Raw genomic sequence first — 57671 nt, 5'->3', positions numbered from 1 at the left:
CGAAGCGACCTGGTCGCGAAGTTGCGCGGCTTCGAGTAGCGGGTGGAATCTGATACGCTGGCGCCTCGACGAGCGGCGCCGCATGAGATAGGAGAATGAATGCCAGCCTGCAACCTGATTATCGATTCCTGTTGCGATCTGCCCTTCGAACTGGTCGATCGCGAAGGTATCGAGCTGATCGAGTTTCCCTACATCGCCGGCGACGGCGAGCATTCCGATGACATGTACCGCTCGCGCTCTGCGCACGACTTCTTCGATTCGATGCGCAACGGCGACGAGCCTTCGACGGCCCAGGTCCCGATCACGGTGTACCAAGATGTGTTCACCCGCGCGATCGAATCCGGCGTCCCGACAGTGTGCCTGAGCTTCTCAAGCGGCCTGTCTGGCAGCTACAACACCGCTATGATTATCCGCGACCAGCTTGTGGCCGAGCATCCCGACGCCGAGCTGTACGTGGTCGACACGCTGTTGGCCTCGATTGCCGAAGGGTTCTTGGTCTATGAGGCCATTCGCCAGCGTGACCGGGGGCTTACCGCCAAGGAGATGGTGGATTGGGCTGAGGAGGCGCGCTACTACATCGACGCCGAGTTCATGGTCGATGACCTCGAAGCGCTTCGCCGTGGTGGCCGCATCCCCGCCTCGGTTGCGCTCGCCGGATCGAAGCTCGACGTGAAGCCGCTGCTCAACCTCACGCTCGACGGCAAGCTTTCGCTCACCGGCGTCGCGCGCGGACGGAAAAAGGGCACCAAGCAGCTTGCGGAGTACTACGCAAAGCATGTCGCGGACGAAGGGGCTGCGCGCTTCGCCGTTATCGGCAACGCCGACTGCCCGAAGGATGCCGATCGCCTGAAAGAGGCGCTTTCGAAGATCGACGAGAACATCTTGTTTTTGGAGAGCAGCATCGGCCCGGTCATCGGGTCGCATGTGGGGCCGGGCATGCTGGCCGTGGTGTTTTGGGGCAAGGACCGCCGCGAGGAGCTTTCCGTGGCAGACCGCATCGCCCGTAAAGTGAAAGGCAATTAGGGGGTCCCATGCGTTATATCTTTTTCGGTGACGAGAACTTCCATGACGATATCGCCGTGCGCTTGGCGAACGCTGGCTTCGAGCGCTGCGCCGATATCGAGGAGGCAAGCGCCGTCATCACGTTCTGCACCTCGCAGTCGGCGCTCGAGGACGCGTACTTCGACGAAGGCGGGTTCGTCCAGTCGGCGCATCCCGGCGCGGTGCTCATCGACTTCTCTGCATCGACGCCCGGCTTTGCGCGCGAACTCGGCGCGGTCGCCACGGTGAGCGACCTGGGGTTCGTCGAGGCGCCGATCGCCCTTGAGGACATGCTCGATCCGCGCCCCTTTGACGAGGAGAATCTCGTTTGCTATGTTGCGGGCGAAGAGGACGCCGTCGCCGCGGCGCAAGGGCTTCTCCATGCAGTCTGCGGCCGTGTGGTGGAATGCGGCGCTGCAGGAACGGCTCAGCTCATGCGTGCTGTTCGTACCCTGCAGGAGGCGGCTGCCGTCGTCTCCGCGATTGAGGCGAACGCGCTGGTCCGCGCCGCGCACCGTGCCGCTTTGGGTAATGGCCTCTCCGATGTAGCGATTTCCGGCCTCTCCGAGCCCGCCGAGCGCATGCTCGAGGCTGTTCGCGAAAAGCGCTTCGAGGGCGCGTTCACGGCGGAGATGTTCCTCTCGGAGCTGCAGGCCGCGCTCGCAAGTGCCGACGATGCCGATTTGATCCTTCCGCAGGCGGAATCGACGATGCACCTCGTGGAGCTGCTCGAGGTGATCGGAGGCTCGTTCAAGTCGCCGGCAGCCTTGGCGTTGGTCTACGGCGAGGAAGCCGAATGCGCCGAGAATGGTCTCGACTGGTCGCGTGCTGAGGAAGCATATGGTCAGGGTTCTGACGATGACGACGACTACGGCTACGATGACGAGGAAGACGATTGCGGCTGCGGCCATCATCACGACCACGGCGGATTCGGGTACTCGGCGAACTAAGCTTGGCTGCTCTGGTTTATGATTCGCGCGAATCTTGCGAACTAGTTTGACCTGTCCGCTCGGGAGCATGCGGCGGCACCTGCTCTCGAGCTGCTGATATTGGCTTGATACCGATGCATTTCACGGCTAATTCGGCGGGTCGGGAGCTCGGTGGGATAAACGTTAGGCTCGTCCGCCTGCGAGCACCCGGCGCCACCTCCGTGCTCAGACAGTCCTCGCTGCGCTGCGGAACTGCGCGCGGAGGCGGCCCCGAATACTCGCAGGCTACATATTGCGGCTTGACTCGATGGACGGAATAGCAGTTTCGACGAGTCGAGAATTGCCTCCGCGCGCAGTTCCGCACGACGCGAACAGTCCAGTGGACTGTTCGCCAAAGCAGGACTGTTTGAGCACGGAGGTAATCTCGGCTTGTCGAAACGACGGGAATGAATGATGCTTCAAAGCGAAATCGACATATCTTCTTGCGACCTTTGCCCTCGAGCATGCGGAATTGACCGCAGCGCGGGGGCTCGTGGTGTTTGCGGGGCCGATGGACGCCTACGTATCGCCCGTGCTGCGCTGCATTTCTGGGAAGAGCCGCCGATCAGCGGCACGCACGGGTCGGGCACGGTGTTCTTCTCGTGGTGCCCGCTTCGCTGCATCTACTGCCAGAACGCCGTTATTGCCGACGGCGAGGCAGGGGCTGAGATATCGATTGAGCGTTTAGCGCAGATTTACTCCGAGCTTCAGGCGAAGGGCGCGCTCAACATCAATCTTGTGACGCCGACCCATTTCGCGCCGCATGCGCGCGCCGCGCTCGATTTGGCGCGGAGGCAGGGGATGAACCTTCCCGTCGTTTGGAACACCTCGGGATACGAGACGGTTCGTGCCATCCGCGAAAACCGAGGTTATGCGGATGTTTATCTCGCCGATTTCAAATACGCCTCCTCCGAGCTTGCCGCGCGATACTCAAAGGCTCCCGATTATCCCCAGGTCGCCTTCGATGCGCTTTCTGCCATGGTCGATGAGGTGGGCGACCCTTGCTTTGACGAGTACGAGGGCGACGAGCGCATGACGCGCGGGGTGGTGGTGCGCCATCTGATGCTGCCCGGTGCGCTCGAGGACTCGAAACGTGTGGTTCAAACGGTGTGGAAGCATTTCGGCAGTTCGGTTCTGCTCTCGCTTATGAACCAGTACACTCCCGTTTTGTCTGATAGCGCCAAGGCGGGCGACACCTGGGCTCGCCGCGAGCTTGAGCGCTGTCCCGAGCTCGCCCGACGCGTTCCCGATGAGGACTATGAGCGACTGCTTGATTTTGCTGACTCGCTCGGAATCGAGGATTACTTCTGGCAGGAGGGCGGTGCTGCCGAGGAGAGCTTTATCCCCGCCTTCGACCTCGAGGGCGTGTTGAGCGAGTAGGCTCCTGTTGATGTGTCGCCGCGCTCGTCCATTTCGGGCATATGCTTCCAGAATCGTTTCGGCATGAATTGCCGGCGGAGCTCGGGGTGGTAGCGCGCATCGACGGAGACGGCGTCGTAGAACCGCTTCCATGCTTGCTGCATCATCTGTTCGTCAGCTGCTTTTTCGGGGAGATTGACTTCGTCGGCTTGAACGAGCTGCCACCCCGATCCGTCGTAGATTCCCGCTATGCGGTGCGCTTCGTCGTAAATCATGAAGGGGACGTCATTGAAGCGCGCCGAGAACCAGCCCATAAGCAGCGGCACAACCGATGCCTTCGGGGAGCAGCGGGCGAACCATACGTTGCCCTCAAGGCGTTCGAAGCGAAGGAATTGCTGCAGGTAATGCCGCTCATTCATTATCGATCGGTCGAGTGCGACAAGCGGGGCGACGGCCGGGTGTGCGATTTCTCCGATCGCCGCTCGGCGCGCGTCAGCCCTCATAGCGTAGCGGATGAACCGATAGACGATGGTGCCCGCTTGTGCGTCGTCGGAGAGTGCGGCGTGCAGCACGGCGTTGAACCCCGCTTTCCCCGTTGTGCGCACCAGCCCGCGTTTGACACGCTCGGCGAGCTTGGCGTCGGACTCTATCGTGCGCACGCTTTGCCCAAGACGCGGTTGAAACGAAGATTCCCGTGCGATATCCTCAGGGTCCTCATGGTTCGCGTAGGCTTGGAACACCGCGGTGAGCAGCCCCTCAGGCGTTCCGTCGTAGACATAGGCGACGTGGGAGAGCGGCTCTTCTGCGGCGATCATGCGCAAACCTTTTGCTTGTCGATGGCATGCTGCCACCCGAACAGGCCGTCGGCTTGGCTGGCGAGGGTGCTTTTCTCAGGGAGGCTGCGAGGGCTTGAGCTTGATACACTTGTCTTCTGCGCGGTCGTACGGGTACCGCTTGCGCCTGCCTCATGCGAGGTTTCGAGGGCATCGCTTACACCCGTCTTTGCTGAGTACGCGGACGTGCCATGTGCGTTCGCCCCTCGTGATGCGTCGAGCGCGTTGTATTTGCGTGCAATCGCCCCTTGCGCGTCATGGAGCGCGCCGCGTTCGTGCGCTCCCTCGATTCGATTCCTATGTAGATCCTGTCCCTCAAGTGGGTCGAAGAGGCTCAGCTGCCCCTGGCATTGCTTCGCCGCGCGCCGTCCGTGCTTTCCTCCGTCGATAGGGGCGGCAAGCTGCGCGCGCAGGGCCCCTGGGGTGAAGGGCGTGTCTGCGCCTGCGTACCTTCCGTTGCAGGTGATGAAGAACCGCGCGCGTTTGTAGGCGATGCCGAGTTTTCGCAGCTCGGGCTCGTGCAGGCAACAGGTTCGCCGGGCTTTCACGATAAGGCGCGCCCCGCGTGGACCGATGCCAGGGACGCGCAGGAGCATTTCGAGCGGGGCCATGTTCACCTCTACGGGGAAGTGCTCCAGGTGGTTGACGGCCCAGTTCGCCTTCGGGTCGAGCTGCGGGTCGAGGTAAGGGTTGTCCTCGTCGATTATCTCGCTCACGTCGAACTTGTAGAAGCGCATAAGCCAATCGGCCTGGTAGAGGCGATGCTCGCGATCGAGCTCCACCGCCCCCGATGCGGGCAGGCGCTCATCGGAGGTTACCGGCAGGTAGGCGCTGAAGAACACGCGCTTGAGCGAGAGCGTGCGATAGAGCGCCGCCGATAAATTCAGGATTTGAAAGTCGTTCTCGGGTGTGGCGCCGATGATCATTTGCGTGCTTTGGCCTGCGGGGACGAAAGCCCGTTCGCGTTTCGCTGGTCGATTTTGCGAATAGTATGTCGTGTTCTTGCGCGCGAGGGCGCGTGTGTCGGCATCTTCTGCCATGGAGTCGCGAATCTGGCGCATCGGAGCTAGAAGCTGCTGCTTACGCTTTTGCGGACACAGTAGCGCAAGGCTTCTCTGGGAGGGGAGCTCCAGGTTCACGCTCATGCGGTCGGCCAGGCGTCCCAGCCGATTTATCAGCTCGGGCGAGGTGCCGGGCACGGCCTTCGCGTGGATGTACCCGCGAAACCCATATTCATCGCGCAGGATGCGCAGCGTTTCGATCAGAAGCTCGGTCGTGTAATCGGGGCTTTTCAGAACGCCCGAGCTTACGAACAGCCCCTCGATGTAGTTGCGCCGATAGAAGGAAATCGTCAGGTCGGCAAGCTCGCGCGGGGTGAACGCGACGCGAGTGGTGTCGTTGCTTGCGCGGTTCACGCAGTAGGCGCAGTCATAGACGCAGACGTTGGTCATGAGCACCTTCAGAAGCGAAATGCAGCGCCCATCGGGGGTGAAGCTGTGGCAGCATCCCGCGGCAAGGGCGTTTCCCAACTGCCCGCGCCGCGCCCCTCGGTCGACGCCGGAAGATGTACAGGCAACGTCGTACTTTGCGGCGTCAGCGAGGATTTCCAGCTTGTCGGCGATGTTCATGAGTACACCTGTTCGTTCGAATATTTGTTCGTATTTTAACAAGCTTCGAACCGATGCGCAATGCCTGCGCCTTTCTTTCCCGACGAGGGAGAAAATTCGTCATAATCCCTGTTCGCAGATAGTGAAGCGCGCTATTATTAACTCACAAGGCGATCGCTGCATCGCCGTCTTCTGGATTGCGTTTTACACGCACGATGGGGAAGGGGCAGCCATGCTCTATGACAATATCTTAGTTCCCTACGATGGTTCGGCGTCTGCCGATGCGGCGCTCGAGGAAGCGGCCCGCTACGCGAAAGAGGATCCGGGCTGCGCGCTTCACGTGCTGCAGATTTCGGACATCGAGCATCAGGTGATCGAGCGGCTCGACTCTTCATATGGCGCGGCGGTTCCCGTTGGCATGAGAGAGGCTTTCGAGGATGCCCAAAACGAGGCCCAAAGGAAGCTCGAGCGCGACGTCCGCCTCGCGACGCGCGGGCTTATGAACGAGATCCACGTCGAGGTGCAGATTGAGACGACGATCGGCGTGCAAATCGTCGCGTATGCGGCGGCGCACAACATCGACCTCATCATCATGGGATCGCGCGGCCTCGGCGGTTTGCGCGGCATCCTGGGCAGCGTGTCGAGCTTCGTGCTGAAAGAGGCGAAGGTTCCCGTTCTCGTGGTGAAAGACTAGCGAGCGAAAAAATCCCCCATCTGGAAAGGACGAACCACCAGATGGGGGATTGCTTTTACGTGGTGCCGGCGGCAGGAATCGAACCCGCAACCTACTGATTACAAATCAGTTGCTCTACCGTTGAGCCACGCCGGCATGTGATTTGCGCAAGCAAACATGATAAGTCAAAACGCGCCAACTGAAAAGAGGGAAATCCTGGAAGGAATCGGCGCGCAGCAAGGGGCGTGTCGGGGTGGCGTCGAGGCTGCCCTATATTCCGCCCAGGTCCCGATGACGAGAGCCATTACTCCAATGAGCTCTTTTCTGGCAGTGATGGTTTTGCGTGGGGATATGGCAAGATAAGAGATCCTGCGTGCAACATGCATGAGATAGGAACCGAAGAAAATGCTATCGAAATCTAGTGATAATCGAAATCGGGGGTTGCGGGGGCGTAGGAACCATGCGTCGCGTTTCCTCCTCGTCGTTCTGGTTGCATGTCTTTCCACGGTGGCTGTTTTTGCGCTGGCTGCTTGCTCCTTAAGCGACGGCGGCAACGCGTCTCCCCATGTGGATAACGGAAAGCTGCGCATTTATTACGAGGAACCTTACGCGGTTGTTCCCGAGGGCAGCTTCTACCACGAAAAAGGATTCGGCATGTTTCTCGAGGCGTATTGCTCGCTTTTCTCTTCAAGCGAAGTGAGCGGTCTTGACTCGACGTTTTTGGTGTCGGACGAGGAGGAAGATCATAACTTTCGGTCGCTCTCGATGTTTTCCGAGGTCGATGATGGCGATGTCTCCAGCCAAGATGTGAAAAGCGCCATTGATAACTTCACGCTTCCGCGTCCTGAGATGACCGATCCGGGATTTCGCCTCGTTGACGATATCGACAAAGGAAACGGTGGGTCTATTCTCATTTACGCCGCATATGAGAAGAAGTACAAGGACAAGGCCGGAGAGATACGCGCCGCAAGCTATTTTTGGAACGATCGGCTCATTGGCGTGGGCGTGACGTATCTCGGACCGGTTGAGGGAGAGGATCGCGCGCAGGAAGTCGCTCTCGCCGAGAACATGCTGAGAAACGCGGAAATCATCCATTAACGTGGTGCCGGGCGGGGGGGTGTCGCTTGGCTGGGTCGGGCGAGGAGGTGCGGCTTGGTGTGCCCCGGTGCCTTCTCGCCCGCTTAATCAAGTGGTTGCGCTATTCCTTCGCGCCCCATTCTTCGTAATATGCGTCGATAGCAGCTTTGATGTCGTCGTTGATGAGGACCTCACCCTGCACTTCGCGGTTGTAGAGGTACTCGGTCACTTCGGCCATGTTTACGATGCTCGCCGTGGGGAAGCCGTACTTCTCCGACACCTCGTCGCAGGCGCATTTCACGCCGCCCTTGCCGACCTCCATGCGATTGAGCGAGACCATAAGGCCTTTGACCTCGATATTCGCGGCGCCAGTGATGAGGGGGTAGGTCTCGTCGATCGACTTGCCCGACGTGGTGACGTCTTCCACCATGACAACGCGGTCGCCGTCTTCGAGCACGTGCCCGAGCAGGTTGCCGCCTTCGCCGTGGTCTTTCGCTTCCTTACGATTCGAGCAGTACTTCACCTCTTTGCCGTAGAGCTCGTGAAGCCCCATCGCCGTCACGACCGACAGGGGGATGCCCTTGTACGCGGGGCCGAACACGACGTCGAAGTCGAGCCCGAAGTTGTCGTGGATCGCGCGCGCGTAGGAGAGACCCAGGCGATGCAGCTGGTCGCCCGTCACATAGGCGCCTGCGTTCATGAAAAACGGGGACTTGCGGCCGCTTTTCAATGTGAACTCGCCGAACTTGAGCACATGGCTTTCGACCATGAACTCGATGAACTCCTGCTTGTACTGCTCCATGGGACGTCCTTTCCCTGTCGTGCGCGTGGCCGCGCGATTCGTTTTCGCGGTATGATTCCACTATACAAGAACTCGACGCCCGCGGTGGACACTGATCGCCTGCGGGCGGATTTCCCGAAAGGCGCTCACGTGATTTACCTCGACAATGCGGCGACGACGCTTAAGAAACCCGACGGTGTGGCTCGCACGGTGGCCGACGCGATCGGCTCGTTCGGCGGTCCGGGGCGCGGGTCGCACGCGGCGGCGTTCGCGGCGAGCATGGCCGTGTTCGAGGCGCGCTCTGCTGTGGCGGCGCTGCTCGGTGCGCCGGACGCTTCCCGTGTATCGTTTAGCATGAACGCTACGATGGCGCTCAATATCGCCCTTGCGGGTCTTTTGCCTGATGGGGGACGCGCTATTACCACGGCTGCGTCGCACAACTCGGTGCTGCGGCCGCTCTTCCGCGCTCGCGACATGCGCGGGGCCCAGGTGGAGGTTGCCCGCATTCTTCCTGATGGGTCGCTTGACTGGGAATCCTACGAGCGCGCGCTCGAGGGGGGCGCGAACCTGGTCGCCGCCACGCACGCGTCGAACGTGACGGGCGATGTGTACGACGTCGCGCGCATGGCTGCGATGGCGCACGACGCGGGCGCGCTGTTCGTTCTGGATGCGGCGCAGACAGCGGGCGCGATGCCGGTTGATATGGCCGCGCTTGGGGCGGACGTGCTTTGCTTCACCGGGCACAAAAGCCTCTACGGCCCGCAGGGGACAGGCGGCCTCATCGTTCGCGAGGGGCTTGAGGTGGAGCCGCTTCTCGAGGGCGGGTCGGGCGTGCACAGCTTCGACGAGCGCCAGCCGCTATTCATGCCAGAGGCGCTTGAGGCGGGGACGGAGAACGCGCACGGTCTGGCGGGGCTTGCCGTTGGCGTGGAATACGTGGCGCAGAAAACGCCGGCTGCGATCGCTGCCCAGGTGGCGGGGCTTGTCGAGCGCTTTGAGCGCGGGTTGGCGAGCATTCCTGGGATCGTGGTGTACGGCGGGCACGCGAGCTTTGGGCGCTCGGGAATCGTCGCCTTCAACATCGGCGACGCCGACTCGGGCGAGGTCTCCGCGCGACTCGATGCTGATTTCGGCATTTGCACGCGCCCCGGCGCCCACTGCGCGCCGCTTATGCACAAGGCGCTCGGCACGGCTGAGCAGGGCGTTGTGCGCGTGAGCTTCTCCAGCTTCAACACGCAGGCTGAGGTTGACGCCACGCTTGAGGCTGTGGAGAGAATTGCGTGTCGAGCGAGCTAGAGAACGCCGTGCGGCGCGGCGGGACTGCGGCCGGGCGATGGGGTTGCGTAATCATGCGGCGGCGGGGTCTTGCGGTCGCGCGGTGTGGTTGTGGGGTAGAGCCGTGCGGTGGGGGGCGTGCTGCCGTGCGGCGTGACGGTGCGGCGGTGGGCGCACAGCGGGGTTGTGTACAAAAACGACGATAGTTTTCAAATATAGTATGGCTACTAATTAAAATATTCCCCAAAATCTAGCAAAGTGGGGAATATCTCTGCGCATTCCGTTAATTGAGGCGACGAAGTGAGGGAATACGCCGCGAGACTATCTCTTGTTTTGCAAATTATCGTCATTCTTGTACAGCTAGAGTCCTAATTAATTGAACGGCAGAGCGCTGACCTGCAGTTTTGAATTACAAAGGTTCCTTATAAATGCGATTTCTTGCGTTTCCCACCTAAGAAGGCGAGCTTTAGTTGTGCATATTGCGTGCGCGGTGTTCTCGTGAGTCCGATTTCGTACTACAGTACAATAATAGTACGAAATCGGACTAAAGGGCAAGGATGAGCAAAGGGAATTCGACGCTCGACATAAACGCGATGGGCAACTCAAACGCGGCAAGCTCGGCGGACACGACCGCGCCAGGCGAAGCGAGGTTGGCAAGTGCAAGCCCGCTGAGCGACTCGAGCCCGATGGGCGCTTCGGGCCCGTTGGGCACTTCTGTCCCAGGCAATATCGCGCGCGCCTACGAGGCGCTCGATAGTTTTTGGCGTGAGCAGAACCAGCTCTATCGCGACGTTGCGACGTCGTTTGGAATCTCCGAGAGCGCATTTAGCATTCTGTACGCCATCTTCCTTGCGGGCGAAAAGGGCATCTCTCAGCGTGACATTTGCGTGCAGATGTGCATCGGCAAGCAAACGGTGAACAGCTCCATCCACAAGCTCGAACGCGAGGGTGTGGTCGTGCTCAAGAGCGGTCCGGGCCGTCGCGGTCTGCTCGCGCATCTGACTCCGGTGGGCCTTGAGCTCGCCGAGCGTACCATCGTCCCTATGATCGAGGCAGAGCTTGCGGCGCTGAGGGAATTCGACGACAGGGAGCTCGTGCTGTCGCTTCTCCTCGGGCGGCGCTACACCGATGCTCTGCGCTCGCATTTCGCGGATATCCCCGGGGTGCTCCTGACCTCGCAAAGCAGCAAGGCCGCGCTTCTGGATGGCGAAGCTGCGCTCCGAGGAGTCAAGGCTGCAGCGCAAGGCGACGCTTCCGCACCTCGGAACGACGGGGCTGCCAAGCGCGGCGGGGAGGGCGAGGGTGCGCCCTCGGGCGAGTGTCTTTCCTCTCCGAATAAGAAAGTACGATAAGCCATGGCGATCCAGATTTCCGACCATTTCACGCTCGGGCGGCTCGCGCGATTCACCGCCCCCACCTGCGCCATGATGCTTTTCACCTCGATCTACGGCGTGATCGACGGCCTGTTCGTGTCGAATTTCGTCGGCAAGGAATCCTTCGCTGCCTTAAACCTTGTCTATCCGCTGTTCATGATGCTCGGTGCGCTCGGGTACATGTTCGGAACGGGCGGTACGGCGCTCGTCGCCAAAACGATGGGGGAGGGCGACGACAAGCGTGCCCGCGGGCTGTTCTCGCTTATCGTGTACGCGACGCTCATCGTGGGTATTGCATGCGGGGTCGTGGTGTTCGTGGCCGTAGGGTCTGTCGCCGGTGCGTTAGGGGCCGAAGGATCGCTGCTTGAGGAATGCGTCGTGTACGGCAGCATCCTGGCGTTCTCGCTTCCATTCTTCATGCTGCAGGAAACCTTCCAGAGCCTGTTGACCGCTGCAGGCAAGCCCAAAGTGGGGCTTTGCGTCATGGTGGTTGCCGGCGTCGCCAACATCGCGCTCGACGCCCTGTTCATCATCGTGCTCCAGTGGGGCTTGGCGGGCGCTGCCCTGGCGACAGCGATAAGCGAGGTCCTTGGCGGCGCGATCCCGTTCCTCTATTTTGCGCGGCCGAACTCGAGCACGCTGCGCCTGGGTCGCCCGCTTATCGACGTGCGGGCTTTGGGGCGCGTCTGCGTGAACGGCTCGTCGGAGCTTGTCTCGAACCTTTCCATGTCGCTCGTGTCGATGGTCTACAACTTCCAGCTGATGGCTTATATCGGTCCTGATGGCGTCGCGATTTACGGCGTTATCCAGTACGTTGCGTGGATCGCCGTGTCGCTCCTCATGGGCTTCACAGTCGGATCCTCGCCCATCATCAGCTACCACTACGGTGCGAAGAATTCCGCCGAGCTCAAGGGCTTGTTCCGCACCTGTCTAGGCGTGATGGTGGCGGGGGGCGTGCTGATCACCGTGCTGACGCATCTCTTTGCGCACCCGCTTGCGGCGGTGTTCGTGGGATACGACCCCGCCCTGTGCGAGATGACCATCGCCGCCCTCGGCGAGTATTCGCTCGCGTTCATCTTCGTGGGCGTGAGCATTTTCGGCTCGGCGTTCTTCACTGCGCTCAACAACGGCCTCGTCTCGGCGCTCATATCGTTTTTGCGCACGCTCGTGTTCGAGTGCGCGGCGGTGATGTTTTTGCCTGCGATCATCGGCGTCGACGGCATCTGGCTTTCCATCGTGGTCGCCGAAATCGCATCGATGTTTCTTACCGGCGGTTTTCTCGTCGGCCTGCGCAAACACTACGGTTATGTCTAGCGCCCTCCGCGTCGCGGAAGGTGCGCCCCGCTTTCGCTCGCCGCGGCGTGCCCGTGCGCTTTGTGAGGATAATGCGGTGATGGGAGTGCTGTTGTATCATGGGGGCGAACAATGAGCGCCCCTTCTCGGGCGCCGCAAAAGGAGAACCTGTGGAACAAAAACCCTCATTTGACAAGCGCTTTGCGCTGCTTATCGACGCGGACAACGTCTCATCGAAGTACATCAAGCCCATTCTCGACGAGCTTTCGAAGTACGGCACCATCACCTACAAGCGCATTTACGGCGACTGGACGAGCACCCTGCATGCCAAGTGGAAAGACGCGCTGCTCGACAATTCCATCACGCCGATTCAGCAGTTCAGCTACACCGTCGGCAAGAACGCCACCGACTCGGCCATGATCATCGACGCGATGGACATCCTCTATACGAACTCGGTCGAGGGCTTCTGCCTCGTGTCGAGCGACAGCGATTTCACGCGCCTGGCGAGCCGTATCCGCGAGAGCGGCCTTACGGTGATCGGGATGGGCGAGAAGAAAACGCCCACGCCGTTTCGCAAGGCATGCGACATTTTCACCACGCTTGAGCTGCTCATCGGCGAGGCGCGCCGCGACAAGGCGAACGGCTCCTCATCGAGCCTGACCATCGAGGAAGTCGAGCGCGCAGTCGTCGACATCATCACCGACAACCAGAACAACGGGAAGTCGACGGGTTTGGGCGAGGTGGGAAGCCGCCTGCTCAAGCGTTACCCCGACTTCGACGTGCGCTCGTTCGGGACAAACCTGCTCTCGAAGCTTCTCGGCGAGTTCAAGAGCGTCACCATTCGCAAGGACGGCTCGAACGTGCGGGTCGAGCTTGCGGAAGGCGCCGAGCATGAGCGTGCGGCGGCTGAGAGGCCTTCTGATTCCGAGGGCGTTGGCGAGCAAGCGGGCGAGCAAGCTGAAACTGCGTGCGCTTCCGAGGATTCGGAGAGCGAGGGTGGCGAGGATGCGTCCTCGCACAGCTCTAAGTCGCGCCGCCGCAGCCGCCGTCGCCGTAAATCCTCCAAGGTTTCTGGCGTTGAACAGGGTGAATCTGCCGATACGAAGGCTGATGAGACAATCGACGGGCAGCGGGAGGCAACCTCTGAGACTGCTGAGTCGCAGACGGTATCGGCCGATCAGCGGGGTAAGTCCAGCGATTCGCCCGCAGGGGAGCAGGAGGTTGCTTCCGATGAGACTGGCGTCTCGCAGGCCGAAGAGGTCGAGGCTCAAGTTGCGGCAGCCGGTGAGGCTAAGCCGGCCGAGGGCGATGGGGCGAGCAAGAAAAAGGCGCCCACCGCGCGAAAGAACAAGGCGGCTGCTGGGACTGACCAGGCTGGCAAGGCGCAGGTTGCCGACGAGGCGAACCGTGCCGGCAAGGACCAGGAGCAGGTGGCAAGCGATTCCAGCGAAGACAGCAAGTCCCAGGCGCCCGCGAAACGCCGCCGCAGCCGTTCGCGTAAGGCTCCTGCGGCTCCTACGGCCCCTGATGACTTCATCCGCGCGGAAGTGGCGGCGTCGGGCAAGGACGGCATGGCCGTTGCTGAGCTCTCGAAGCGCGTGCGCACGCGCTTCAAGTCCTTCAAAGTTCGCGAACTCGGGTATCCGCATCTTGCAGGTTACCTCGCCGACGTCGAGGGCGTGCGCGTGTACAAGCAAGGCCGTGAGAACTGGGTCGCGAAGGAATAACGGAGCCCCCGACGTCAAAGATCTACGGCGCGGAGCCGGCGAACTACCTACTTCTCGTCACCTGCCGTCAAATCGTGGCATGCGACGAAGGCTGCTAGGTCGTCTTCCCAGGTGGGCATCTCGAACACGCCTGTCAGGCGCGCCATCATGTTATCGAGTTCGATGCGGTAGCCGTGCTCGGGCTTGCTCGCTCCGCGCAGGTTGCCGATCGGCTCTCCCACAAGCTCGAAGGCGCGTTCGAAGAACTCGAAGCGGCTCGTCACGCCCGTGCAGGCGGCATGGAAGGTGCCGAACTCGTTGGACTCCATAACTGCCACGACGGCCTTCGCGAACGTGTCGGCAGAGGTGGGGCACGCGAACTGGTTCGCGGGCACGTACACGGTGCGACCTTCGCGGCTCGCCTTCAATGCGCGAGGGAGGATGTCGTCGGGTTCGGCGGTGTAGACCCACGACGAGCGCACGATGATGTGGCGGCGGTTGAGCTCGCACACGAACCGTTCGCCAGCAAGCTTTGACTTGCCGTAAACATGCGGCGGGTCGGTCGGATCGAACTCGTTGAAGGGGTGCTCGGACGCGACGGGGAACAGGTCGTCGGTCGAAAGATGCACAAGCGTTGCCCCCACGGAGGCGCTCGCTATGGCGAGGTTACGCGCGCCGAGCGCGTTCACCTGGTAGGCGCGGTCCGGGTTGGCCTCGGCCTCGGTGCGGCTTGCGAGCGCGGCGCAGTTGATTACGAAAGAAGGTCTCTCCGACTCGGCGAAGGCGAGGCTTCGTTGCAAATCGACGATATCGAGTTCCCTGTCGGTCGTCACGACGCGATATCGGTTGTGGTCGAGTCGCGCGCTGATCGTGCGGCCCATGCGCCCGGCGGCGCCGGTGATCCATACGGTTGCCTGAGACTCAACGCTCATGGACGGATGCTCCTTCGTTGTACGGTTCGTTTTCGTTTCGTCTTCCGAAACCGCACTATCTTAACGCAAGTTTCGTGCTTGCGGTTGCGCAAGCGTTTTCATCGCTTATCATGTTTGTTTGGCTTGTGCATCGAATTGCGCAAGCGAGGAAATCAACGGTTCAGGCGGGATGGCCGCCTGACATGGGGAAGGACTCTCATGAATATTGCACTACCCGATGGCTCGGTAAAAGAGCTCGCTGCCGGCGCGACCGTCGCCGACGTTGCGGCTTCCATCGGCGCGGGCCTTGCGAAGGCTGCGCTGGCTGGCAAGGTTGACGGCACACTGGTCGACCTCACAGCAACCGTGACGGATGGGGCAACCGTTGAGATCATCACCGCGAAAAGCCCTGAGGCGCTCCACATCATGCGCCACTCCTGTGCCCACATCATGGCGGAAGCCGTGCAGGAGCTCTATCCCGGCACGCAGATCGCCTTCGGCCCTGCGACCGACGACGGCTACTTCTACGATTTCGAGCTTCCTAACAATATCTCCTCCGACGACTTCGGGTCCATCGAGAAGAAGATGGCCGAAATCGTCAAGGCAGACGAGCCTTTCGTGCGCGAGGTCGTGAGCATCGACGAAGCAAAGAAAATCTTCGCTGACCAGCGCTTCAAGCTCGAGCACATCGACGATTTGACCGACCAGGAAATCTCGATCTACCGCCATGGGTCCTTCGTTGACCTGTGCGCCGGTCCGCACGTTCCCTCCGCCGGTAAGATCGGCGCCTTCAAGATGATGAAGCTCGCCGGTGCCTATTGGCGCGGCGACGCGACGCGCGAGCAGTTGCAGCGTCTCTACGGCACGGCCTTCTTCAAGAAGTCGGAGCTCGAAGAGTACCTGCACAACCTTGAAGAGGCCGAGAAGCGCGACCATCGCCGCATTGGCCGCGAGATGGACATCTTCATGATGCGCGACGAGGCACCGGGCTTCCCGTTCTTCCTGCCCAACGGCATGATCTTGAAGAACACGCTGCTCGACTATTGGCGCGAGATCCACAAAAAGGCCGGCTATGTGGAAATCTCCACGCCGATGATCATGAACAAGCAGCTGTGGCAGACGTCGGGCCACTGGGACCACTACAAGGACAACATGTACTCGACGGTCATCGACGAAGAAGAGTATTGCGTGAAGCCGATGAACTGCCCGGGCGGCGTGCTCGTGTACGCGTCCAAGCCGCATAGCTATCGCGACCTGCCTATTCGTGCGGGCGAGATCGGACTGGTACACCGCCACGAGATGAAGGGCGCGCTGCACGGCCTGTTCCGCGTGCGCTGCTTCAACCAGGACGATGCGCACCTTTTCGTGCGCCCCGACCAGCTGACCGAGGAAATCGTGGGCGTCGTCAAGCTCATCGACTCGGTGTACCAGCAGTTCGGGTTCACCTACCACGTCGAGCTTTCCACGCGTCCTGAGGATTCGATGGGCTCTGACGAGGATTGGGCCGCAGCCGAGGCCGGCCTTAAGACCGCGCTTGAAGAGCTCGGCATGGAATACGAGGTCAACGAGGGCGATGGCGCCTTCTATGGCCCCAAGATCGACTTCCACCTGACCGACTCGCTCGGACGCACCTGGCAGTGCGGCACCGTGCAGCTCGACTTCCAGATGCCGCAGAACTTCGATCTGGAATACACCGACGCGGACGGCTCGAAGAAGCGCCCGGTCATGCTCCATCGCGTGTGCTACGGCTCGGTCGAGCGCTTCATCGGCATCCTGATCGAGCATTATGCGGGCAAGTTCCCCGTATGGCTCGCGCCGATGCAGGTGAAGGTGCTTCCCGTTTCCGAGAAGAGCCGCGATTACGCGCACAAGGTCGCCGACGCGATCGAGGCGTCCGGCATCCGCGTCGTGGTGGACAACCGCGACGAGAAGATCGGCTACAAGATCCGCGAGGCGCGCTCCATCGACCGCGTGCCCTATATGGTGATCGTGGGCGAGAAGGAGGCCGAGGAGGGCACCATCTCCGTGCGCGACCGCACGAACGAGACGCACCCCTCCACGATCGAGGATTTCTGCGCGAAGGTATGCGAGGAGATTCGCACGCGCGCGTAATCTCGTGTGACCTGGTATAACCTTGTGATTGGCTGTTGCGGCGGGCTGTCCTGCGATGGGCGCCCGCCGTTTTTATTGATTTCGGTTGGAGGCTTGGAAGATGCGCACGGCGGCATGTCGCTTGCATAAGGGGTTTTCGCTCGAGAAGCGGATGGAGGGCGCGAAGGCGGCGCTCGAGTTCGAGCCCTCCGCTCGTCGGGGGGCGTGGCGCCGCTGGGCGCCCGAAGGGGGAGTGCGCCCCGATGACGAGGCGTTTTCCCGCGTCGTGCTCGATCTGGGGTGCGGCAAGGGCGAGTACACGGTGGCGCGTGCCGAGGCCGACCCCGAGACGCTTTTCGTGGGCATCGACGTCGACCCCATCTGCGTCATGCGATCGGCCGAGGCGGCATGCGAGGCGGGCGCGGGAAACGTCGTCTTCCTGCACGATGAGGACCCTGACGTTCTTGAGCTGTTCGGCGAAGGGGAGCTTGCAAGCATCCTCATCAACTTCCCGACGCCGTTTCCCAAGAAGAAGCGCGCGCCCCGTCGCCTGACCTACCTCGATCGCCTGATGAAGTACCGCCGCGTGCTTGAAGAGGGCGGCACCGTGCGCATGCGCACCGACTCCACCCCGTTTCGCGACTTCTCTTTAACGCAGCTCGAGCTGGCCGGTTATAAGATCGAGTGGGAAACCGACGACGTGCGCGGGATGTTCCCCGATGAGCCGTGGAGCGGCTACGAGCGCAAGCTCGTGGCGAAAGGCGCGCCGGTCGTGGGTTTTTGTGCGGTGCCGGGGCCTGCCCCCGAGCATGCGGAGCAAACCGCGCCGCTCTCGCTTGTGAGCTACCTTCCCGAGGATTTGGAGAACCTCGACTACATCCCCTTCGGCATGCAGGGCTCGATCGACAACATCGTCGGCTACAACGCGAACCGTCGCAAGAAGGGGCTGCCCGACTGGCGCCCGCCCATCGTTTAGCTGAGTTGGTAGAATTGCCCGTCCCGCCTGTGCGCGGCAGATGATAGCATGGGGAAACGACACCGGTTGGGAAGGGGCGTTTCGTGAGCAGTCCATCAATGCGGGGCTATTGCGACAAAATGCGGCAGGCGAACAAGGAGGCGCGGGCGACGGTTATCGCGCTGGCCTGCATTATCATCGTGTGGCTTGTCGGCGGCTTCGGGCTTGCCGGAACGGATATCGAGGTGTTTCACACGCCGCTTTGGATCATCGGCGGGTGTGTGGCGCCATGGATCGCCGCGATCGTCGCCGCGGTCGTGTTGAGCCGTCGCGTCTTCGTCGATTTCGACTTGGACGACGATTCGACCGATGCCTCCGCCACCGATGGGGCATGCGAGGAGGCTGCGCGCCATGAGTAACCTCGTTGCACTCGTGCCCCTTGTCTTATTCCTTATCCTTGCGCTTGCGGTGAGCCTTGTTGTGCGCCGGCGCACGCATGTGGCCGGCGGCGGTTTCGTGAAGGAATACTTCATCGGTAATCGCGCCCTTGGCGGATTCGTACTCGCTATGACGACGATCGCAACCTACGGCTCGGTGAGCTCGTTCGTGGGCGGCCCCGGGCAGGCGTGGCTCGTTGGCTGGGGCTGGGTTTACATGGCAGTTGTGCAGGTCACAGCCCTCGTTCTGCTCTACGGCATCCTGGGGAAGAAAATGGCGCTCGTCTCGCGCAAGCTCGATGCCGTCACCGTGATCGACGTCATCCGCGCGCGCTATTCCTCCAACGCGCTCGCCAACGTGAGCGCGGTCGTGGTCGTGCTCTTCTTCGCGGCGACGATGGTCGCGCAGTTCGTGGGCGGTGCGAAGCTCTTCGAGGCGGTCACCGGGTACTCGTATTTGGTGGGTCTTGTGCTCTTCGGCGTCGCGGTCGTGCTGTTCACCACCATCGGCGGCTTCCGCGGGGTTGCGGTGACCGACGCGATATGCGGTGTCGCTATGCTTATCGGCATCTTTGTGCTCGCGGCGGGCATCCTCACCGCTGGCGGCGGCTACGAGAACATCATGGACACCATCCGCGCAAACCGCCCCGAGATGCTCGAGCCCTTCGGCGGCGGCTCCATGCCTGCGTCGCTGTACTTCACGCAGTGGCTGCTTGTGGGCATTTTCACGTTCGTCCTGCCCCAATCGGCGGTGCGCTGCATGGGCTTCAAGAACACCAAAGCGCTCCACGGCGCGATGGTCATGGGTACGGTCATTATCGGCCTCATGATGATCGGCGTGACCTCCCTCGGCGTGCTGTCCGCAGGCGTGCTCACCGGCGACCTCGCCAGCTACGGCGGCAGCGTCGACAACATCATCCCGCAGGCCATCGCGCAGACGCTTCCACCCTGGCTTGCCGGCGTGGCTATCATAGGCCCGATTGCGGCGTCGATTTCCACGGTTTCGTCCCTGCTCATCGCTTCGTCGTCGGCGATTATCAAGGATGTCTACCTGCATCATTGCGAATCGGCTGGTAAAAAGCCCACCGAGCGCACTATCGCGCGTTCGAGCCAGGCTGTCACGCTCTGCGTGGGAGCGATCGTGTTCGTGCTAGCGATCGTCCCGCCCGATGTCATCTGGAAGATCAACATGTTCGCGTTCGGCGGCCTTGAGACGGCGTTTTTCTGGGTGCTCGTGTGCGGTCTGTTCTGGAAGCGCGCGGGGAAATGGGGTGCGCTGTTATCGATGATCGGCGGCACCGCCTCGTACTGCTTGTGCATGGCGCTCGGATTCAAGGTGATGGGCCTGCATCAAATCGTAATCGGCATCACGGTCGCGGGCGTGCTCATGGTAGTGGGAAGCCTCCTCGGGCGACGGGATGCGGCGGAGGAGAAGCGCATGCGCGAGGTGTTCTTTCCCGAATAGGAAATCGCGAAGGAAACTAACCGTTGCATAAAGAAGCCGGGCCGCGTGAGTGCGACCCGGCTTCGTGCGTTGTGGCCAGCTGCGACTGAGATTCTCCCGCGGCGGCTTCGCGCGACTGGGCTTCTCCTACCTCGGCTGCTGCGTTTCCTGCCGTTTCGCCCGTCGGCTTGCCGCGGGCCTCGTTAGCGTTCCTTCTTTTCGCGGTTCATCATGCGGCCAATTTCGCTTTGTCGGCGCCGATGCTCGCGAACTGCCGCCTGAGCGAGCCTCTTGCGGCGTTCTTCGCGCTGTTGCGCCGCTTTCTCGACGATGTCGCCGCGCGGTCCTTCCTCGATGTACTGCTCGATTTCGTCTTTGTGCGCAGCGATGTCCTGGGCCGCAGAGTCGAGCAGCGCGTCGAGCGCTCGCTTCCGTTCGGTCTTGCGCTGCAAGGCGAAAGCGGCTTCTTGCCAGGGGATATCCTCGTCCTTCGATTCGCTTGCGTGCACGGCGAGGCGTGCGGCAGCTTCCTGGCGCACCATCATGCGCTCCATATCCAAGTGCTCGTGCAGAATCGTGCGGATGTCGCTCGGGTGCGCGGCGATTTCCTGCACCGCAACAATCGGCTTCGCGTCGATCACGCGGTAGGTGAGCGATGCCAGAAACGGCATGAGGAAAACGGTCACGGCACCTGCGGCGACGAGCGTGCCTGCGACGTCTTGGGTCATCGCGCCCGCCTTCACGGCCACCGACGTCACCGCGACGATGAGCGGCAGCGCCGTCGTGCAGTAGAGCGCCACAGTGATGCGGTTGTGCATGGACAGCTTGTCCTCGCCCTTGCCGAGCGAGAGCGCCACGACGATAGGCACGGCTCGCACCAAAAGCAGCGCGCAGATGAACAAGACGAGCAGGAGCGGGTTCTCGCCCACGCCGGCGAGGTCGATCTTCGCGCCGGAGACGACGAAGAACACGGGGATGAGGAACCCGTAGCCGATCGCGTCGAGCTTCGATTCGAGCTCATGGTCGCCTTCGGGGATGATGTAGCGCAAAACGAAGCCGGCGGCGAACGCGCCGAGCACGATGTCGAGGCTGAACACGGCCGATACGGTGACGAGCCCGATCAAAAGCACCACGGTCACCCGCACGAACGTTTGCGAGGTGGTGTTGCGCTTGTGCATGAGGAACTGGTGGATGCGGTGCCCGCCGCGGCGCGCCTTTGCCGGCACGATGGCCATGATCACGCATATGGCGACGAAGATCGCGAGGATGAGCAGCGTCTGCCATTTGCTGCGCGACGAGAGCAGGAGCGCCATGGCGAGCACGGGGCACAGCTCGCCCCAGGTGCCAAACGACAGGATGCCCTCGCCGACGGGGGTCCCCTCGAGGTCTCGCTCCTTGATGATCGGCATGAGCGTGCCGAGCGCCGTCGTGGTGAGCGCGATGGCCACAGCGAGCCCGTCGATGTGGCTTACGGAGAGGCTCGGCGACAAAAGCACGAGAACAAGCGCGATCGCCATGCTGATAAACCAGGTGGCAAGCCCCTTCTTCCCCTGTTTTCCCGAAAGGCTCTTCGGGTTGATCTCATAGCCTGCAAGGAGGAACAAAAACGCAAGGCCAAGCTCGGAGAGCATGTCGATTGAGTCGGTCAGCTCGATGACCCCCGCCATGTAGGGCCCTAATAGCGCGCCCGCCAAAAGGAGGATGACGGTTTCGGGTACGAGTCCGCGCGGGACGAGCTTGGCGATGATGGGGGCTGTCGCGGCGACGAGTGCAGCGGTGAACAGCGATATGAAATCGGTGGGCATGAGGTCTTCTTTGCTGACGGTTCGGCGGTCTGCTAGTCTGCGAGGTACTCCTGCAGTTTCGGCCACAGCCGGGCCGCTTCGGCAAGCCCCTGCTCGTACAACGCGAGCAGCTTCTCGGCGTCGTGCTCCATGGAGGACACGGTGACAGGCTCGGGCGGGCGGATCACGAAGATGCGCCCCGCTGCTTGTTCGCGCTCGATCCAGCGGTAAAGGCGGTTGTACTCGTAGTGGCGATACTGCAGGCGATCAATATAGTACGGGTAGTCGGCATAACGCTGACGCATGAGCGCCATGAGCTTGTTCGGCTTCTTCTCGTAGCTAGCGGCTTGGGTGAGCACGACGATGTGCTTGCTTGCGCCGGTGAGCATCGAGTGGAGAAGCGGCACGCTGTCGGAGGTGCCGCCGTCGAGAAGCAGCTTGCCGTCTGCCTCGACGATCTGGCTCACGAGCGGCATCGATGACGACGCGATGAGATAGGGCAGGTCATCGTGGTAGTCGCGCACCTTATGGTAGTCGGCCTCGCCGGTTTCGAGGTTGGTCGACACGGCTTCGAATCGGATGGGCGAGCGGCGAAACGCCTCGTAGTCGAACGGGTCGAGCACGTCGGGAATCTCGTGGAAGGCGAACTCGCGGCCGTAGGCGTTTCCCGTGTGGACGAAGCTCTGCATCGACAGGTAGCGGTTGTCGGCGGCATACTTCACGTTGATCAGGCTTGACCTGCCGGGCGCGCCCGCCACGTAGTTCCCGCCGCAAAGCGCGCCCGCCGACACGCCGACGACGTATTCGCAGAAAAGCTTTTGGTCCATGAAGAAATCGAGCACGCCCGCGGTGAACTGCCCGCGCATCGCCCCGCCTTCGAGCACGAGGTTCGCGTGGGCAAGCGGTACACCCTCCCACGCGGGCGCCTTGTGCATGCGGGCATGCTCGCTGCCGCCTTCGCCTGGTTCCCTGTTCTCATCTGCGCTGCTGGTCGCGCAATTTGAAAGCTGGTCTTCCGTAGGCTCGCTCATGGGGCACCCTTTCTCTTCTCGGGTGCCATTATAGTTCAGATTCATGCCGTTCCAGTAACGCCTCGTTTACGTTTCGCGGGTAAGCGATACAATACGTTGATGCAAGCGTCGGGTTTGACGCCCGATGCGGAACCTGGTTTCAAATCACTTGTTCAGGAGGAAGGGAACATGAGCGAAATGGTAACCTCTTCGGATTTCGATGAGAAGGTTCTGAAATCCGACGTCCCCGTTCTTGTGGATTTTTTCGCGACATGGTGCGGCCCGTGCCGCATGCTCGGCCCCGTTGTCGAGGAAGTCGCCGCTGAGAAGGCCGGCGAGGCCAAGGTGTACAAGCTCGACATCGATCAAAGCCCCGACATCGCGCAGCGCTACGGCGTGATGAGCGTGCCGACGCTGATTCTGTTCGAGGGTGGCGCGCCGAAGCGCCAGATGGTGGGCGCGCAGCCGAAGCAGAACGTGCTCGCGCTGTTCGCGTAAACTGTATTATCCGAGCGCAATGGGAAGGCGCTGCGGGGCGACGTTCGCCTTGCAGCGCCTTTTTGCGTTTCGAGGGTATACTCTGTGAGAACGGGATGCAATCGGGTGAAAGGCGGAAATGCCATGAACGAAAACGACGTGCTCGACGTGGCGGTGATCGGCGCGGGCCCCGCTGGGCTCACGGCAGGGCTCTATGCGGCGCGCGCGGGGCTTTCAGTCGCCATCTACGAGAGGATTTCCCCTGGTGGGCAGCTTGCTCAAACCGAGCGGGTGGAAAACTACCCGGGCTTTGCAGAAGGCGCCGACGGCTTCGAGCTCGCTTGGGCGATGAAGGAGCAGGCGGAGCACTTCGGGGCTGTTATCGTGAGCGAGGAAGTGACGGCGGTCGACTTTTCGGGCGAGGTGAAGACGCTCACGACGCCTTTCGGCCAGCATAAGGCGAGAAGCGTCATCGTGGCGACGGGCGCGCGGCCGCGCAAGATGGGCCTTGCGGGGGAAGACGAGCTCGCAGGACGCGGCGTGTCGTATTGCGCGACCTGCGATGGCAACTTCTTTCGCGGGAAAAGCGTGTGCGTGCTCGGCGGCGGGAACACTGCCGCAGCGGACGCGAAGTACCTCGCGCGCATCTGCGAGCGCGTCTACCTCATCCATCGCCGCGACACGCTGCGCGCCTCGGCGGTCGACCGCGAGCGCCTCTCCTCGCTTCCCAACGTTGAGTTCGTGTGGAACTCGCGCATTGCCGATCTGCGCTCGGAAGAGGGGCGTCTTTCCGCCGTGGAGGTCGAGGATGTGGCAACCGGAGCGCGGAGGATGCTTCCTGCCGAAGGGCTGTTCGTCGCAATCGGGACGATTCCCAATACCGATTTTCTCGAGGGCGCGCTTTCTGTTGACGAGGGCGGCTACATCGTGGCCGATGAGTCGGGCGCTACGAGTGTGCCCGGCGTGTTCACAGCGGGCGATGTGCGCGCGAAGGGCTTGCGCCAGGTGGTGACGGCCGTCTCCGACGGGGCGATAGCCGCCGAGAGCGCCGCCGCATACGTCGCCTCGCGGTAACGGGTGTGCGAGAGTGCGAGCGAGGCCGTTTGTAAAATCGAAGGTAAAATCAGGTTTGACGCAAATAAGGCGTCGTTTCAATAGGGCCCGTATTGGGGTATAGTGTCGGAGGCGTATAAGCTTGCGATAACGAGGAGAGAGATGATGCGTTCGCTTCGAAAGGGCATCGTCGCATTTGCGATGTTCGCACTACTCAGTACGATTCCTGCTGTGGCCTGGGCTGATGGCACTATCAACGCGGAACCCGCTGCGAATGGGGCGCTTCAGGCGGGCCAGGTTGCCACCTGGGACTGCTCCGATGGGGGCATCGCTCCCGAGAGCGTTTACGGCCGCGTGGACAAGCCGACGGTCACCTTCGTCACGCAGGGCACGTTCTATCAGGACACTGCCCGCAACATGCTCGATTATATCAACGAGGCCCGCAGCGCAGTGGGCGCGGCCCCTCTGACGTGGAGCTACGAGCTCGAGGTCTGCGCGATGCAGCGTGCCGCCGAGATTTCGATCAGTGGAATTTACGGCCCCTTCTTCAGCCATACGCGTCCGAGTGGCGAGGATTGCTTCACTGTGGTTGATGATGTCATGCTGAGCAACTCCTACTACGCGCTCGGCGAGAACATTCTTGGGACAACGTACGACGTAGCGGAAGCTAACGATTGGTGGACAAACTCTCCCGGCCACTATGCGAACATGATCAACGAGGACTTCAACACGGTCGGCGTTGCGTGCTTCGATGGCTATTGGGTCGAGGTCTTCGGCTATCAACCGTTCGAGACCACCGAGTAGGCTGCCGTAAACGGAACCTACTACGTCAATATCGAAATGGGCCAGTGCAACCTCGGCCTCTTCTTCCCCGATTTCGAGGCGGGCGAGTGGTATGCCGACACCATGGTGTACATGCTCAACAACGGCCTCATCACGGGCTACAACGACGGCACTCACCGACTGGGTGTCTACGACTCGATCAAGCGCGGCGACGTCGCGATGATCCTGTGGCGCATGGCGGGCAAGCCGCAAGTTTCGGTGGAGCAGTTCTACGACGTGCCTAGTGACTCGTACTATTCGGATGCAATCAACTGGGCCCGCGCGGCGGGAATCATCGGCGGCTACACTGACCCCGTTGACGGCACTCCGCTCAATCTGTTCGGCCCCGAAGACTACGTCACGCGCGAGCAGTTCGCGGTGATGATCGCTAAGTACGCGAACATTCTCTACGGGGTCAATTTGTCGAGCGACGGCTCGAAGCTTGCTTCCATGCCCGACGCTTCGTCTGTGAGCCCCTGGGCGCGCGCCAGCTTGGCCTGGGCGCTCGATGCGGGCGTCATGGATGGCAAGAATGTCGACGGCACGCGTTACCTTGACCCGCAGGGTTCGGCCTGGCGCTCCGCCGTTGGCAAGATGACTGCAACGCTTGAGCGTGACGTGTTGCAGTAAAACGAAGCTTCCAGCCTGCAAGATTATCGCTTTCGCTGGCATTTCGCCGACATGAGCGTATTTCCTGCGAAGGTCTCAGGGCGTCTCTCACGCGAGGGGCGCCCTTTTGGTATCATTGTTCAGCTACGGATAACGCAATTCGCATAAAGGAACGCACGCAATGCAAGATAACGACATGCGCGAGAAGCTTGAGAAGATCATTTCCGCCTACGAGGAGCTCCAGGCGAAGATGAGCGACCCTGCAGTTCTCGCCGATCAAAAGGCATACAATCACCTCGCCAAGGAATACGCGAACCAAGGCCCGCTCACCGCGAAGGCGCGCGAGTACCTCGCATGCTGCAGCGACATCGACGACGCCAAAGAGATGCTCGCCGATCCCGACATGAAGGAGTTCGCACAGGAGACCATCGCCGAGGCCGAATCGAAGATGCCTGCCCTCGAAGAGGACATCAAGTTCATGCTCATTCCCTCGGACCCTGCCGACGAGAAGGACATCATCGTGGAGATCCGCGCTGCTGCCGGCGGCGACGAGGCGGCGATCTTCGCGGGCGACCTGTTCAAGATGTATGAGCGCTTCTGCTCTTCCCAGAAGTGGAAGATCGAGCTTATGGACGTTTCCCCGTCCGAGGCAGGCGGGTACAAGGAAATCCAGTTCAAGGTGAAGGGCGACAAGGTGTACTCCGTCATGAAGTACGAGTCTGGCGTGCACCGCGTGCAACGCGTGCCCAAGACAGAAAGCCAGGGTCGTATCCACACGTCCACGGCGACTGTTGCCGTGCTTCCCGAGGCCGACGAGGTTGAGGTCGACATCAATGAGAACGACCTGCGCATCGACGTGTTCCGCGCCGGCGGCCCCGGCGGACAGTGCGTCAACACGACCGACTCCGCCGTGCGCATCACGCACCTGCCGACCGGCCTTGTCGTGCAGTCTCAGGACCAGAAGTCGCAGCTGCAGAACAAGATTGCGGCGATGGCCGTTCTTCGCGCGCGCCTCTACGAGAAGATGCTTGCCGAGCAGCAGGCTGCCGAAGGTGCCGAGCGCCTCGCGCAGATCGGTTCGGGCGATCGCTCCGAGAAGATTCGCACCTACAACCTTCCTCAGGACCGCGTGACCGACCACCGCATTGGCTTCAACTCCACGTACAGCTCGGTTCTCGACGGCGACGGGCTGGGCGATGTTATCACCGCACTTCAGGCGGCAGACCGCGCCCGCAAGCTTGCCGAAGCTGTTTAGTTTCGCTGTTCTGACGTGCGACGAGAAATGTGACGCTGCGAAGGGTCTCTGCCTTGCGCTTGCACGATGATGCGGGCTCGCGTACCAAAAGAGTGCGCGTTGCCCCTGCATCCTGCGAGTTCAAGGAGGGGCCCTTCTTGTTGGTTTTACTGCAAGCTAGTGCGATGCGAGAAGGGGTTGTTTCCCGATGACGGATGACGTGTGGACGATTAAAGCTGCGCTCGAGTGGACGCAGGGATATCTTGCGCGCAAGGGCGATGAGAACCCGCGTCTGTCGGCGGAATGGCTTCTTGCCGAGGCCACGGGGCTGCGTCGCGTGGAACTCTACGTCAATTTCGATAGGCCCCTCTCGATGGAGGAGCGCGACATCCTTCGCGGTTACGTGTCGCGCCGCGGGACTGGCGAGCCGCTGCAATACATCACTGGCGAGGTTGCGTTCCGCCATATTGCGGTGAAGGTGCGCCCAGGCGTGCTCATCCCACGCCCTGAGACCGAGGTGCTTGTGAGCGAGGCGCTCTCGCTTTTGCCTCCCGCTGGCCGCCGCGTGGCGCGCGACTCGCAAATCGGTGCCTGGGAGGGCGATCTTCTGCGTGCAGCGGAGGCAGCCGATGGGGAAGCGGGCGACGGATCGAATGCATTTTCCCAGGTAGTTGATGCGCTTGGTGAAGCGGAAGGCTTCGCTTCGGACGGCGCGGACACCTCGGGCGATTCCGCTGCCGAAACGCTATTCGTGGCTGATTTGTGCACGGGGAGCGGTTGCATCGCGTGCTCGATCGCCTACGAGCGTTCCGACACCCGCGTCATCGCCACCGACATCTCGCCTGACGCCGTTGCGCTTGCGGGCGAGAACGTGGATGCGCTCAGGCTTGCCGACCGCGTGCGCGTCGTCGAATGCGACCTTGCGGCGGGCGTTCCCGAGGCGGCGATTGGCAAGCTTCACCTGGTTGTTTCCAATCCGCCTTACGTTCCCACCGCCGTCATGGCGGAAATCCCCCAGGAGGTTGCGGCCTTCGAGCCCGCGCTTGCCCTTGAAGGGGGCGCTGATGGGCTCGATGTGTTCCGCCGCGAGATCGAATGGTGCCGGCAGGCGTTGCGCCCTGGCGGCGGCTGCGCGTTCGAGCTGCACGAGACCTGCCTTGACGAAGCGGCATCGCTTGCGCGCGCGGCGGGCTTCGTCGATGTGCGCATCGTCGCCGACCTCGCTGGTAGGCCGCGCGTTCTCACGGCGCGAAAGCCGGAGTGCTAGCACCTCGCGCAACACGAGCTTCGGCGGTCGCTCTCTTTGCGGTAGAATAGCGCTATTCGACTATGTCTACTATGGTGAGGAGCGTACATGTCTGCTGATAACGTGCTCAAAGCGAATCTCGAAGAAGCGGCTGGCGTCCTGCGGGAGCGCCTCGGCGATCGCGAGCCCGCGGTCGGCATTGTGCTCGGATCGGGGCTCGGCCCCCTGGCCGAGCAGATTGAGGATGCCATCATCGTCCCGTTCGGCGAGATTCCCCATATGAAGCGCAGCACGGCGACGGGGCACAAGGGCCGCTTCGTGTGCGGCGAGCTCGGTGGGAAGTGCGTGCTCGCCATGCAGGGTCGCCTGCACGGATACGAGGGGAATTCGCCGCAGGAGGTCGCGTTCCCCATCTGGCTTATGCACCTTCTGGGCGTGCGCGCGCTCATCACGACGAACGCGGCGGGCGCCATCAACGAGACCTATGCCCCCGGCGAGTTTTGCATCATGAGTGACCATATCAACTTCACTGGGCGCAACCCCGTTGTGGGCATCGAGCCCGACGGCATTGCGTTCCGCTTCTTCTCGATGACCGACGCGTACGACCCTGAGCTGCGCGCTGTTGCCCGCAAGGTCGCAGATGAGCGCGGCGTCGCGGTTCAGGAGGGTGTGTACCTGGGGCTTTTGGGGCCGAGCTTCGAGACTCCCGCAGAGATTCGCGCATTCCGCGCATGGGGCGCCGACACGGTTGCCATGAGCGTGTGCGAGGAGGTCATCGCAGCTCGCCATGTGGGCATGCGCGTGCTCGGCATCTCGCTCGTGTCGAATATGGCAGCGGGCGTGGAGGGATCTTCCCCGAGCGATACCGAGGTCTTCGAGGTTGCCAAAGAGGCGGAACCGAAGTTCTGCCGGCTCATTGAGGGCATCGTCGAGGAGGCTGTGCTCTAAGTCGCCTTCCAGGGTGTGTTCCCAAGGTGCGTTCCGAATTAAGATAATCGAGCGGCGGCGCGAGGAGAATCGCGTCGCCGCCTTCGTTTGGGAGTATGATTGACCGCGTCAATTGCGAGGGAAAGCGTGTGCTGGTGAAAGAGGAAGCGAAGCGAAGGATCAAGCTGGGATGTGCTGCGGCGGGTGCGCTTGCGGCGGCAGTCCTTATCGCGACCTGCCCGATTCCGGGACTGTCCTATCAGGCAACGGCGGTGCTCGGCATCCTTATCATGGCTATCGTGTGGTGGATTACCGGCGTTCTGCCCGAGTTCGTCACTGCAGTCGTGATGGCGGTGCTCTTTGTCGTGGTCGCCGGCATCTCCGTCGGCGCGACGTTCTCGACGTTCGCATCATCCACCTGGTGGTTGCTGCTTTCGGCCTTTACGCTCGGGGTCGGCATGAAGACGAGCGGTCTTATGAAGCGCATCGCCTTGGCGATCGTGCGCAAGTTTCCGCGTACCTTTCGATGCCAAGTCATCGCCCAACTCGTCGCGGGAACCGTTCTCGGCCCCTTGATTCCAAGCCTCGCCGTCAAAGGCGCCATGCTCGCTCCGCTTGCCATGAATATCGGGGACGAGCTGGGCTATGAGCGTCAGGGCAAGCGTGCGACCGGGCTGTTTGCGGCGATGCTCGTGGGCATTCGCACGGTCGCGCCGACGATCGTGTCTGCGTCGATTACGGGTTATGCGCTCATGGCGACTCTGCCTGCCGATGTGCAGGAACAGTTTAATATGGCGTCGTGGTTTGTGGCGGCGCTGCCGTGGCTGGTGGTCGTGCTCGTGCTGAACTACTTCTTGATCATGGGGATATACGGGCGAGGGGAAGCATCTGCTTGCGACGCTGTCGAAGATTCTCCTTCTGGCACCGTCGGCGCATTCGGCAACGCCCAGTCGCTCAGACAGTCCTCGCTGCGCTGCGGAACTCGCTTTGTGGGCGCCGCCGAATGCGCCGACTCCAGGCAGGATGAAGCAGAGGGCTCTGTTGTCGGACCCTCGCGCGGAGGGATAGATGAGGGCGGCAACCAGCCGATTCCCGATGGATTAGGACCGCTTTCGGCGGTGGAGAAGCGCATGCTCGGCATCATCCTCGTCACCGTCGTCTTATGGGCAACCGAGCCGTTCCACCATGTGTCCGCCATGGCGGTCGGCCTTGCGGCGCTCGTCGCCATGTTCGTGCTGAAAGTGATCGACGTCCCCGCATTCAAGTCGGGTGTGAACTGGACGTCGCTCCTCTTCATCGGCATTGCGCTCGGGCTGGGCTCGGTGTTCGCCGAGGCGGGGCTCAACGATTGGGTCATGCAGACGTGCGGCCCTGCCTTCCAGGCGCTTGCGGGCAATCCGTATCTGCTCGTGCTCGGAATCGGCGTGATCACGGTGGTGCTTCGGTTCCTCATCGTTTCCGAGGTGGCGTACCTCAATCTGCTCATGGCGTTCCTTGTGCCGATGGCGGCGAGTGTGGGCGTGAACCCGTGGGTACTCGGATTCTCGGCGTACGCGCTCGTCATTGCTTGGTTCGCGAAATATCAAAGCCCGATTTACCTTGCCGCGTTCTATGCGGTCGATGGTAAGATGGCGAAGCATTCAGAACTTGCCAAGTACTGCGGGGTCTATCTTGCGACCTGCCTTGTGGGGCTCGCGGTCTCCGTGCCATATTGGCAGTGGATGGGCTTGTTGTAGCGGCTTGCCGCAAGAGTCGAAAGGGGACCTACATGTTGGTTCTGACCGTTGGGAGCGAGGCGCGCACGCACAAATATCTGCCTGACCTGCCGATTACGCGCGAGGTGGAACTCGTGTGCGCCGAGCGGGGCACCGCGAACGATGACCTGCTCGCCCTCGCACCCGATGCCTCCGTCATCGTCGCCGATGCCATAAGCCCGGTGGATGCGCAGCTTATCGCGGCCATGCCGAATCTCAAGCTCATCCATTCCGAGGGCGTGGCGTTCAACGCGATCGATGTGGACGCGGCGCGCGCTCGGGGCATTGCCGTGTGCAATTGCGCGGGCGTGAACGCGGGGACTGTCGCTGAGCAGGCTGTCATGCTCATGCTCATGTGCTTAAGGCGTGCGCTCGAAGGCGACAGGGCGGTTCGCGAGGGTCGCCAAATCGCCCTTAAGGAGCGCATGATGGTGGAGGGCTTCCGCGAGCTGGGAGATTGCACAGTCGGGTTCGTGGGCTTCGGTGCGATTGGTCAGGCGACTGCTCGCTACCTTCGTCCCTGGGGCTGCAAGATGCTCTACAACAAGCACCATCCGCTCGACGAGGGTCTCGAGAACGAGCTGGGCGTTCGCTTCGCAAGCCTTGACGACCTGCTTGCCGCCTGCGACATCGTGAGCCTGCACGTTCCCGTGACCGATGAGACGCGCGGTATGGTCGACGGGGAGTTCCTCGCGAAGATGCGCCCCGACGGCGTGCTTGTGAACACGGCGCGCGGCGACATTGTGGATCAGGAGGCGCTTGTTGCGGCGCTCGAAGCGGGCAACATCGCCGCGGCGGGTCTCGACACGCTCTCGCCAGAGCCTGTGACCTGCGATAATCCTCTCGTGAACCTTTCTGCCGTTGCGTCGAGGCGCGTGGTGTTTTCGCCGCACGTGGGCGGCGTCGCGGAAGGCATGTTCTACCGCGCCCATCGGGGCATTTGGGAGAACATCGCGCGTGTTGCGGCGGGGGAAGACCTCGTAAACCGCGTGTGCTAGCGCCCCCTCGGCTTTTCCTGATCATTATTGGGGTTGACTCTTGCGAATTGCAGCGGAATCGGGAAGTCGTGGACAAAAAGACGCGATATGCGAGCCTGCAATCGAGAATCGCAAGGTCTAGCCTGCTGGCCGGTTTTCGCGACCTGGGGTTTTGTTGAAAGTCGTCAGCTTCAAGTGTCCAACTTGACGATTAGGACTCGCATATCGCGTCTTTTTGTCCCCGGAGGCTTCGTTTCCTCTCTCGAACTCGCGTGAGGGGGGACGCTTGGCGTTCTTGCGCGGTCGCCCTCTGCGAGCGCGACTTAGATGGGGCTGTATTCGCTTCCGGGCAGAAGGAACCCTTGGCTTTCCATGTCGCGTCCTATCTCGCGGTATTCCTCGGCGGCATCGACAAGGCTGGCCAGCTCGTCGTCGCGAAGCGGGCGGATGGGCTTTGCGGGCGAGCCGAACGCCATCCACCCGTCGGGGATGTCGGCCGTGCCCGTCACGAGCGAGCCCGCGCCCACGAGGCATCGTTCACCTACTTTGGCGTGGTCGATGACGATCGCGCCCATTCCGATGAGCGATCCGTCTCCGATTTCGCAGCCGTGGATGATGGCGCCGTGGCCAACCGTCACGTTCTCGCCGATGCGTGTCACCTCTCCCGCGTTCACGTGGACGCAGCAGTTCTCCTGGATGTTCGTACCGGCTCCGATTTCGATGCTCCCGTCGAAATCGCCGCGGATCGTCGCACCTTCGAGCACAGTGACGTCGGGCCCGACCGTCACGTCGCCGACGACGGTCGCATTTTTCGCGATATGCGCTTTGGGGTCGATGTGCAATCCTGCGCGGTAATCCATGTCGAAAAGCTTTCTCTGAGGCGCCGAACTTGACGTTCGGGGGGGGGTGCTACGTTTTTCATTATACGCAATCGAAGAAGCGCGCCCCATCGCGCTCATAGGTTGTCGTCTTCGTGGAATCACGCGAAGATACCCTGTCGCTTTGCGGGTTTCGTTGCAAAAGCGTACAGGAGGGTCGTAAACTCCTCTTTACGGCAAAGGGGGATTTGCCAGGAAGGCGCGATTCGGCTGTCAAGTCGAGCTTACGACGATGCTTTGATAGTTGCTGAGATGATGATGAAGGGGGAATCATGCAACTTGACGATATCGAAGTGCTTGTGACCGTTTCGGAGACGAAAAGCTTGTCGCAGGCGGCGGAGCGGCTTTACATGTCCCGCCCCGGACTGTCCCAAAAAATCGCGAACATCGAGGCGCGCTTCGGGATGAAGCTCTACGAGCGCACGTCGACCGGCGTGGTGCCAACGCCCGCCGGGGTTATTGTTACGAAATTCGCGCGGAAGATGACGTCGCTCGAAAGCCTGCTCGCCGCAGAGCTCGCGGCGGTCGACGAGAACTTCGACTCGACGATCGAGGTCGGGATGAGCTTCGCCGACGGCGTTACGCTTTTGCCGGCGCTCGTGAAGAAGTTCCACGACCTGCACCCCGATGCGCTCGTCCATCTGGAAGCGGGCTACGAACCTGGGCTGCTGAAGAAGCTCAAGGACGGCGACATCAACTTCGCGATCCTGGAAAACGAATCGGTCGAGGAGGGGATTGCGACGGAGACGCTCGGGTACTCCCAGCTGCTCTTCTGCGCGCCCGACAAGCCGCCGTACAATTCGACGCCCCAACCGGTGAAGATCAAGACGCTGCTCGAATGGCCCATGATCATCTACGAATGGTACTCGGGGCGCCATATGGTGGGCAACCGCCACTTCCGCGACCGTTACGGCCTCTCGCTTCGCGACCACAACATGGTTGCCCGGTTCGACACCCACGAGGCTATGATGAACGGGGTCCGCGCAGGTTTGGGGTGGGCGTCGGTCCCCCGCTGCATCGCGCGGCGCTATCGCAACGACCCGAACATCATCTGGTTCGAAGTGGACACCGACCCCATGCGCTATCCCATCGATCTTGCCTGGAACGCCGAGCGCGCCATCTCGCCGCTTGCGCTCGAGTTCATGGACTTCGTTCGCAACAACATCCCCGATGGGTATTTCTGCTCCGACGACAAACAGTAGGGGATGATGCGTCGCCGCGTTGCTCCGCTCCTCTTATCTGCATGATGGCTCGATCTGATAATGCTCCCAATCGGGAGCATTATCTTTATAGTCGCACACTCAAATTACTGAAGTTAACTTTTTCTCGCTGCAAAGCACGCTTTTCGACCGCCGTAAACGGTTCTTTCCATGCAAGAAAACCTTTACGGCAGCGGTAAGCGACTCCGACAGCGAAATCCTCGAAGCCTCTTTTCAGCGCCGTTTGCGCTCCCTATCCTTCCATTCAACGCCGAATACAAGCCGTTGGCGGGGCCCGTTTCAATTGGCCGACGGCTTATAAGACGAGGGCGTATCGAATGGCTGCGCAATGGGAGGGGTCGCGCAAGCTCGCCGCACCAATGCGAACTGCATACCCGACTGCCCGACTGCGCGGCTCCAAGCAACAAAAGGAGGAGTCGGTGGACAAGCAAGGAATCATCGATGCCAGCCGCGCTAAGCACGAGGGGGAGCGCATCTTCTACACTTCCTGCCCGGCAAACGGCTGCTGGGACTCGGCATGCGTGCTGAAGTGCCACGTGAAGGACAACAAGCTCATCGCCATTGAGCCGGACGACTCGGTCAACGCCAACGACAGCCGCGAGGATTGCGGCTGGGAGAACATCTGGAAGGGCAACGTCCAGATGCGTCCGTGCGCCATGGGTCATTCCTGGAAGAAGGAAATCGAGGCTGAGACGCGTCTTCTGCACCCGATGAAGCGCGTGGGCGAAAAGGGCCCCGGCAAGGGCTACTTCGTGCAGATTTCCTGGGAAGAGGCTCTCGACACCATCGCTGATAAGATGAAGGAGATTAAGGCAAAGTACGGCCCCTACGGCATCTTCCATTCGCAGTACCCGTCGTTCGAGAAGAACGGCTTCCCCCTGGCGGCATGGTGGGAAGCGGGCTTCGGTGCGTGGGGCGAGCACTCCACCTCCGGCCATGCTGCTGGCGAGATGCTGCACCTCGGCGTGGACCTCACGAAGGTCGCGAGCGGCCGCTCCGACGCATCCCCGGGATTCGAGGCTTCCGACATCTTCAACTCCAAGCTCTTCATCATGTGGGGCATGGACCCGGTCGTCGCATGGTTCGGCCCGACGTCGTACTACATGCAGCTCGCGCACGAATACGGCTGCAAGACCATCGTCATCGACCCGCGCTACACGCAGTCCGCGGAAATCCTCGCTGATCAGTGGATTCCCATCCGCCCCGGCACCGACCTCGCCATGATGCTCGCCATCGCGCAGGTGCTCTACGAAGAGGACCTCATCGACCATAAGTTCGTCGACGAGTGGGTCGACAAGGCGGGCTTCGAGGAATGGCGCGCCTATGTCATGGGCGAAGGCGAAGACGGCATCAAGAAGACGCCAGAATGGGCTGCTCCCATCTGCGCCGTTCCTGCCGAGACCATCCGCGAGTTCGCGCGCCTCTACGGCACCACGAAGCCGGTTCACCTGCAGTACTTCTACTCGTGCGCGAAGCGTCACATGGGAGATTACTCCGCCATCGCGTCGATGCTGCTTCAGTCCATGACCGGTAACATCGCCTGCCCCGGTGGATGCGAGACGGGCGCCTGCCTGCCCACCCCGGGCCGTGTTCCCGCCCCGCGTGCCGACTGGCATCGCGATCCGGGCAACTACAAGCCGGCCGTGCTGTTCAACAACAACTGCCTCACCGAGATCCTCGCTTGCCAGAAGGATTACTGGGAAGGCCGCATGAGCGAGTCCGAGTTTCGTCATCGAATCGGTTCTCCGACCAACGACTCTCCGCTGCCGAACATCCAGATGATCATCTTCGAGAACAACTACGGCAACAACCACTCCAATGTGAACAAGCGTTTCGCCGGTATGGCGTCTACCGAGTTCAACTGGGGTTTCCAGTGGCATCTGAACCAGCCCACCGCCGAACTCTGCGACATCATCCTGCCGGCGCCGATTTGGCAGCTCGAGGGCATGGACGAGTACATGTACGGCCATCAGCGCTTCGTGTCCGGCCCGAACGGCATGCGTAACTACTTCACCTTCTGCGGTCGCGGCCTGGACTTCCCGGGCGAGGTGCGCTCGAAGGAATGGGTCTGGACCGAAATCGCCAAGCGCCTCGGCGTGGCCGACAAGTACAATCCCCGCATGCTCGACGTCGACGTCGATCACTGGGTGGACGCTCAGGAGGCCGTGTACAAGGAGGCCTTCGAGAACTGGGCGAACAACGAGACGATTATGGCCTATCTCGGCTACGAGAAGCGTCCGACCTGGGAAGAGTTCAACGCGCATCCGGTCATCCGCACCGAAATCGACTCGCCGTACTACCCGTTCAGGACCAGGATCGAGCGCGGTGAGAGCCCGTTCGAGACCCCGAGCGGCAAGATCGAGTTCTCGTCGAACTACGTGAAGACCCACGACATGACCGAGTCCCGTTGGCGCGGCCAGATCGAGCCGATGCCCGTGTGGAGCCCGAGCTATGTCGAAGGCGACATCGGATCCGCTTCCAACGACGGCTTCTACAACCCGAAGGTCAAGAAGTACCCGCTGTCGATGGTGTCCCCGGTTTCGATTTACCGCCAGCATTCCAGCAACGACAACAACCCGTTCATGCGCGAGGACTGCTATCGCCACGCGGTGTGGATCTCCGGCGTCGACGCGCAGGCGCGCGGCATCAAGGACGGCGACATCTGCCGTGTCTACAGCGACCGCGGCGAGGTGGAGCTCACGGCCTACGTCACGAACCGCATGATGCCCGGCACCGCGGCCGTGCACCACGGCGCGTGGTTCCAGACCGACGGCACGCCGGCCGAATGCAACACGTTCGGCGAAGACCTTCGCGGCACCCCGAACATCCTGCTTGACGACGGGCATCTGCCCCACATCCTGGGCGCGCTCATCACTGCGGGCCTGGTGGAAGTCGAGAAGCTTCGCGATGGCGACGCCGAAGGTTTCGGCAACGAGGCTGAGCGCGGCGGCATGCGCGGCGCAAGCGTGGCACTGAATTATCGCCGCTCGCTCGGTGAGGGGAAGGAATAAGACGATGACCCAGTATGGTTTCATGTTCGATATGAACCGATGCTACGCCTGCCAGGCGTGCAGCATCGCTTGCAAGGATTGGCACGGCATCGAGCCGGGTGCCGAGAAGTACATGACGGTGTACGAATGGGAAGAGGGAACGTTCCCCAACATCCGCCTGCATTCGCTCGCGTTCCCGTGCGCGCACTGCGAGGACCCGGCATGCGTGAAGGTGTGCGAGTCCGGTGCCCTCTACAAAGAGGATGAATTCGGCGCGGTCTTGGTTGACCAGGACAAATGCACCGGTTGCCGCAAGTGCTACGACGCGTGCCCCTACGGCGCGCCGCGCTTCGCGACCGACGAGCCCACCTGCAAGATGAGCAAGTGCGACATGTGCATTGACCGCTTGGCCGATGGCAAGCAGCCCGCCTGCACCCAGAGCTGTCCGCTGCGCGCTTTCGACTTCGGCCCGATCGACGAGCTCGTGGAAAAGTACGGCGACGTGCGCTACTGCGAGGGCATGCCCTCTCCCGATGCGACCAAGCCCTCCTTCATCATCTGGAACCCGCGCGAGAAGACCCCGCTCATCCCGTACGACGCCGATAAGGCTATCCGCCTGAATCAACAGCGCGGTGATTTGGGCACGATGTTCGAAAGCCCCGAGGATCTCACGACCTTCGACGAGGGCACCATCCGCCGCAACGAGCTCCAGATGAAGCACGACTCCGTCGTCGAGCTCATGCGCGCCACCCGCAACGACATGGCGTAAGCGCCCGACCTCCCGCAGGCCGGGAACCTCCGGCCTGCGGGAGGGCTTTAAGCCGTTCGCGATATTCCGCCCGATCGATCAAGGGGACTCGGGCGGGCATTCTCGAATGCACGTCGCTGCATCAGAACCTTCCCGTACCGCCAACGCGGGAGTCTCTTTTGCAGCGGCATTGCAGATAATCAACCTGCTTTACGAAAGGGGAAAGCACTATGGAGTGGATTGGAGTTATCGGCATCATCGTCGGTCTCGTCTTCTTCGTCATTGCAGCCATGAAGGGCTGGAATGTTCTTATCACCTCCGTTGTGACCGCCGTCATCATCGCGGTCACGAACGGCATGGGCATCGCCGATGCGATGCTCGGTGCGAAGTCGTCGTATGTGACAGGCCTCGCAAGCTTCGTTCAGAAAAACCTGCTCATCTTCGTGGGCGCGGCGATTCTGGGTGAGTACATCGATAAGTCGGGTGCTGCGAAGTCCATCGCGCAGGCGATCATGAGCAAGGTCGGCACGAAGAGCCCGTATCTGGTGCTCCTGGCAATCGCCGCTGTCGGCGCGATTCTCACCTATGCCGGCATCTCGATGTTCGTGGCGATGTTCGCCCTCATCCCGCTCGCTCGCCCGATTTTCAAGGAATGCAACATCCCCTGGCATCTGTTCTGCGCCGCGTGGACTCTGGCCGCCTGCTCGTTCACGATGGCCATGATTCCGGGCGTTCCCGCCATCGCGTGGATCAACGCCGCTAACGGCTGCGGCGTCTCCATGACCGCAGCTCCCGTGCTCGGCATCGTCGGCTCCATCATCGCGATCGTCGTTTCCTGCCTCTACATCAAGTTCGCTTTGAAGCGCGCTCAGGCCAAGGGCGAGACCTACGAGATCACCGCCGCCGACTCCGAGGCTGCCGAGCAGAAGGAGACCCCGAGCGTGTTCATGTCCTTGCTGCCGCTCATCGTGATGATTGTCATTATCATCGCAGGCTCGCAGCTCGGCGTGGCGAACGTGGTCTACATCGGCATGATCGTCGCCGTTGTGGTCTCCATGATCGTGTTCAACAAGTTCATCCCGAGCCAGCGCGACACCATGGGCAACGGCGCGAAGAACGCTCTCGGCCCCGCGCTGTTCACCTCTGCGGCCGTCGGCGTCGGCACGGTTGCTGCGGCATCCGTCGGCTTCACCGTCATCTACGAGGCCATCTTCAACATGCCTGGCGGCACCTACGTTTCCGCCGCCACCATGGCTGCTGTTCTTGGCGGCGTCATGGGCTCCGGCTCGGGTGCTGTGGGCATCATCGCCCAGAACTTCCTTGAGCCCTACCTGGCCACCGGCTGCGATCCGGCTGCCCTCGCGAAGATCATCGCGACGGCTGCGACCATCGGCGGCGCGCTTCCGAACTCCGGCGCGATGTTCGGCATGCTGGCTGCCATGGGCTTGAACCACGGCAACTCCTACAAGCACATCGCCGCCATCTCCATCGGCGCCGGCCTGTGCGCACTGATCGTCATGATCGTGCTCGCGAACCTGGGCGTCGCGTAGCGCGAAGTTGCTCTTGGCGGTCGCGGCCCCGCGCATGCGACCGCTTTCCATCCTGCTTTCGCGGGCGGGCGAATAGCAGGGTCTCACTCGACGATGGGCGCTCGCCTTGGGCGCCCATCTCTCAGGGAAGAGGGCTGTCCCCTCCACAAAACAGCTCTTCTATCCCCCTGTAAAGGCTGTCCCTCCCAATCAGGTTCCTTTTCCCTCGCTCAACAAGGGACCGCTCGGCAGCCCTCTTCCCTGAGATGTTCGGCTCATCTTCGCGTTGCTCGATGATTCAGACCGCAAGGAAAAGGGGAAGTATGAACAAAGGGGAATGTGTGGCTTCGGCTGCGAAGGGGAAAACACCGGCTGAGGTGGCGGCTCCGGCTCAGGGCAGGGCGCCGTCGAAGGGCAAGGCGACCTCGCAGTCGTCGCTCTTCGAGCGCGTGCCCGATTCGGCGCGCCTGGCTTGGCCCGACATCGCCGCTATCCTTTCGGGCGTCGTGTCGTCGCTTTCGAAGCTCATGGGTGGCGGCATCGTGGCCTTCTACGCGGGGTGTCAGCTTGGAGGCGTGGCGATGGCGATCACCTTCGCCCTCTCCTTCGTTTTGACCTATCTTGTGGGGAAGATCACCTTCCGCGAGGGGCTGCCCAACAACGTGGCGAGCCGCCTCTACATCTTCGGGACCAAAGGTTCTGCGGTAGGGTCTCTCATCTGGATCTTCCTGCTCGTCGGCGTGCTCGCCGTGGGCACGGTTCAGCTCGGCAACGCCATCCTCTACGCCTTCGGGCTCAACGCGACCTGGGAGCGCTGGGCGCTCTTCGTCGGCATCTCGTGCGTCTGGATCTTCATGGCGCTCTTCGGCACGAAGGTGATCGCACGCATGAACGCGGCGTTTGTGGTGGCACTGTTCTGCGTGATGGGGTACGTTGTGTACCTGATCGCCGCGAACGGCCAGATGGGGGACGCCCTCACTCACGGCGTGATGATTCCCGGCGTTGAAGTGGGGCGGGGCTTCGCCTACGGTGTGAACTACGCCATTATGACGAGCGGCCTGCTTGCGCTCTTTGCCGCCGACTTCACGCGCTATGCGCGCAAGGAGAGCGACCTTGCGCCTATCGCCGGCGTGGGAAGCCTGTTTGCCGTGATTACCTACCTCTTTGGCGCGCTCATCACGTACTTCGGGTTCTCGCAAGCCGTCGAGTACTTCAGCGCGCAGGGCTACGATGCGACGGGCGCTGCGCACGCGGCGATCACCAACCCTGGCATCTCGCTTGTGCTCGCGGCGGGAGGCGTCGGGCTTGCCATCATCTGCCTCTCGCAGATGAAGGTCGAGACCTCCAACTCTATCGGCGGCGCGAACGCGGTGACGAACCTGTTCGACTCGCTTTTCGGCGTGAAGCTCTCTTGGCCGGTCGCCGTCGTCATCGCGAACGCCATCGGCCTCGCCTTCATTCTGGGAAACATCTTAGACCAGGTGAACGCTTTCATGAGCTTCGGCAGTATCCTCACTATCTCTTGGTGCATGCTGCTCATCACGGACTACTACATCGTCCGCGGCCCCTTAAAGATCGGCAGCCGCAGTGTGCCGCTCGCCTCGGTCGAGTCTGTCAACTGGCGCGGTGTGGTCACGCTTGCCGTGACGAGCATCGTGAACATGGTCCTGTACTCGGCGGGCATCGTGTCCGTTCCCTTCCTCACCACCGCTCCTATGACGGTTGCGCTCTACCTGGTCTTGAGCCTCGTTTTCAAGACCCGTGTGCGCGAAAACGAGAAAGCGCGGCTTGAAAAGGTTGCTTAGCGAAGGGGTGTTCGGGGGTATCATAGGGTCATAGAGTGCGGGGCGCACCCGTAGGCGCCCTGCTGGACCCGCGAGAAAGAAGGATGCTATGGCGGTTATGCCTAAAGAGGTACAGGACGCGTTCAATCAGATGAAGAACGTTGTGCTCGCAACGGCAACCCCCGATGGCGTGCCGAACGCCGACCCGATGGGAATGAAGAAAGTCATCGATGCCGAGACGGTTTACATCTCCGACCAGTTCTTCAACAAAACGCTTGCGAACCTGAAGGAGAACCAGAAGGTTGCCATCACCTTCTGGGGAGACGAGGGCGCCTACCAGATTCACGGCACCGCGACCTACATCAACGAAGGCGAGCAGTTCGAGGAATTGAAGGCGTGGGTGGACGGCTGCTTCGCTGCAATGGGCGCGCCCATCACGGCAAAGGGCGGCGTGCTCGTGCATGTTGACGAGCTCTTCACCTGTTCGCCCGGCCCGAACGCTGGCGCGAAGCTCGCGTAGCGCGGCTTTCTCGACATAGTCTTGCGCCTCCTTTTGCTGGGGCGCGCCTTCTTGACCCCAAGGCGGAGAACCTTGGGGCCAAGTCGTCTCTTGGATGGAAATTGCCTGTTCCGAGCTGCCGTTCTATTCGAGGCTTCATTCTTCTGGTATGAGCATACCTTCTCGCCGGTAGGCGCTTTTCGGCACGTGACGGTGATGCTTCGCGCCTTTGCTCCGCTAGTATCACGTCATGTTCATCGGCCCGGTTGTCGGTGGCGCGCTGTGCACGGCGTTCAGCTGGCGCGCGGGCATAACGCCTTCGAGGCGGGTCTCGTCTTGTTCCCCGGGGCGTTGACGGCGCTTGTGTTCGCGCCAGATCGCAGCATCCCTCTCGACGGCGGTGATGGTCTTTCTTATCGGATGCTTCCCGCTATCGGGCGAGTTTATGGGCTTCCACGCCGCGCTCGGGTTCTCGGCGTTCCTTGCGCTCGGCTGCCTTCTCGTCGTCATTGCGAAGATTCCTCGCAGCGGAAAAGGTGCGAACTCGTAAAGCGTCCCCCGTTTGGGCAAGCCCCGTGCGCCTTCCCGCAAATCAAGGAGCACTTTGGCGCTACCCGTCCGAACTCGCTTATGATGTGGCGGTTCATTCGCGCTGGATTGCGCCTGGCATATACGACGACACGGCAAATAATACGGGGTCGGGGGGCTTCTTGTCGGTCTGCGTAGCACATTGCTGCTCTTCCTCTCCTCAGAATGCCCGCGGCACCTCGTGGGCGTTCGTTTTGTATAGGGGTGCTTTCCCTCGGCGCGCACGCTCGTTCTCGGGTATCATAAATAGGTTGTACTTTTGGCATTTAAGAAAGACGAACGATACCTATGATCTTGCAGCTTGAGCATATCTCCAAGTCATTCGGCGGCCGCGTGCTGTTCCACGACGTCATCTTCAAACTTGAGGAATACGACCGCTTGGCGCTCGTCGGCCCGAACGGTGCCGGCAAAACGACCATGCTCAATATCATCTCCGGTGAGGAAGATGCTGATGAGGGACGCGTTCTGTTCGCAAAGGGCGCGCGTGTGGGCTACCTTGAGCAGGAGGCGATCGAGATGGGCGAGCAGCCCATCTTCGACGAGGTTATGGCCTCCCAGGTCGAGGTGCTCGCCGCCGAGAAGCGCCTGCGCGCACTCGAAGAATCGCTCGGGGAAAACCCCACCGAGCGCGATCTTGCCGCCGCGGGCCGTGCGCGCGATGAGTTCGAGCGGCTGGGCGGCTACGTCATCGAGGCGAAGGTGCGCGGCGTGCTGTTCGGCTTGGGCTTTAAGGAAGACGACATGCACCGCATGACGAGCGAGTTCTCGGGCGGCTGGCAGATGCGTATCGCGCTCGCGAAGCTGCTGATCAGAAACCCCGAAGTGCTGCTGCTCGACGAGCCGACGAACCATCTGGACCTGGAGAGCGTGAAGTGGCTCGAAAGCTTCCTTCGCAGCTACTCGGGCACCGTCATCGTCGTCAGCCACGACCGCGCGTTCATGGACAACATGGTCGATCGCGTGGCCGAAGTCGACAACCAGCAGGTCAATCTCTACAAGGGAAACTACACCGCCTACCTGCGCCAACGCGCCGAGCGTATCGAACGGCTGAAGCAGGAGCGCACCAAACAGATCGAGGAGATGAAGCGCCTCGAGGCGTTCGTCGAGAAGTTCCGCTACAAGGCGACGAAGGCTCGCCAGGCGCAGGAGCGTGCGGCGAAGCTCGAGAAGCTGAAGGCAGAGCTCGTGGAAATCCCCGAGGAAAAGAAGACGGTGCACTTCAACTTCAAGCAGCCGCCGCGCACGGGCGACATGGTGGTCGAGGCGCGCGGTCTGCGGAAGTCCTTCGGCGACCACCACGTCTACGATGGCTTGGATTTCACGATGTACCGCGGTGAGAAGGTGGCGCTCGTCGGCCCGAACGGCGCCGGCAAGTCGACGCTCCTGAAGATGATCGCCGGCGTGCTCGCGCCCGATGCGGGATCGATCAAATACGGCACGCACGTGTCGAAAACCTACTATGCTCAGCATCAACTTGAGGAGCTGACCTCGGGAAACACTGTGTTTGAGGAAATCGATCACGTGGCGCCGGGCTGGACGATCAGCCAGGTGCGCACGCTTTTGGGCGCATTCCTCTTCAACGGCGACGACGTCGACAAGCGCGTGAGCGTGCTCTCCGGCGGCGAGAAGAGCCGCCTTGCGCTGGCGAAGATGCTCGTGGCGCCGCGTCCTCTGCTGTGCCTCGACGAGCCGACCAACCACTTGGACATTGCGAGCGCCGACATCTTGGAGCAGGCGTTGAACGCGTTCGAGGGCACGGTGCTGTTCATCACGCACGACAGGCACCTCATCAGGGGCGTTGCGAACCGTATCGTGGAAGTGAAGGACGGCCGCGTCACCAACTACGCGGGCGACTACGATTACTACCTATATAAGAGCGGCCAGCTCGATAGTGAGGCGCCGAAGGAAACGTCGCTTGTCGACGAGGTCATGGGAGGCTCGGGAAGCAAGGCCGCGAATGCGATGAAGGCGGCAGGGAAGGCTCCGGCGTCGGGTAAGACCGGATCGGGCAACACGGCTGGCGCCAGCGCTTCGTCGGGTGCGAAGACGCAGCTCACGGCTCCGCGTGGCAGCGCTCCGAAGACCAAGGAGCAGAAGCGCCGCGAAGCCGAGGCGCGCAACCGTGCCTATGCGGCGCTTAAGGGCCATCGCAAGCGCATTGCCGAGCTCGACAAGCAGATGGAGCGAGATAACGCGCGCATGGCGGAGCTGCTCGAGCTCATGGCCGACCCCGACTTCTACATCAACGAGGACGCCTCGTCGGATGCCATCGCCGAGCACGCTCAGCTTAAAAAGCGAATCGCTGCGGCGGAGGAGGAGTGGTTCGTACTTAACGAGGAGCTTGAGGCCGAGATGGAGAAGCAAAAAGCGCAAGCGTGATTCGTGCGTTGACCTGTTGCTCGCAGCTGATTCGCTGGGTTTCGGGCCGGCTCCACGCGCAGTTCCGCACGAGCCGAACAGCCCAGTGGGCTGTTCGTGCGAGCTCAGGACTGTTTGAGCATGGAGCCGGCGCGGAATCCAGCCCCTACGTTACGGATTGCTCGCATTGCGCGGAATAAGAGGCAGAAGTGAAACCCCTGAACATTGTGCTTGTCGAACCTGAGATTCCCCAGAACACGGGCAACGTCGCCCGCACATGCGCCTGTACGGGCTCGATGTTGCATCTTGTGGAGCCGATGGGCTTCCGCTTGACGCAGCGCAACCTGCAGCGTGCGGGGTGCGACTACTGGGACGACGTCGAGATAGTGCAGTGGTCATGCGCCGAGGAGTTCTTCGAGGCGCATGGGGGAGACGAGCTGCACCTGTTCACGGGACACGTGTCGCGCAACTACACCGATGCGGCTTACGGTGAGGGTGCGTTTCTCCTGTTCGGACGCGAGAGCCGCGGGCTCGATGAGGCGCTTATCGAGCGTTACCTCGACGCGTGCGTTCGCATCCCCATGCGCGAGAACGAGCGCAGCTTGAACCTCTCGAATGCCGTGGCTATCGCAACCTACGAGGCCCTCCGCCAACAATCCTGGCCGAACATGAGCTAAGCTCTCCGTCCATCGATAGCGCGCGTCATTCTGCGGAATCGCCTAGATTATCTCCGTCGAAACACGGCTGCTCAAACGGGCATACACCCTTAGCGGCGATGTTCGCCTCTCTCCAATGCTTGCATCCTTAAGGTTGCTTGCAGTTTGGTACAATGCTTCAAACTGCTCGATTGCATCATTGAAACGCGGAGGTACGGCATGGCGAATCCATGGCGCAAAGCGCTCTCATCTTTCTTGTCAATTGTGCTCGTGGCGGGGCTTTTGCCCTGCGCGTCGTTCTATGGTTCGGCATGGGCAAGCGATGCCGAAGCCGAGGCCTCTGCCTCAGACGCTGCTCAGGTTGCGGAAGGTTCGCCGACCTCCGATGCCGACCAATCCTCCGAGTCAACGCAGTTCGCAGCTGTGGCTCAACCTGCGGACTCAACGCAGCTCGCAACCGCCGCGCATTCTTCAACCGAGACGCTGCCGTTCGGGAACACCATCTCCGCGACAGGCGAGGACCATTCAGCTGCTATCACCGAGAATGGGGAGCTTTGGACCTGGGGCCGTAACAACGTATTTCAGCTTGGATATTTGTTGGGCCCTGGTGATGATTACTCTTGTACGCCGAACAAGCTCATGGACGATGTTGCGAGCGTTGCTCTCGCTACAAATTTTTCGGCTGCTGTCAAAAATAACGGAGAGCTTTGGATGTGGGGTTATAACGGAGGGGGCGTGGTTGGCAACGAGGATATGGGGTCTCCTCATGGATTCGCTCCCGCAAAGCTCATGGACGATGTCGTCAGCGTTTCGCTCGGCTATCTGCATGCCGCCGCAATCAAGCGCGACGGATCGCTCTGGATGTGGGGCGACAATTCACATGGCGAGCTGGGCAACGGGACGACTAACGACAGCGGCAACTATATGCCAGTTAAGATAATGGACGATGTCGCTGCCGTTTCTTTGGGCACTGGTTATTCCGCCGCGATCGATTGCGATGGGGCGCTCTGGATGTGGGGCGACAATTCGAGAGGGCAGTTCGGAAACGGTACGACTGAGAGTAGCACCACCCCCATCAAGGTTATGGACGGTGCTTCTGCTGTGTCGCTCGGCGGGTCTCATACTGGGGTCATCATGACAGATGGGTCACTTTTAACCTGGGGATGGAATCTTGATGGACAGTTGGGGGATGGAACGACCGAGGATAGCAGTGTTCCCGTCAAGGTGATGGATGACGTAGCTTCGATATCATTCCGCGGTTGTAACTCCTCGGCTGTCAAGAAAGATGGCACGCTGTGGGTGTGGGGCGATGGCGCATACAACCAAGTTGGAGTGACTTATTGGGACCAGCTTAAGCCCGTACAATACCTCGAAGGGGTTGTCTGCGTTTCGGTGGGCATGAACCATACTGCCGCCCTCAAGCAAGATGGCACGCTTTGGACGTGGGGCTGCAACAATTACGGACAGCTCGGATACATGACCTTAGAACAACAGTGGACACCTTACCAAGTCATGGACAAAGTTGCCCTTCCTGCGGGTTCGTCGGGCGCAGTTCCGTCCGAAACGATTCCCTCCGACCCTTTCACGGCAAGCGCTTGGTTTAAGGCTTCGGGGGGCGATGGTGAAGCTGCGACTGTAGTGAACTGGGACGATGCCTGGTTCAACACCTCTTCGTACACGTACAACCACGACCTTGCCACCACTGTCGCCGTGCTCGCCGCTGCGGCTTACGACGAGTCGTTCGTGGAAAAGACGTTGCGAGAACAGCTCGGCTTCAACGCGTTCGATTCGGTGGAATATCATCCCGAAGGGAAAGACTACAACGGCGACTACGACCAGGTTGGCTACTCCATCGAGACGCGCATGACCTCAAACGGCGTGCCGATTATCGCCGTCATCGTGCGCGGCACGCCTGGCAACGGCGAGTGGCTCAGCAACCTCAACGTCGCCGACACGCTGCAGAATTCCGACCAGGAAACGCACGAGGGTTTCAAGGCGGGGGCGCTGCAGGTGCTTCGGGCCCTGCGCAGTTACGTGTACGATAACGGCATCGACCTCGATAAAGCGCGCGTGCTCATCGCGGGTCACAGCCGGGGTGCTGCGGTGTCGAACATCCTCGGTGCCCGCCTCGACGATGGGTTGACGACCGACGCGGGGACGCTCTCGCCCGACAACGTCTACACCTTCACGTTCGAATCGCCCAACGCCACGCGCGCAAGCAATCGCAGCGACGCCAAGTACGGCAACATCTTCAACATCGTGAACCCCGAGGACGTCGTCATCAAGGTGCCGCTTGGCGAATGGGGCTACGGCCGCTACGGTAATGATTTGGCGCTGCCTTCCAGGTCGAACACGCTTAGAGGCGACTACAAGGCGCAACTGGCAAAGATGAACACGTATTTCGAGCGCTTCAGCGACGGGGAAAAGTACCGGGGCTACCTGACCGGCTCTGTTACCGCTTCATCGATTTCGACGGAGATGGCGATGCTCGCTCGATCGACCTGGTGGTACTACCACAATCGTCTGGCTGGCGTGACACCGCATGAGGTGTTCACGAGTCTCGTGAAGGCGGCCATCATGGATTCCGCCGACAACGGCGACTATGCCATTTTGTACGCAGCGATGGTGATTCCGCAGTACAAGCTCCTGTTCACGGCCATTTTCGGCACGGGAGCGCTCAACGGGGCGTTCATCACGGGCAAGGGCGTGGTGCACGGGCATACGCAGGAAACTTACGTGGCGTGGATGAAAAGCGACGAGGCTGCGCTCGGCGAGTTCCCCGAGATATTCGCCCGCAAGAACTATCGCTCGCTGCTCGTTGCCTGCCCGGTTGATGTCAAGGCTTACGACGCCGAGGGCAATCTTGTCGCATCGATTTCCAACGATGAGGTTGACGGGAGCTTGCTTGAAGAGGGTCTTCCCGCGGCGGTAACGTCCGACGGCGTGAAGATGATTGACATTCCCGCTGGTGGCGACTACCGCATCGAGGTCACTGCGACCGATGGTGGCGAGATGGACGTGACTGTCGAGGAGCGAGATGTCCTAAGCAGCGATCCTGTCAGCGTGAAGAGTTATCAGGGGGTCGCTATCGAGGAAGGTAACGTGTTCTCGCTCGACGTGTTCGCCCAGGATGCCCCCACCGATTGCGTGCTTGTGGACGACTCGACCGGTGACGAGGCGAAGGCTTCCTCCGTCGCGTCGGGCTCGGACTTGGAAGAAGCGACGGTGTCCGTTTCCGCGGAAGGTGAAGGCGACGTTTGGGGCGGCGGTCCGGTGGTCGCTGGAGGCAAAATCGCAATCCACGCACGTGCATTGGAAGGCAACGTGTTCATCGGGTGGCAGCGCGAGGGCACGTCGGGCGAGCGGGAAGCGGTCGCCGGCGGTGCCGATATCGAGGTGCGCGCATCCGAGGATGTGACGTACGTCGCGCAATTCGCGAGCATTCCGTCTGAGTTCCCCGACGTCGACTATGCCGAGTGGTATGCCGAGGGCGTGTCGTTCTGCTCCGCGAAGGGCCTTATCACCGGCTATGCGGAAGGCCCCGATGCCGGTCTGTTTCGGCGTGGGCAGGCCCCTTACGCGTGCGCAGTTCGCCATGATTCTCTGGCGCGCAGCCGACCCCGAAGCTGCCGCAGCGTACAAGTCTGCTGACACGTCCAACACGACGGGTATGGACGATGTCGAGTCCTTCGTGTGGTACACCGGTGCTGCCAACTGGGCTGTTGCCAACCAGGTGATCAACGGTTCCGACAATCACGACGGCACGTTCAGCTTTATGCCCAATGAGCCGGTGACCGCTGAGCAGGTGGCCAAAATCTTCTGCAACTATGCGAATGGTGGCCAGGCCGGCGATTCGGCTGCCTTGGGCGACTTGACCGATAGCGACGCCATATCCGATTGGGCAGTGGGCTCGGTGGCCTGGGCTAAGGAGTCTGGCCTTGTTAGCGGCTACGATAACCACGACGGGACCTACACGTTCGCGCCCGCCGAGAGCACTTCTCGCGAGCGCGCCGCGACCCTGATCATGAAGGCGTATCGGCAGGGGATTTTGAAGTAGCGTGAAGCCGACGCCTGCGCTGGTGACATGATCGGCGCAGGCGTCTCGCCGCGATCGCTGCTCGGTGCCTGCCTGTTTTAGGGCGGGCGCCGCCGCTGGCGCTCTGGATTCTCGCGCCCGCAAGCGCAACGCCTCCTCGCTTTCCATCTGCGCACTTTTCGCGCAGGGGAGTGGGGTGCGCGCTTCGTGGGCTTTCCCTTGCGCTACACTTATGACCCATGTCGTCACAATATCTTGCCTACATAGTCTGCTCGGTCCTAAGCTTCGTGCCCGCCATCGTGTTTCACGAGGTGGCGCACGGGTTTGCGGCGTACAAGCTCGGCGATCCCACAGCCAAGCGCGCGGGGCGCTTGTCGCTTAATCCGCTCAAGCACGTCGACCCGTTCGGCACGGTCATCCTGCCTTTGTGCATGCTTGCGATGAGCGGCCCCGTGTTCGGCTATGCGAAGCCGGTACCCTACAACCCGTCCTACTTCAGGAATCCCAAGACGGGCGACGTCATCGTTGGCCTTGCCGGACCTGCGGCGAACCTCGTGATGGCCGCCTTCGCCGGCGCCATCGCCTGGGCTCTCTACGGCCAAGCGCCCGCGCTTGTCGCGCAAAGCGGGGCGTTCGCATACTTCTACCTCATGTTCCTGCCCATGTTCGCCCTCATCAATCTCTACCTGCTCTTTTTCAACTTGCTGCCGATCCCGCCGCTTGACGGCTCGTCGGTGCTCGCGCTATTCATCCCGAAAAAGCACATGAGCACGTACTACCGCGTGCAGCAGTACGCCATGCCCGTCTTCATGATCGTCCTCGTCGTTCTGCCGTATGTCCTGCACGTGAATCCCGTCGGCGTCTATCTCGACGTCACGGCGGGCAATGTGGCCAACCTGCTGTTCCCGTTCAGGGTTTCCTAGGGGGCGAAGCTGTGTCCTACAAAGTCCGCACTGCAAGCTTCGAGGGCCCGTTCGACCTTCTGCTGTACCTGGTGAGCAGGCAGAAAGTCGATATTGGCGCCATCTCGATCACCGAGATTGCCGACCAATACCTCGCTGAGGTCACGCGCATGAAGAACCTCGACCTCGATGTGGCGAGCGATTTTTTGCTCGTGGCCTCGACGCTGCTCGAGATTAAGGCGCAAAGCCTCATCCCGCAGGATACGCCCGAAATCGACGACGATATCGCGGAGCTCACCCCGAGCGAGGCACGAGATATCCTGGTCGAGCGGCTGCTTGCCTACAAGCAGTACAAGAACGCGAGCGCCGCCCTTCATGCTCGCTTCGTGTCGGAAGGCCGCATGCACACGCGTCCGTTCGGACCCGACGTGTGCTTCTTGAACCTCATGCCCGACTATCTGAAAGACGTCACGCTCGACGGTCTCGCGCTCACGTGCGCCCGTGCGCTGGCCCGACGCGATGTGTTCCTTCTGGAAAGCGAGCATATCGCCGCAAAGCCCATTCCCGTCGAGACGCACGTGCGGGCCATCCACCAGCGCATCGTCAACCGCGGACACCTGCGGTTTTCCGACTTGGTCGACGAGCGCACGCCGACGCCAGTCGTTGTCGTGACATTCCTCGCGGTGCTCGAGCTTTACAAGCGCTCCATGGTGAAGATCAGCCAAGACGAGCTGTTCGGCGATATCTCGATCGACTACATCGAAGGGTCGGGCGAGCTTGACCTGACGGGCGAAGATGCGCTCACGTCGGTGGGCGAGGAGGAGTAACCATGTTCGAAGGTTTGCAGAAAGACCAGCTCGCAGGCGCAATCGAGGCAATGTTGTTCGTGACCGACGAGCCGGTGGGCACCATCGCGCTCGCCGACATGCTCGAGGTCGACCCCGCCGATGTCGAGAGCGCCCTTGTGGGGCTTCGCGACAAACTCGAGGCCGAAAACCGCGGCATCCAGCTGCGTGAAGTGGCGGGCGGCTGGCGGCTGTACACGCATCCCGCTTACCACGAGCTCATCGAGAAGTACGTCCTTTCCTGGGACACGCGCAAGCTCTCCCAAGCCGCCATGGAAACGCTCGCGATCGTGGCGTATACCCAGCCCACGACGCGCGCCCAGGTGGCGAGCGTGCGCGGCGTGAACTCCGACAGCTCCATCAACTCCCTGGTGGAAAAGGGCCTCGTGCGCGAGGCGGGGACCGCGGACACGCCGGGCAACCCCACGCTTTACGCCACGACGCGCGCGTTTTTGGAGAAGTTCGGCCTGCGCTCTACCGCCGATTTGCCCGACCTTTCCGAGTTCGCCCCCGACGATTCCACGCGCACGCTCATTCGCGAGCGTCTTTCCGCAGCTCACGAAGCAAGCGGTACCGCGCTCGAGCGCGACGAGGGCGACGTGCTCGACCGCGTTGTGTACGACGACGAGGAGGGCGATATGAGCGGGGCTGTCACGGGTGAGGCGCTCGTGGGGCATACGGCGCCCGAGTCGCTGTTCTCGCAGGATGCGGGTTTTCGTGCGGCTGCGTCGCGCAACGAGGCGGGGGAAGACGGCGATGACGAGGACTTTTCCGGCATGGACGACGGTTCGGCTCAGGAGATGCTTCGCCAGGCCATGTCCCAGGGCTTCGGCGTGGTCGACAAGATCGACTTCGACGAGCTTACGTTCGAAACGGAAGACGAGTAGCCATGATGCGCCTGCAGAAGTTTCTTGCGCGCGCGGGTGTTGCGTCGCGCCGCCATGCCGAAGAGCTCATCGTCGCCGGTCGCGTTATGGTGAACGGACAGCCTGCTGAGCTGGGGTGCTCGGTCGATCCTGGCAGCGATGAGGTGCGCGTTGACGGCGGAGCACCGGTGCGCCTTGCCGAGGGCGACGTCACGATCATGCTTCACAAGCCCGCTGGCTACGTCACCACGATGGACGACCCCCAGGGGCGAGCTACGGTGGCCGACCTCGTCCCCGCTGATCGGTTCCCGGGGCTGTTCCCCGTGGGGCGCCTCGATCGCGACACGACGGGCCTTCTTCTCTTCACGACCGACGGCGAGCTTGGAAACGCGCTTCTACATCCGCGCCGCCATGTGGAGAAACGCTACCTTGCCCTGGTCGAAGGGACGCCCGATGCTAAGGCGCTTGAGCGGTTGCGCCGTGGTGTTGCGCTCTCCGACGGCATGACGCTTCCCGCTCGTGCCGAGCTTTTGCGGGGCGGTGATGCGCAAAAGGCCGCGCGCGCAATTGGGACGGGCAAGGGCGCGGGCGGCATCAACGCCTCGCATACTGGCAAACGCAGCCGTGCGGTCCGTGAGAAGACGGGGAGCTATGTGCTCGTCGGTTTGCGAGAGGGCCGTAAGCGGGAGGTTCGCCGCATGCTCGAGGCGGTGGGTTATCCGGTCATCGCACTGCATCGCTTTTCCTTTGGTCCGCTTGAGCTGGGGGATTTACCCCGCGGCTCATGGCGCGAGCTCGCAGATGTGGAAGTAGGCGAACTTAAAGCCGCAATCCAGTCGTAACTGCTAAACTAACGGACTGCTGCCCAGGTGATAAGGATCCGGGCACGCGAGGAAAAGGTATGCGCATGTCTGAAGATATAACAAGCAAGACTCCTCACGGGTTCGACCATATCGTAGTGGTTGGCCTGGGGCTTATCGGTGCATCGCTTGCGGCCGCCATCTCGAAGTCCGACCCCGATGTCGAGGTGTTCGGGGTTGACGTCGATTCGCGGACTTGCGGCGAGGCAATCTCGCGTGGGTGGGTGGCGAACGCTTGTGCCCCCGAAAGCGAGGCGTTCTCCGATTTCGTGAAGGACCGTGCAGATCTCGTCGTCTTGGCGACGCCGGTTGCTGCGGTCGACGATTACCTGCGCCTTCTGCGCGATTGGGATTACCGCGGCGTTATAACCGACACGCTTTCCACGAAGGCGCATATCCTTGCGGCGACGGCTGAGATTCTGCCTTACCGCCGCAATTACGTGCCCGGCCACCCCATGGCAGGTTCGGAGAAGAACGGCATCGACGGCGCCCGCCCCGATCTTTTCGAGGGCGCTAACTGGATTCTGTGCCCCGATGCGGACACGCCGCCCGAGCATTTCCAGCGTCTGCATGAGCTCATCACGAGCTTGAACGCGCGCGTGGTTGCCATAGCACCTGACGAGCATGATGATTCCATTGCCGTCGTAAGCCATGTCCCGCATATCATCGCGGCTTCGCTCGTCCAGCTGGCGCATCGCCACGCCGACGATCAGCAGTCGCTCATGCGCCTTGCGGCAGGCGGCTTCAAGGATTCCACGCGCATCGCGGCGGGCTCTTCGAAGCTATGGTGCGGCATCGCGTTCGACAACGCCTGCGCGCTCACGAGCGGATTGCGCGAGATACAGGGCATCATCGGCGATTTCGCCGACGCCATCGACGCGCACGATCGCGAGGCGACGACTCGTCTTCTCGAGGAGGCGGCACAGGCCCGCCGCGCTCTGCCTGCCGCTTGGGTTCCCTCGACCGACAAGCTCCTCGAGGTTCGCATTCCCATGTCCGATCGAAAGGGCGTGGTCGCGGAAGTCACGACGATCGCGAGCTCCGCTGGCTGCAATATCCAATCGATCGAAATCGATCACATCACCGAGGATCGCGCCGTGCTCTCGCTCGTTCTAACCGACGAGGGCGATGTTGGGAAGCTGTCTGCCCAACTCATCGGCGCGGGCTTCTCGGTGTCGTTCAATCCGCTCTCTCCGAAGGAGCATATCCATGTCGATTAACGATCAACTGGCGTCCGCCGTGCGCAACGACGCCGCAACGTCTGCTGATCCTGTAGTTGCGGCAGAACAGGCGACCCTTATCGAGCCGCTCGCCCGCCCGCTGTCCGGTGCGGTGCGCGTCCCCGGCGACAAGTCGATTTCGCATCGTTCGGTGCTCTTCTCCGCGATGGCCGAAGGCGCTTCGCACGTGTCCGGCGTGCTCGACTCCGCCGATGTGCGATCTTCCATCGGCGCCGTGCGCGCTCTGGGCGCCGAGGTCAACCTCGAAAAGCGGCCCGACGGAAGCCTCGCAGCCGACATCCGCGGCTGGGGTGGCTTAGGTCCTTCGCAGCCGGAGGGCGCCATCGACTGCGGCAATTCCGGTACGACGGTTCGCCTGCTCATGGGTGTGCTCGCGCCATGGGACATCACTGTCGAGCTTACAGGCGACGACTCCCTTCGCCGCCGCCCGATGCGCCGCATCGCAGCCCCGCTTGAGCTGATGGGGGCTCGATTCGCGCCGGAAGGTGCGACGACGCTCCCGCTTTCCATCACGGGAACGCGCGGCCTCGCTGCGATTTCCTATGATTCGCCGATCGCCTCCGCCCAGCTGAAAACAGCGATTCTGCTCGCCGGCATCTTCGCGGCGGGCACGACGAGCGTTCACGAGCCGGCGCCCTCGCGCAATCACACCGAGCTCATGCTCCCCGGCTTCGGCGTCGACGTCGAAGCGGCGCCAGGGGAGGCTTCCGTTGCTGGTGGGCAGAGCCTTCACGCCTGCGACGTCGATGTCCCGGGTGACCCCTCGTCTGCGGCGTTCATGGCGTGCGCGGCGGCTCTTCGTCCCGACAGCGCGATCGACATTGAAAACGTGAGCTTGAACGAGGCGCGCATCGGCTTCGCACGGGTGCTCGAGCGCATGGGCGCCGACATCACCCTGAAGCCGACGGGCAGCGCGGGGGAGGAACCTTGCGGCACCATCTCGGTTTCCTACGTCGAGCATCTGCGCTCGTGCGAGGTCGTGGGTCGCGAGATCGCCTCGCTCGTCGATGAGATTCCCGTGCTCGCCCTTGTAGCTGCCCACGCGGAAGGCACGACGGTCTTTCACGAGGTGGGGGAGCTGCGCGTGAAGGAGACCGACCGTCTCGCGGCCATCTTGGAGGGGCTTTCCAAGCTTGGCGTGCGCGCGTGGTCCGAAGGCGATGACCTGCATATCGAGGGCAAGCCGGGTCTCGTTGTGCCCGAGGGGCTCGTGTTCGATTCCCTGGGCGACCATCGTCTTGCGATGACCTGGTCGCTTGTTGGCTTCACGGGAGCCCATCCCGTGTCTATCCGTGATTTTGAGGCAGTTCGCGTAAGCTATCCGGGCTTTCGCGCCGATATTGAAAGGCTGGCGAAATGATTGTCGCAATCGATGGCCCCTCGGGGGCAGGCAAGTCAACCGTCGCTAAGGCAGCGGCAAAGCGGCTCGGGTTCTCGTGCCTTGACACGGGGGCAATGTACCGCGCCATCGCGTGGAAGGCGCTCGCCGACGGCGTTTCCTTCGACGACGCCGAGGCGCTCGGCGCGATCGCGCGCGACAACGAAATCGAGTTCGGGCATGTCGAGGGCGACCCCGTTCCCCGTCGTGTCTTCATCTCGGGCACGGAAGTGACCGATGCCATCCGCACGTCCGAAATCGACCGAGCCGTGGGGCCAGTTGCCGCCGTTCCCGCAGTTCGCGAGGCGCTTGTCGCCCAACAGCAGCGCATCGGTCGCGCGGGCGACTACGTGGTCGAAGGCCGCGACATCGGCACGGTCGTTTTCCCCGAGGCTCCCGTGAAGGTGTTCCTCACGGCAAGCGCGGAGGAGCGTGCAACCCGTCGTGTCAAGCAGAACGAGGAGCGTCACGTGGGTTCGACGAACTACGAGGAGGTTCTCGCCGACATCAAGAAGCGCGACGAAATCGATTCCTCGCGCGCCGCGTCGCCCCTCAAACCGGCGGAAGACGCCGTGCATCTCGATTCCACCGGCAAAACCATCGAGGAAATCATCTCCTTCATCTGCTCGCGTGCCGAGCAGGCTCAGGGGTAATCGCGAAATGGCGTCCTGCCTCTCGAGGCGGGGCGTCCAACTTACGGGGTTCTCGCGCATATTCAAGAGAAAGGGCTGCGCATGAGCGTCTTTTTGCCATACGAGAAGATGTGGGACATGCCGCTCGGGGGCACGTCGACCGAAAAGCAGATTCCCCATTGGTTTGGGAACATCGTTTGGGTGGTCGTCGCCTTCGTGTTCAAAATCTGTTTCCGCTATCGCGTTGATGGGCGCGAGAACCTGCGGGCGTTCAACAAGAAATCGGGCGTGCTCCTTGTGGCGAACCACACGTCGTTTCTCGACGTGGCCTGCATGTACATCGCATGCCGTCCCAGCCAGTGGGTGCGCCTGCTCGGCCGTGAGACGCTCTTCGACAACGCCCGCGGTCTTGTGGGCCAGATTCTCTCGCGCGTCGGTGCATTCCCCATCAAACGCGATGCGGCCGACCGCGTGGCCATCAAGCGCGCGACGCGCAACCTGAAGAACAACGAGCTCGTCGGCATCCTCCCCGAGGGAACGCGCCGTGGTAAGGGAACCAAGAAGCCCGAAATCCATTCCGGCGCCGCGTTCATTGCGAAGATGGGGCATGCGCCTATCCTCCCTATGACCGTGCGCAATGCCGAGTATGTGAAGCAGAAGGGCAAGTTCTTCCGTTTCCCCAAGATCACGATGGAGTTTGGGTCGCCCCTGCTTGTCAGCGATTTCGACTTCCTTCCCAAGGAGGATCGCCTGGAGGGGTGCACGTGGTACGCGATGCGCGAGTGCTTCGCCCTCTCCCAGCGCGTGCCGCGCGGTGAGGTCGACATGGTGGCCCTGTTCCCTGACGGGCGCGACTTTACGGACGTGTTCGCGAATCATGCGATTCCCGAGCACACTCCCGAGGAGATTATCGCGGCGAAGGAGTCGAAATGAAGGTGACGCGTGCGAAATGCGCGGGAGCCTGCTACGGGGTCCAGCGCGCGCTCAACATGGCGCTTGATACCGTGTCGAAAGGATCGCACGCCGTCACGCTTGGCCCGCTGATTCACAACCCTCAGGTCGTGGCGCAGCTTGCCGAGCGGGGCATCCGCGCTGTCGAAAGCCCCGAGCAAGCCGTCGAGGGCAGTGTCATCATTCGCAGTCATGGTGTTACGCCGCAGGTCAGACGCGAGATAGAGGCGCGTGGGCTTCCCGTGATCGACGCCACGTGCCCCCATGTCGCCCGGGCGCAGAAAGCGGCGGCGAAGCTTGCTCGCGAATGCGGGCGCGTCGTCGTCGTGGGAGAGGCGGGCCATCCCGAGGTCGAGGGGCTTGTCGCCTACGCACGAGAGGCTGGCGGGGAAGTGCTCGTCGCCGGGCGGGCGGCGGACGTGCCGGCAAGCCTTTCGGGCAAGGTGGGGGTGGTGGTGCAAACCACCCAGACGCGCGAGGCGTTCGAGGAGGTGCTTGCGGCGCTTCGCGATCGTGGCGTCGAGTGCGTGGTGAAGGATACGGTGTGCCTCGCGACGCGCGAGCGGCAGGAATCCGCGGCGGCGCTTGCTCGGGAAGTCGACGCGATGATCGTTATCGGTGGGCGCAACTCATCGAACACGACCCGTCTTGCCGAGATTTGCTCGTCGGTGTGCGGGAATACGCATCACATCGAGCGCGCTTCTGAGCTCGATCCTGCCTGGTTTGACCAGTGCACCGAGGTGGGAATCACGGCGGGTGCGAGCACACCAGAAGATCAGATCGCCGCCGTTGAAGCGCGCATCGCTAGCTTGGGGTAGAGCGGACCCTTCTATTCTTTGAAAGCGTGCGGGCTCGTTGAAGGCGCCGCCTCCTGCGCGGCGCTTCTGTCCCACGAGATAGAAGCGCCGGAGGGTAGGCGCATATATAAGCAGCGTGCCGAAGTGAAATCTCCTCTGCGGGGCGAATGCCGGAGGCGATCGCCCTATCTATCTA

General features: G+C 61.7%; 50 protein-coding genes and 1 tRNA gene (1 of these 51 running past the window's edge). 42 read left to right on the top strand and 9 right to left on the bottom strand.

Features of this window, described 5'->3' with window-relative positions; all coding sequences use genetic code 11:
• The 4 genes from ACMRQN_RS03780 to ACMRQN_RS03765 all read left to right on the top strand — a co-directional run.
• Positions 1-39 carry the end of a nicotinate phosphoribosyltransferase gene (locus ACMRQN_RS03780; protein ID WP_418733885.1) on the top strand. 1416 nt of this gene lie to the left of the window's left edge, so the window shows 39 of its 1455 coding nt (coding positions 1417-1455); its start codon lies off the left edge, out of view; it ends in the stop codon at positions 37-39.
• 60 nt (positions 40-99) lie between these two features.
• Positions 100-1023, top strand: a complete 924-nt coding sequence (locus ACMRQN_RS03775; RefSeq protein ID WP_418733884.1) for a DegV family protein — start codon at positions 100-102, stop codon at positions 1021-1023.
• Between the two features lie 8 nt (positions 1024-1031).
• On the top strand, positions 1032-1991 hold the full coding sequence (locus tag ACMRQN_RS03770) for an NAD(P)-binding domain-containing protein (protein ID WP_418733883.1): 960 nt from the start codon (positions 1032-1034) through the stop codon (positions 1989-1991).
• Between the two features lie 429 nt (positions 1992-2420).
• Positions 2421-3389: a radical SAM protein gene (locus ACMRQN_RS03765; protein WP_418733882.1), complete on the top strand. Its 969-nt coding sequence runs from the start codon at positions 2421-2423 to the stop codon at positions 3387-3389.
• On the opposite strand, the gene ACMRQN_RS03760 is transcribed toward ACMRQN_RS03765, so the two are convergent.
• Together ACMRQN_RS03760 and ACMRQN_RS03755 are read right to left on the bottom strand one after the other, a co-directional pair.
• The gene (locus ACMRQN_RS03760; RefSeq protein WP_418733881.1) at positions 3311-4183 is read right to left on the bottom strand and encodes a TIGR03915 family putative DNA repair protein; all 873 of its coding nucleotides are present in this window, start codon (positions 4181-4183) and stop codon (positions 3311-3313) included. The genes ACMRQN_RS03765 and ACMRQN_RS03760 overlap by 79 nt on opposite strands.
• Positions 4180-5829 carry a putative DNA modification/repair radical SAM protein gene (locus ACMRQN_RS03755; RefSeq protein WP_418733880.1) on the bottom strand — a complete coding sequence of 550 codons (1650 nt, stop codon included), beginning with the start codon at positions 5827-5829 and terminating at the stop codon, positions 4180-4182. Before ACMRQN_RS03755 ends, ACMRQN_RS03760 begins: the two co-directional genes overlap by 4 nt.
• A 211-nt stretch (positions 5830-6040) precedes the next feature.
• Between ACMRQN_RS03755 and ACMRQN_RS03750 the strand changes: the two genes are divergently transcribed.
• A complete protein-coding gene (locus ACMRQN_RS03750; RefSeq protein ID WP_296060921.1) occupies positions 6041-6502 on the top strand; it encodes a universal stress protein in 462 nt (153 codons plus the stop codon).
• Between the two features lie 60 nt (positions 6503-6562).
• Here ACMRQN_RS03750 and ACMRQN_RS03745 read toward each other — a convergent pair.
• Positions 6563-6637: transfer RNA gene (locus ACMRQN_RS03745), tRNA-Thr, on the bottom strand.
• 411 nt (positions 6638-7048) lie between these two features.
• On the opposite strand from ACMRQN_RS03745, the gene ACMRQN_RS03740 reads away from it, so the two are divergent.
• The gene (locus ACMRQN_RS03740; RefSeq protein WP_418733879.1) at positions 7049-7579 is read left to right on the top strand and encodes a hypothetical protein; all 531 of its coding nucleotides are present in this window, start codon (positions 7049-7051) and stop codon (positions 7577-7579) included.
• A 100-nt stretch (positions 7580-7679) separates the two neighbouring features.
• On the opposite strand, the gene pyrE is transcribed toward ACMRQN_RS03740, so the two are convergent.
• Complete coding sequence (pyrE, locus tag ACMRQN_RS03735; RefSeq protein WP_276995576.1) at positions 7680-8360, bottom strand: orotate phosphoribosyltransferase; 681 nt, start codon at positions 8358-8360, stop codon at positions 7680-7682.
• A 129-nt stretch (positions 8361-8489) separates the two neighbouring features.
• On the opposite strand from pyrE, the gene ACMRQN_RS03730 reads away from it, so the two are divergent.
• The 4 genes from ACMRQN_RS03730 to ACMRQN_RS03715 all read left to right on the top strand — a co-directional run bounded on the left by ACMRQN_RS03730 (position 8490) and on the right by ACMRQN_RS03715 (position 14007).
• A complete protein-coding gene (locus ACMRQN_RS03730; protein ID WP_418733878.1) occupies positions 8490-9635 on the top strand; it encodes an aminotransferase class V-fold PLP-dependent enzyme in 1146 nt (381 codons plus the stop codon).
• 536 nt (positions 9636-10171) lie between these two features.
• The gene (locus ACMRQN_RS03725; protein ID WP_418733877.1) at positions 10172-10966 is read left to right on the top strand and encodes a MarR family winged helix-turn-helix transcriptional regulator; all 795 of its coding nucleotides are present in this window, start codon (positions 10172-10174) and stop codon (positions 10964-10966) included.
• Between the two features lie 3 nt (positions 10967-10969).
• Positions 10970-12301, top strand: a complete 1332-nt coding sequence (locus tag ACMRQN_RS03720) for an MATE family efflux transporter (protein ID WP_418733876.1) — start codon at positions 10970-10972, stop codon at positions 12299-12301.
• A 149-nt stretch (positions 12302-12450) separates the two neighbouring features.
• The gene (locus ACMRQN_RS03715) at positions 12451-14007 is read left to right on the top strand and encodes an NYN domain-containing protein (RefSeq protein ID WP_418733875.1); all 1557 of its coding nucleotides are present in this window, start codon (positions 12451-12453) and stop codon (positions 14005-14007) included.
• 47 nt (positions 14008-14054) lie between these two features.
• Here ACMRQN_RS03715 and ACMRQN_RS03710 read toward each other — a convergent pair whose 3' ends face one another.
• Positions 14055-14918, bottom strand: a complete 864-nt coding sequence (locus ACMRQN_RS03710) for an SDR family oxidoreductase (RefSeq protein WP_418733874.1) — start codon at positions 14916-14918, stop codon at positions 14055-14057.
• Positions 14919-15116: 198 nt separating this feature from the next.
• Between ACMRQN_RS03710 and thrS the strand changes: the two genes are divergently transcribed.
• The 4 genes from thrS to panF all read left to right on the top strand — a co-directional run bounded on the left by thrS (position 15117) and on the right by panF (position 19845).
• Positions 15117-17009 carry a threonine--tRNA ligase gene (gene thrS, locus ACMRQN_RS03705; protein ID WP_418733873.1) on the top strand — a complete coding sequence of 631 codons (1893 nt, stop codon included), beginning with the start codon at positions 15117-15119 and terminating at the stop codon, positions 17007-17009.
• Positions 17010-17130: 121 nt separating this feature from the next.
• Positions 17131-17964 carry a tRNA (guanine(46)-N(7))-methyltransferase TrmB gene (trmB, locus tag ACMRQN_RS03700; RefSeq protein WP_418733872.1) on the top strand — a complete coding sequence of 278 codons (834 nt, stop codon included), beginning with the start codon at positions 17131-17133 and terminating at the stop codon, positions 17962-17964.
• A gap of 83 nt (positions 17965-18047) precedes the next feature.
• A complete protein-coding gene (locus tag ACMRQN_RS03695) occupies positions 18048-18362 on the top strand; it encodes a YhdT family protein (RefSeq protein WP_418733871.1) in 315 nt (104 codons plus the stop codon).
• Positions 18355-19845 carry a sodium/pantothenate symporter gene (panF, locus tag ACMRQN_RS03690; RefSeq protein ID WP_418733870.1) on the top strand — a complete coding sequence of 497 codons (1491 nt, stop codon included), beginning with the start codon at positions 18355-18357 and terminating at the stop codon, positions 19843-19845. Before ACMRQN_RS03695 ends, panF begins: the two co-directional genes overlap by 8 nt.
• Before the next feature lie 182 nt (positions 19846-20027).
• On the opposite strand, the gene ACMRQN_RS03685 is transcribed toward panF, so the two are convergent.
• Both ACMRQN_RS03685 and ACMRQN_RS03680 read right to left on the bottom strand, forming a co-directional pair.
• Complete coding sequence (locus tag ACMRQN_RS03685; RefSeq protein WP_418733869.1) at positions 20028-21629, bottom strand: cation:proton antiporter; 1602 nt, start codon at positions 21627-21629, stop codon at positions 20028-20030.
• A 32-nt stretch (positions 21630-21661) separates the two neighbouring features.
• The gene (locus tag ACMRQN_RS03680) at positions 21662-22543 is read right to left on the bottom strand and encodes a patatin-like phospholipase family protein (RefSeq protein ID WP_418733891.1); all 882 of its coding nucleotides are present in this window, start codon (positions 22541-22543) and stop codon (positions 21662-21664) included.
• Between the two features lie 264 nt (positions 22544-22807).
• Between ACMRQN_RS03680 and trxA the strand changes: the two genes are divergently transcribed.
• The 9 genes from trxA (at position 22808) to ACMRQN_RS03635 (ending at position 31738) form a co-directional block, all read left to right on the top strand.
• On the top strand, positions 22808-23116 hold the full coding sequence (trxA, locus tag ACMRQN_RS03675) for a thioredoxin (protein WP_297151886.1): 309 nt from the start codon (positions 22808-22810) through the stop codon (positions 23114-23116).
• A 123-nt stretch (positions 23117-23239) separates the two neighbouring features.
• On the top strand, positions 23240-24169 hold the full coding sequence (gene trxB, locus ACMRQN_RS03670) for a thioredoxin-disulfide reductase (RefSeq protein WP_418733868.1): 930 nt from the start codon (positions 23240-23242) through the stop codon (positions 24167-24169).
• 141 nt (positions 24170-24310) lie between these two features.
• Positions 24311-24952: a CAP domain-containing protein gene (locus ACMRQN_RS03665; protein WP_418733867.1), complete on the top strand. Its 642-nt coding sequence runs from the start codon at positions 24311-24313 to the stop codon at positions 24950-24952.
• Between the two features lie 36 nt (positions 24953-24988).
• Complete coding sequence (locus ACMRQN_RS03660; protein ID WP_418733866.1) at positions 24989-25600, top strand: S-layer homology domain-containing protein; 612 nt, start codon at positions 24989-24991, stop codon at positions 25598-25600.
• A gap of 160 nt (positions 25601-25760) precedes the next feature.
• Complete coding sequence (gene prfA, locus ACMRQN_RS03655; RefSeq protein ID WP_246155790.1) at positions 25761-26834, top strand: peptide chain release factor 1; 1074 nt, start codon at positions 25761-25763, stop codon at positions 26832-26834.
• Between the two features lie 187 nt (positions 26835-27021).
• Positions 27022-28080, top strand: a complete 1059-nt coding sequence (locus tag ACMRQN_RS03650) for a N5-glutamine methyltransferase family protein (protein ID WP_418733865.1) — start codon at positions 27022-27024, stop codon at positions 28078-28080.
• 87 nt (positions 28081-28167) lie between these two features.
• Positions 28168-29007: a purine-nucleoside phosphorylase gene (locus ACMRQN_RS03645; protein WP_418733864.1), complete on the top strand. Its 840-nt coding sequence runs from the start codon at positions 28168-28170 to the stop codon at positions 29005-29007.
• A gap of 128 nt (positions 29008-29135) precedes the next feature.
• Entirely contained in the window at positions 29136-30722 is a 1587-nt protein-coding gene (locus tag ACMRQN_RS03640) for an SLC13 family permease (RefSeq protein ID WP_418733863.1), read from the top strand.
• A gap of 32 nt (positions 30723-30754) precedes the next feature.
• Positions 30755-31738 carry a 2-hydroxyacid dehydrogenase gene (locus ACMRQN_RS03635; protein ID WP_418733862.1) on the top strand — a complete coding sequence of 328 codons (984 nt, stop codon included), beginning with the start codon at positions 30755-30757 and terminating at the stop codon, positions 31736-31738.
• A 302-nt stretch (positions 31739-32040) separates the two neighbouring features.
• On the opposite strand, the gene ACMRQN_RS03630 is transcribed toward ACMRQN_RS03635, so the two are convergent.
• Positions 32041-32577 (bottom strand): gamma carbonic anhydrase family protein, encoded by a 537-nt coding sequence (locus ACMRQN_RS03630; RefSeq protein WP_329980300.1) that lies wholly within the window; start codon positions 32575-32577, stop codon positions 32041-32043.
• A gap of 290 nt (positions 32578-32867) precedes the next feature.
• Here ACMRQN_RS03630 and ACMRQN_RS03625 point away from each other — a divergent pair, with 290 nt between their 5' ends.
• From ACMRQN_RS03625 to ACMRQN_RS03600, 6 genes are all read left to right on the top strand, one after another.
• Complete coding sequence (locus ACMRQN_RS03625; RefSeq protein ID WP_418733861.1) at positions 32868-33797, top strand: LysR family transcriptional regulator; 930 nt, start codon at positions 32868-32870, stop codon at positions 33795-33797.
• 437 nt (positions 33798-34234) lie between these two features.
• Complete coding sequence (locus ACMRQN_RS03620) at positions 34235-36826, top strand: molybdopterin-containing oxidoreductase family protein (protein WP_418733860.1); 2592 nt, start codon at positions 34235-34237, stop codon at positions 36824-36826.
• A 4-nt stretch (positions 36827-36830) separates the two neighbouring features.
• Complete coding sequence (locus ACMRQN_RS03615) at positions 36831-37574, top strand: 4Fe-4S dicluster domain-containing protein (RefSeq protein WP_418733859.1); 744 nt, start codon at positions 36831-36833, stop codon at positions 37572-37574.
• A gap of 209 nt (positions 37575-37783) precedes the next feature.
• Entirely contained in the window at positions 37784-39103 is a 1320-nt protein-coding gene (locus ACMRQN_RS03610) for a GntP family permease (RefSeq protein ID WP_418733858.1), read from the top strand.
• Between the two features lie 302 nt (positions 39104-39405).
• Positions 39406-40887 (top strand): hypothetical protein, encoded by a 1482-nt coding sequence (locus ACMRQN_RS03605; RefSeq protein WP_418733857.1) that lies wholly within the window; start codon positions 39406-39408, stop codon positions 40885-40887.
• Positions 40888-40975: 88 nt separating this feature from the next.
• The gene (locus tag ACMRQN_RS03600; RefSeq protein ID WP_418733856.1) at positions 40976-41386 is read left to right on the top strand and encodes a pyridoxamine 5'-phosphate oxidase family protein; all 411 of its coding nucleotides are present in this window, start codon (positions 40976-40978) and stop codon (positions 41384-41386) included.
• A gap of 222 nt (positions 41387-41608) precedes the next feature.
• On the opposite strand, the gene ACMRQN_RS03595 is transcribed toward ACMRQN_RS03600, so the two are convergent.
• On the bottom strand, positions 41609-41875 hold the full coding sequence (locus ACMRQN_RS03595) for a hypothetical protein (RefSeq protein WP_418733855.1): 267 nt from the start codon (positions 41873-41875) through the stop codon (positions 41609-41611).
• A 366-nt stretch (positions 41876-42241) separates the two neighbouring features.
• Here ACMRQN_RS03595 and abc-f point away from each other — a divergent pair, with 366 nt between their 5' ends.
• From abc-f to ispH, 13 genes are all read left to right on the top strand, one after another.
• Positions 42242-44332: a ribosomal protection-like ABC-F family protein gene (abc-f, locus tag ACMRQN_RS03590; RefSeq protein WP_418733854.1), complete on the top strand. Its 2091-nt coding sequence runs from the start codon at positions 42242-42244 to the stop codon at positions 44330-44332.
• 188 nt (positions 44333-44520) lie between these two features.
• Entirely contained in the window at positions 44521-44988 is a 468-nt protein-coding gene (locus ACMRQN_RS03585; RefSeq protein WP_418733853.1) for a tRNA (cytidine(34)-2'-O)-methyltransferase, read from the top strand.
• A gap of 243 nt (positions 44989-45231) precedes the next feature.
• Positions 45232-48618, top strand: a complete 3387-nt coding sequence (locus tag ACMRQN_RS03580) for a lipase family protein (RefSeq protein ID WP_418733890.1) — start codon at positions 45232-45234, stop codon at positions 48616-48618.
• Positions 48563-49024: an S-layer homology domain-containing protein gene (locus ACMRQN_RS03575; RefSeq protein ID WP_418733852.1), complete on the top strand. Its 462-nt coding sequence runs from the start codon at positions 48563-48565 to the stop codon at positions 49022-49024. Before ACMRQN_RS03580 ends, ACMRQN_RS03575 begins: the two co-directional genes overlap by 56 nt.
• A 218-nt stretch (positions 49025-49242) precedes the next feature.
• Positions 49243-49926 (top strand): site-2 protease family protein, encoded by a 684-nt coding sequence (locus ACMRQN_RS03570; protein WP_418733851.1) that lies wholly within the window; start codon positions 49243-49245, stop codon positions 49924-49926.
• Between the two features lie 11 nt (positions 49927-49937).
• Entirely contained in the window at positions 49938-50732 is a 795-nt protein-coding gene (locus ACMRQN_RS03565; protein ID WP_418733850.1) for a segregation and condensation protein A, read from the top strand.
• 2 nt (positions 50733-50734) lie between these two features.
• Entirely contained in the window at positions 50735-51637 is a 903-nt protein-coding gene (gene scpB, locus ACMRQN_RS03560) for an SMC-Scp complex subunit ScpB (RefSeq protein ID WP_418733849.1), read from the top strand.
• A gap of 2 nt (positions 51638-51639) precedes the next feature.
• Entirely contained in the window at positions 51640-52458 is an 819-nt protein-coding gene (locus ACMRQN_RS03555) for a pseudouridine synthase (protein WP_418733848.1), read from the top strand.
• A 65-nt stretch (positions 52459-52523) separates the two neighbouring features.
• Entirely contained in the window at positions 52524-53696 is a 1173-nt protein-coding gene (locus ACMRQN_RS03550) for a prephenate dehydrogenase/arogenate dehydrogenase family protein (RefSeq protein ID WP_418733847.1), read from the top strand.
• On the top strand, positions 53686-55077 hold the full coding sequence (aroA, locus tag ACMRQN_RS03545) for a 3-phosphoshikimate 1-carboxyvinyltransferase (protein WP_418733846.1): 1392 nt from the start codon (positions 53686-53688) through the stop codon (positions 55075-55077). The genes ACMRQN_RS03550 and aroA overlap by 11 nt, the downstream gene beginning before the upstream one ends.
• Positions 55074-55748 carry a (d)CMP kinase gene (gene cmk / locus ACMRQN_RS03540; RefSeq protein WP_417062893.1) on the top strand — a complete coding sequence of 225 codons (675 nt, stop codon included), beginning with the start codon at positions 55074-55076 and terminating at the stop codon, positions 55746-55748. Before aroA ends, cmk begins: the two co-directional genes overlap by 4 nt.
• An 81-nt stretch (positions 55749-55829) precedes the next feature.
• Positions 55830-56660: a lysophospholipid acyltransferase family protein gene (locus tag ACMRQN_RS03535; protein WP_330046387.1), complete on the top strand. Its 831-nt coding sequence runs from the start codon at positions 55830-55832 to the stop codon at positions 56658-56660.
• Positions 56657-57496 carry a 4-hydroxy-3-methylbut-2-enyl diphosphate reductase gene (gene ispH / locus ACMRQN_RS03530; RefSeq protein ID WP_418733845.1) on the top strand — a complete coding sequence of 280 codons (840 nt, stop codon included), beginning with the start codon at positions 56657-56659 and terminating at the stop codon, positions 57494-57496. Before ACMRQN_RS03535 ends, ispH begins: the two co-directional genes overlap by 4 nt.
• Positions 57497-57671: the final 175 nt, after the last annotated feature.

Origin of the sequence: Ellagibacter sp. (assembly GCF_048412355.1) — a bacterium.
Taxonomy (GTDB): domain Bacteria; phylum Actinomycetota; class Coriobacteriia; order Coriobacteriales; family Eggerthellaceae; genus Ellagibacter.
This window is presented reverse-complemented; position numbering and strand designations above follow the sequence as displayed.

Coding starts and splice junctions, on each gene's coding strand:
- ACMRQN_RS03775 (WP_418733884.1), top strand. CDS start 100: ATGCCAGCCTGCAACCTGATTATCGATTCCTGTTGCGATCTGCCCTTC.
- ACMRQN_RS03770 (WP_418733883.1), top strand. CDS start 1,032: ATGCGTTATATCTTTTTCGGTGACGAGAACTTCCATGACGATATCGCC.
- ACMRQN_RS03765 (WP_418733882.1), top strand. CDS start 2,421: ATGATGCTTCAAAGCGAAATCGACATATCTTCTTGCGACCTTTGCCCT.
- ACMRQN_RS03760 (WP_418733881.1), bottom strand. CDS start 4,183: ATGATCGCCGCAGAAGAGCCGCTCTCCCACGTCGCCTATGTCTACGAC.
- ACMRQN_RS03755 (WP_418733880.1), bottom strand. CDS start 5,829: ATGAACATCGCCGACAAGCTGGAAATCCTCGCTGACGCCGCAAAGTAC.
- ACMRQN_RS03750 (WP_296060921.1), top strand. CDS start 6,041: ATGCTCTATGACAATATCTTAGTTCCCTACGATGGTTCGGCGTCTGCC.
- pyrE (WP_276995576.1), bottom strand. CDS start 8,360: ATGGAGCAGTACAAGCAGGAGTTCATCGAGTTCATGGTCGAAAGCCAT.
- ACMRQN_RS03725 (WP_418733877.1), top strand. CDS start 10,172: ATGAGCAAAGGGAATTCGACGCTCGACATAAACGCGATGGGCAACTCA.
- ACMRQN_RS03720 (WP_418733876.1), top strand. CDS start 10,970: ATGGCGATCCAGATTTCCGACCATTTCACGCTCGGGCGGCTCGCGCGA.
- ACMRQN_RS03710 (WP_418733874.1), bottom strand. CDS start 14,918: ATGAGCGTTGAGTCTCAGGCAACCGTATGGATCACCGGCGCCGCCGGG.
- thrS (WP_418733873.1), top strand. CDS start 15,117: ATGAATATTGCACTACCCGATGGCTCGGTAAAAGAGCTCGCTGCCGGC.
- panF (WP_418733870.1), top strand. CDS start 18,355: ATGAGTAACCTCGTTGCACTCGTGCCCCTTGTCTTATTCCTTATCCTT.
- ACMRQN_RS03685 (WP_418733869.1), bottom strand. CDS start 21,629: ATGCCCACCGATTTCATATCGCTGTTCACCGCTGCACTCGTCGCCGCG.
- ACMRQN_RS03680 (WP_418733891.1), bottom strand. CDS start 22,543: ATGCACAAGGCGCCCGCGTGGGAGGGTGTACCGCTTGCCCACGCGAAC.
- trxA (WP_297151886.1), top strand. CDS start 22,808: ATGAGCGAAATGGTAACCTCTTCGGATTTCGATGAGAAGGTTCTGAAA.
- trxB (WP_418733868.1), top strand. CDS start 23,240: ATGAACGAAAACGACGTGCTCGACGTGGCGGTGATCGGCGCGGGCCCC.
- ACMRQN_RS03665 (WP_418733867.1), top strand. CDS start 24,311: ATGATGCGTTCGCTTCGAAAGGGCATCGTCGCATTTGCGATGTTCGCA.
- ACMRQN_RS03660 (WP_418733866.1), top strand. CDS start 24,989: ATGGGCCAGTGCAACCTCGGCCTCTTCTTCCCCGATTTCGAGGCGGGC.
- prfA (WP_246155790.1), top strand. CDS start 25,761: ATGCAAGATAACGACATGCGCGAGAAGCTTGAGAAGATCATTTCCGCC.
- ACMRQN_RS03650 (WP_418733865.1), top strand. CDS start 27,022: ATGACGGATGACGTGTGGACGATTAAAGCTGCGCTCGAGTGGACGCAG.
- ACMRQN_RS03645 (WP_418733864.1), top strand. CDS start 28,168: ATGTCTGCTGATAACGTGCTCAAAGCGAATCTCGAAGAAGCGGCTGGC.
- ACMRQN_RS03635 (WP_418733862.1), top strand. CDS start 30,755: ATGTTGGTTCTGACCGTTGGGAGCGAGGCGCGCACGCACAAATATCTG.
- ACMRQN_RS03630 (WP_329980300.1), bottom strand. CDS start 32,577: ATGGATTACCGCGCAGGATTGCACATCGACCCCAAAGCGCATATCGCG.
- ACMRQN_RS03625 (WP_418733861.1), top strand. CDS start 32,868: ATGCAACTTGACGATATCGAAGTGCTTGTGACCGTTTCGGAGACGAAA.
- ACMRQN_RS03615 (WP_418733859.1), top strand. CDS start 36,831: ATGACCCAGTATGGTTTCATGTTCGATATGAACCGATGCTACGCCTGC.
- ACMRQN_RS03610 (WP_418733858.1), top strand. CDS start 37,784: ATGGAGTGGATTGGAGTTATCGGCATCATCGTCGGTCTCGTCTTCTTC.
- ACMRQN_RS03605 (WP_418733857.1), top strand. CDS start 39,406: ATGAACAAAGGGGAATGTGTGGCTTCGGCTGCGAAGGGGAAAACACCG.
- ACMRQN_RS03600 (WP_418733856.1), top strand. CDS start 40,976: ATGGCGGTTATGCCTAAAGAGGTACAGGACGCGTTCAATCAGATGAAG.
- ACMRQN_RS03595 (WP_418733855.1), bottom strand. CDS start 41,875: ATGACGACGAGAAGGCAGCCGAGCGCAAGGAACGCCGAGAACCCGAGC.
- abc-f (WP_418733854.1), top strand. CDS start 42,242: ATGATCTTGCAGCTTGAGCATATCTCCAAGTCATTCGGCGGCCGCGTG.
- ACMRQN_RS03575 (WP_418733852.1), top strand. CDS start 48,563: ATGATTCTCTGGCGCGCAGCCGACCCCGAAGCTGCCGCAGCGTACAAG.
- ACMRQN_RS03570 (WP_418733851.1), top strand. CDS start 49,243: ATGTCGTCACAATATCTTGCCTACATAGTCTGCTCGGTCCTAAGCTTC.
- scpB (WP_418733849.1), top strand. CDS start 50,735: ATGTTCGAAGGTTTGCAGAAAGACCAGCTCGCAGGCGCAATCGAGGCA.
- ACMRQN_RS03555 (WP_418733848.1), top strand. CDS start 51,640: ATGATGCGCCTGCAGAAGTTTCTTGCGCGCGCGGGTGTTGCGTCGCGC.
- ACMRQN_RS03550 (WP_418733847.1), top strand. CDS start 52,524: ATGTCTGAAGATATAACAAGCAAGACTCCTCACGGGTTCGACCATATC.
- aroA (WP_418733846.1), top strand. CDS start 53,686: ATGTCGATTAACGATCAACTGGCGTCCGCCGTGCGCAACGACGCCGCA.
- cmk (WP_417062893.1), top strand. CDS start 55,074: ATGATTGTCGCAATCGATGGCCCCTCGGGGGCAGGCAAGTCAACCGTC.
- ACMRQN_RS03535 (WP_330046387.1), top strand. CDS start 55,830: ATGAGCGTCTTTTTGCCATACGAGAAGATGTGGGACATGCCGCTCGGG.
- ispH (WP_418733845.1), top strand. CDS start 56,657: ATGAAGGTGACGCGTGCGAAATGCGCGGGAGCCTGCTACGGGGTCCAG.